This is a genomic window from Cupriavidus sp. 96C5-1, from assembly GCF_057798855.1.
The window spans coordinates 1-56,330 of sequence record NZ_JBYOJU010000039.1; the positions used below are offsets into that span (position 1 = coordinate 1).

At 66.3% G+C, this 56,330-nt stretch carries 51 protein-coding genes (1 of these 51 running past the window's edge); 22 read left to right on the forward strand and 29 right to left on the reverse strand.

Annotation, left to right across the window (positions count from 1 at the left end):
- Positions 1-290, reverse strand: a 290-nt coding sequence (locus tag AC3FOF_RS32510) for a hypothetical protein (RefSeq protein WP_488728950.1), incomplete at its 3' end; no start/stop codon positions are given.
- Positions 291-362: 72 nt separating this feature from the next.
- Here AC3FOF_RS32510 and AC3FOF_RS32515 point away from each other — a divergent pair.
- From AC3FOF_RS32515 to AC3FOF_RS32530, 4 genes are all read left to right on the forward strand, one after another.
- A complete protein-coding gene (locus AC3FOF_RS32515) occupies positions 363-1,610 on the forward strand; it encodes an efflux RND transporter periplasmic adaptor subunit (protein ID WP_276264958.1) in 1,248 nt (415 codons plus the stop codon).
- A gap of 15 nt (positions 1,611-1,625) precedes the next feature.
- The gene (locus tag AC3FOF_RS32520; protein ID WP_488728951.1) at positions 1,626-4,796 is read left to right on the forward strand and encodes an efflux RND transporter permease subunit; all 3,171 of its coding nucleotides are present in this window, start codon (positions 1,626-1,628) and stop codon (positions 4,794-4,796) included.
- Between the two features lie 19 nt (positions 4,797-4,815).
- Entirely contained in the window at positions 4,816-6,327 is a 1,512-nt protein-coding gene (locus AC3FOF_RS32525) for an efflux transporter outer membrane subunit (RefSeq protein WP_488728952.1), read from the forward strand.
- Positions 6,328-6,413: 86 nt separating this feature from the next.
- Positions 6,414-6,884 carry a GNAT family N-acetyltransferase gene (locus AC3FOF_RS32530; RefSeq protein WP_488728953.1) on the forward strand — a complete coding sequence of 157 codons (471 nt, stop codon included), beginning with the start codon at positions 6,414-6,416 and terminating at the stop codon, positions 6,882-6,884.
- Positions 6,885-6,943: 59 nt separating this feature from the next.
- Here AC3FOF_RS32530 and AC3FOF_RS32535 read toward each other — a convergent pair whose 3' ends face one another.
- The 3 genes from AC3FOF_RS32535 to AC3FOF_RS32545 form a co-directional block, all read right to left on the reverse strand.
- Positions 6,944-7,714: a class I SAM-dependent methyltransferase gene (locus AC3FOF_RS32535; protein WP_488728954.1), complete on the reverse strand. Its 771-nt coding sequence runs from the start codon at positions 7,712-7,714 to the stop codon at positions 6,944-6,946.
- A gap of 162 nt (positions 7,715-7,876) precedes the next feature.
- Positions 7,877-8,869, reverse strand: a complete 993-nt coding sequence (locus tag AC3FOF_RS32540; protein WP_488728955.1) for a hypothetical protein — start codon at positions 8,867-8,869, stop codon at positions 7,877-7,879.
- 139 nt (positions 8,870-9,008) lie between these two features.
- Positions 9,009-10,151: a 4-hydroxyphenylpyruvate dioxygenase family protein gene (locus AC3FOF_RS32545; protein WP_017224869.1), complete on the reverse strand. Its 1,143-nt coding sequence runs from the start codon at positions 10,149-10,151 to the stop codon at positions 9,009-9,011.
- Between the two features lie 422 nt (positions 10,152-10,573).
- Here AC3FOF_RS32545 and AC3FOF_RS32550 point away from each other — a divergent pair, with 422 nt between their 5' ends.
- The 3 genes from AC3FOF_RS32550 (at position 10,574) to AC3FOF_RS32560 (ending at position 14,064) form a co-directional block, all read left to right on the forward strand.
- Entirely contained in the window at positions 10,574-11,407 is an 834-nt protein-coding gene (locus tag AC3FOF_RS32550) for a shikimate dehydrogenase family protein (protein ID WP_488728956.1), read from the forward strand.
- Positions 11,408-11,518: 111 nt separating this feature from the next.
- On the forward strand, positions 11,519-12,865 hold the full coding sequence (locus AC3FOF_RS32555; protein ID WP_276265586.1) for an MFS transporter: 1,347 nt from the start codon (positions 11,519-11,521) through the stop codon (positions 12,863-12,865).
- A gap of 140 nt (positions 12,866-13,005) precedes the next feature.
- Complete coding sequence (locus tag AC3FOF_RS32560; RefSeq protein WP_488728957.1) at positions 13,006-14,064, forward strand: porin; 1,059 nt, start codon at positions 13,006-13,008, stop codon at positions 14,062-14,064.
- A 77-nt stretch (positions 14,065-14,141) separates the two neighbouring features.
- Here AC3FOF_RS32560 and AC3FOF_RS32565 read toward each other — a convergent pair whose 3' ends face one another.
- The 3 genes from AC3FOF_RS32565 to AC3FOF_RS32575 all read right to left on the reverse strand — a co-directional run bounded on the left by AC3FOF_RS32565 (position 14,142) and on the right by AC3FOF_RS32575 (position 16,380).
- A complete protein-coding gene (locus AC3FOF_RS32565) occupies positions 14,142-14,633 on the reverse strand; it encodes a hypothetical protein (protein WP_017225438.1) in 492 nt (163 codons plus the stop codon).
- Between the two features lie 124 nt (positions 14,634-14,757).
- Positions 14,758-15,210 carry a type II 3-dehydroquinate dehydratase gene (gene aroQ / locus AC3FOF_RS32570; protein ID WP_488728958.1) on the reverse strand — a complete coding sequence of 151 codons (453 nt, stop codon included), beginning with the start codon at positions 15,208-15,210 and terminating at the stop codon, positions 14,758-14,760.
- A gap of 117 nt (positions 15,211-15,327) precedes the next feature.
- Positions 15,328-16,380 (reverse strand): Gfo/Idh/MocA family protein, encoded by a 1,053-nt coding sequence (locus AC3FOF_RS32575; RefSeq protein WP_276265588.1) that lies wholly within the window; start codon positions 16,378-16,380, stop codon positions 15,328-15,330.
- 129 nt (positions 16,381-16,509) lie between these two features.
- Between AC3FOF_RS32575 and AC3FOF_RS32580 the strand changes: the two genes are divergently transcribed.
- Complete coding sequence (locus AC3FOF_RS32580; protein ID WP_035815966.1) at positions 16,510-17,493, forward strand: LysR family transcriptional regulator; 984 nt, start codon at positions 16,510-16,512, stop codon at positions 17,491-17,493.
- Here AC3FOF_RS32580 and AC3FOF_RS32585 read toward each other — a convergent pair.
- Complete coding sequence (locus AC3FOF_RS32585) at positions 17,477-18,244, reverse strand: IclR family transcriptional regulator domain-containing protein (protein WP_035815968.1); 768 nt, start codon at positions 18,242-18,244, stop codon at positions 17,477-17,479. The genes AC3FOF_RS32580 and AC3FOF_RS32585 overlap by 17 nt on opposite strands.
- A 219-nt stretch (positions 18,245-18,463) precedes the next feature.
- Between AC3FOF_RS32585 and AC3FOF_RS32590 the strand changes: the two genes are divergently transcribed.
- The 3 genes from AC3FOF_RS32590 to AC3FOF_RS32600 all read left to right on the forward strand — a co-directional run bounded on the left by AC3FOF_RS32590 (position 18,464) and on the right by AC3FOF_RS32600 (position 21,873).
- A complete protein-coding gene (locus AC3FOF_RS32590) occupies positions 18,464-20,353 on the forward strand; it encodes a bifunctional sugar phosphate isomerase/epimerase/4-hydroxyphenylpyruvate dioxygenase family protein (RefSeq protein WP_488728959.1) in 1,890 nt (629 codons plus the stop codon).
- A gap of 39 nt (positions 20,354-20,392) precedes the next feature.
- Positions 20,393-21,214 carry a 3-oxoadipate:acetyl-CoA acetyltransferase gene (locus tag AC3FOF_RS32595; RefSeq protein ID WP_017229749.1) on the forward strand — a complete coding sequence of 274 codons (822 nt, stop codon included), beginning with the start codon at positions 20,393-20,395 and terminating at the stop codon, positions 21,212-21,214.
- Between the two features lie 104 nt (positions 21,215-21,318).
- Positions 21,319-21,873, forward strand: coding sequence for a shikimate kinase (locus AC3FOF_RS32600; protein ID WP_488728960.1), 555 nt, complete (start codon positions 21,319-21,321; stop codon positions 21,871-21,873).
- Positions 21,874-21,972: 99 nt separating this feature from the next.
- On the opposite strand, the gene AC3FOF_RS32605 is transcribed toward AC3FOF_RS32600, so the two are convergent.
- The 9 genes from AC3FOF_RS32605 to AC3FOF_RS32645 form a co-directional block, all read right to left on the reverse strand.
- Positions 21,973-22,878: an ABC transporter permease gene (locus tag AC3FOF_RS32605; RefSeq protein ID WP_488728961.1), complete on the reverse strand. Its 906-nt coding sequence runs from the start codon at positions 22,876-22,878 to the stop codon at positions 21,973-21,975.
- Between the two features lie 19 nt (positions 22,879-22,897).
- The gene (locus AC3FOF_RS32610; protein ID WP_488728962.1) at positions 22,898-23,740 is read right to left on the reverse strand and encodes an ABC transporter ATP-binding protein; all 843 of its coding nucleotides are present in this window, start codon (positions 23,738-23,740) and stop codon (positions 22,898-22,900) included.
- Position 23,741: 1 nt separating this feature from the next.
- Positions 23,742-24,776 (reverse strand): ABC transporter substrate-binding protein, encoded by a 1,035-nt coding sequence (locus tag AC3FOF_RS32615; RefSeq protein WP_488728963.1) that lies wholly within the window; start codon positions 24,774-24,776, stop codon positions 23,742-23,744.
- A 126-nt stretch (positions 24,777-24,902) separates the two neighbouring features.
- Complete coding sequence (locus tag AC3FOF_RS32620) at positions 24,903-25,835, reverse strand: TauD/TfdA dioxygenase family protein (RefSeq protein WP_488728964.1); 933 nt, start codon at positions 25,833-25,835, stop codon at positions 24,903-24,905.
- A gap of 265 nt (positions 25,836-26,100) precedes the next feature.
- A complete protein-coding gene (locus AC3FOF_RS32625) occupies positions 26,101-26,688 on the reverse strand; it encodes a c-type cytochrome (RefSeq protein WP_488728965.1) in 588 nt (195 codons plus the stop codon).
- Positions 26,675-27,955 (reverse strand): sulfite dehydrogenase, encoded by a 1,281-nt coding sequence (soxC, locus tag AC3FOF_RS32630; RefSeq protein WP_488728966.1) that lies wholly within the window; start codon positions 27,953-27,955, stop codon positions 26,675-26,677. The genes AC3FOF_RS32625 and soxC overlap by 14 nt, the downstream gene beginning before the upstream one ends.
- Positions 27,956-28,067: 112 nt before the next feature.
- Complete coding sequence (locus AC3FOF_RS32635) at positions 28,068-28,919, reverse strand: alpha/beta hydrolase family protein (RefSeq protein WP_488728967.1); 852 nt, start codon at positions 28,917-28,919, stop codon at positions 28,068-28,070.
- A gap of 40 nt (positions 28,920-28,959) precedes the next feature.
- Positions 28,960-30,096: a thiolase family protein gene (locus tag AC3FOF_RS32640; RefSeq protein ID WP_488728968.1), complete on the reverse strand. Its 1,137-nt coding sequence runs from the start codon at positions 30,094-30,096 to the stop codon at positions 28,960-28,962.
- Between the two features lie 144 nt (positions 30,097-30,240).
- A complete protein-coding gene (locus AC3FOF_RS32645) occupies positions 30,241-30,801 on the reverse strand; it encodes a TetR/AcrR family transcriptional regulator (protein ID WP_276265598.1) in 561 nt (186 codons plus the stop codon).
- Positions 30,802-31,007: 206 nt separating this feature from the next.
- Between AC3FOF_RS32645 and AC3FOF_RS32650 the strand changes: the two genes are divergently transcribed.
- The 7 genes from AC3FOF_RS32650 (at position 31,008) to AC3FOF_RS32680 (ending at position 38,129) form a co-directional block, all read left to right on the forward strand.
- Positions 31,008-32,105, forward strand: coding sequence for an ABC transporter substrate-binding protein (locus AC3FOF_RS32650; protein ID WP_276265599.1), 1,098 nt, complete (start codon positions 31,008-31,010; stop codon positions 32,103-32,105).
- A 4-nt stretch (positions 32,106-32,109) separates the two neighbouring features.
- A complete protein-coding gene (locus AC3FOF_RS32655) occupies positions 32,110-32,946 on the forward strand; it encodes an ABC transporter permease (protein ID WP_488728969.1) in 837 nt (278 codons plus the stop codon).
- A 24-nt stretch (positions 32,947-32,970) separates the two neighbouring features.
- Entirely contained in the window at positions 32,971-33,792 is an 822-nt protein-coding gene (locus tag AC3FOF_RS32660; RefSeq protein WP_488728970.1) for an ABC transporter permease, read from the forward strand.
- A gap of 54 nt (positions 33,793-33,846) precedes the next feature.
- Complete coding sequence (locus AC3FOF_RS32665) at positions 33,847-34,689, forward strand: ABC transporter ATP-binding protein (protein ID WP_488728971.1); 843 nt, start codon at positions 33,847-33,849, stop codon at positions 34,687-34,689.
- Between the two features lie 31 nt (positions 34,690-34,720).
- On the forward strand, positions 34,721-35,671 hold the full coding sequence (locus tag AC3FOF_RS32670) for a TauD/TfdA dioxygenase family protein (RefSeq protein WP_488728972.1): 951 nt from the start codon (positions 34,721-34,723) through the stop codon (positions 35,669-35,671).
- A gap of 30 nt (positions 35,672-35,701) precedes the next feature.
- Positions 35,702-37,066: an LLM class flavin-dependent oxidoreductase gene (locus AC3FOF_RS32675; RefSeq protein ID WP_488728973.1), complete on the forward strand. Its 1,365-nt coding sequence runs from the start codon at positions 35,702-35,704 to the stop codon at positions 37,064-37,066.
- A 922-nt stretch (positions 37,067-37,988) separates the two neighbouring features.
- Positions 37,989-38,129: a hypothetical protein gene (locus tag AC3FOF_RS32680; RefSeq protein ID WP_488728974.1), complete on the forward strand. Its 141-nt coding sequence runs from the start codon at positions 37,989-37,991 to the stop codon at positions 38,127-38,129.
- Positions 38,130-38,306: 177 nt separating this feature from the next.
- On the opposite strand, the gene AC3FOF_RS32685 is transcribed toward AC3FOF_RS32680, so the two are convergent.
- The 10 genes from AC3FOF_RS32685 to cyoA form a co-directional block, all read right to left on the reverse strand.
- A complete protein-coding gene (locus AC3FOF_RS32685; protein ID WP_017227985.1) occupies positions 38,307-38,600 on the reverse strand; it encodes a hypothetical protein in 294 nt (97 codons plus the stop codon).
- A gap of 326 nt (positions 38,601-38,926) precedes the next feature.
- Positions 38,927-40,021 (reverse strand): porin, encoded by a 1,095-nt coding sequence (locus AC3FOF_RS32690; protein WP_276267263.1) that lies wholly within the window; start codon positions 40,019-40,021, stop codon positions 38,927-38,929.
- Between the two features lie 118 nt (positions 40,022-40,139).
- A complete protein-coding gene (locus tag AC3FOF_RS32695; protein ID WP_488728975.1) occupies positions 40,140-41,477 on the reverse strand; it encodes an MFS transporter in 1,338 nt (445 codons plus the stop codon).
- Between the two features lie 56 nt (positions 41,478-41,533).
- Positions 41,534-42,478 (reverse strand): PDR/VanB family oxidoreductase, encoded by a 945-nt coding sequence (locus tag AC3FOF_RS32700; protein ID WP_035813135.1) that lies wholly within the window; start codon positions 42,476-42,478, stop codon positions 41,534-41,536.
- The gene (locus tag AC3FOF_RS32705) at positions 42,478-43,530 is read right to left on the reverse strand and encodes a Rieske 2Fe-2S domain-containing protein (RefSeq protein WP_488728976.1); all 1,053 of its coding nucleotides are present in this window, start codon (positions 43,528-43,530) and stop codon (positions 42,478-42,480) included. Before AC3FOF_RS32705 ends, AC3FOF_RS32700 begins: the two co-directional genes overlap by 1 nt.
- A gap of 88 nt (positions 43,531-43,618) precedes the next feature.
- Entirely contained in the window at positions 43,619-44,395 is a 777-nt protein-coding gene (locus tag AC3FOF_RS32710) for a GntR family transcriptional regulator (protein WP_488728977.1), read from the reverse strand.
- Positions 44,396-44,769: 374 nt separating this feature from the next.
- Positions 44,770-45,132, reverse strand: coding sequence for a cytochrome o ubiquinol oxidase subunit IV (locus AC3FOF_RS32715; protein WP_017227980.1), 363 nt, complete (start codon positions 45,130-45,132; stop codon positions 44,770-44,772).
- The gene (gene cyoC, locus AC3FOF_RS32720) at positions 45,133-45,783 is read right to left on the reverse strand and encodes a cytochrome o ubiquinol oxidase subunit III (RefSeq protein WP_017227979.1); all 651 of its coding nucleotides are present in this window, start codon (positions 45,781-45,783) and stop codon (positions 45,133-45,135) included.
- Between the two features lie 3 nt (positions 45,784-45,786).
- A complete protein-coding gene (cyoB, locus tag AC3FOF_RS32725) occupies positions 45,787-47,763 on the reverse strand; it encodes a cytochrome o ubiquinol oxidase subunit I (RefSeq protein WP_488728978.1) in 1,977 nt (658 codons plus the stop codon).
- Between the two features lie 8 nt (positions 47,764-47,771).
- Positions 47,772-48,740, reverse strand: coding sequence for a ubiquinol oxidase subunit II (gene cyoA, locus AC3FOF_RS32730; RefSeq protein ID WP_035813107.1), 969 nt, complete (start codon positions 48,738-48,740; stop codon positions 47,772-47,774).
- A 670-nt stretch (positions 48,741-49,410) separates the two neighbouring features.
- On the opposite strand from cyoA, the gene AC3FOF_RS32735 reads away from it, so the two are divergent.
- The 3 genes from AC3FOF_RS32735 (at position 49,411) to AC3FOF_RS32745 (ending at position 52,990) form a co-directional block, all read left to right on the forward strand.
- Positions 49,411-50,376: an aliphatic sulfonate ABC transporter substrate-binding protein gene (locus AC3FOF_RS32735; protein ID WP_017227976.1), complete on the forward strand. Its 966-nt coding sequence runs from the start codon at positions 49,411-49,413 to the stop codon at positions 50,374-50,376.
- A gap of 107 nt (positions 50,377-50,483) precedes the next feature.
- Positions 50,484-51,758 carry an O-acetylhomoserine aminocarboxypropyltransferase/cysteine synthase family protein gene (locus AC3FOF_RS32740; RefSeq protein ID WP_276264683.1) on the forward strand — a complete coding sequence of 425 codons (1,275 nt, stop codon included), beginning with the start codon at positions 50,484-50,486 and terminating at the stop codon, positions 51,756-51,758.
- 419 nt (positions 51,759-52,177) lie between these two features.
- The gene (locus tag AC3FOF_RS32745; RefSeq protein ID WP_035813102.1) at positions 52,178-52,990 is read left to right on the forward strand and encodes a MetQ/NlpA family ABC transporter substrate-binding protein; all 813 of its coding nucleotides are present in this window, start codon (positions 52,178-52,180) and stop codon (positions 52,988-52,990) included.
- A 73-nt stretch (positions 52,991-53,063) separates the two neighbouring features.
- Here AC3FOF_RS32745 and AC3FOF_RS32750 read toward each other — a convergent pair whose 3' ends face one another.
- Positions 53,064-53,765 carry a hypothetical protein gene (locus tag AC3FOF_RS32750; protein ID WP_488728979.1) on the reverse strand — a complete coding sequence of 234 codons (702 nt, stop codon included), beginning with the start codon at positions 53,763-53,765 and terminating at the stop codon, positions 53,064-53,066.
- A gap of 693 nt (positions 53,766-54,458) precedes the next feature.
- Here AC3FOF_RS32750 and AC3FOF_RS32755 point away from each other — a divergent pair.
- Positions 54,459-54,662, forward strand: a complete 204-nt coding sequence (locus AC3FOF_RS32755) for a hypothetical protein (RefSeq protein ID WP_488728980.1) — start codon at positions 54,459-54,461, stop codon at positions 54,660-54,662.
- 161 nt (positions 54,663-54,823) lie between these two features.
- Here the strand turns inward: AC3FOF_RS32755 and AC3FOF_RS32760 are convergent, their stop codons facing one another.
- Positions 54,824-56,330, reverse strand: the 3' portion of a protein-coding gene (locus tag AC3FOF_RS32760; RefSeq protein WP_488728981.1) for a tyrosinase family protein. The gene runs 95 nt beyond the window's last position; the window shows 1,507 of its 1,602 coding nt (coding positions 96-1,602); the start codon falls outside the window, past its right edge — the gene reads right to left on this strand; its stop codon occupies positions 54,824-54,826.

Sequence of the window (56,330 nt, forward strand, 5' to 3'; positions counted from 1 at the left end):
TGAGTGCTTGCCTCGCCTCGCTCAGCCAACCGGGCGCAATCCTGTCCGGTGGCAATCAGACTCCCGAACCAGGCGGTCCGTCCGCAACGGATGGCGTTTCGCCGTCCCGGCTGCGGCGGGTTCTGCACTGGCTGCCTGCCAATGCCGGCATCGCCGGCCGCCGGCGGATAAACCCGCTGCCGGCAAGCCTGAACATGGCCGCTCGGCCGGATGATGCACGGGTTGCCGGGCAGCACCGCACCGCCGCCCGGCGCCTCCCGGATCGCAGTACCCTTCACGCGCTTCGCCACCTGCCACCGAGATCCAGGAGCACGCGCACGTTCATGCTGCCAGTCCAAACCTACTGATCCTGAGGTCTCTTCATGCGCGTCGAACGGGTTCCATTTCGCCATATCGGTGCGGCGGCTGCCGTCTTCCTTTCCGCGTGCGGACAGAAACCAGCGGCGCCGCCGCCGCAAGCGTTCGAAGTCGGCATCGTCACCGTCAAGCCGGCCACCGTGCCCGTCACCACCGAGTTGCCGGGCCGCACGAGTGCCTTCCTGGTGGCACAGGTGCGGGCGCGGGTCGACGGCATCGTGTTGCGCCGCGAGTTCACCGAGGGTGACGAAGTCAAGGCGGGCGAGCGCCTCTACAAGATCGACCCGGCGCCCTACGTTGCCACGCTGAACAGCGCCAAGGCAGCCCTGGCGAAGGCGCAGGCCAACGTGGCTACGCAAGACGCGCTGGTCCAGCGCTACAAGGTACTGGTCGCGGCAAATGCCGTAAGCAGGCAGGACTACGACAACGCCGTTGCCGCGCTGGGCCAGGCGGTCGCGGACGTGGCCGCCGGCAAGGCCAGCGTGGAAACGGCGCAGATCAACCTGGGCTACACCGATGTCACCTCGCCGATCACCGGCCGCAGCGGCTTGTCGCAAGTCACGCCGGGCGCCTACGTGCAAGCCAGCCAGGCAACGCTGCTGACCACCGTGCAGCAACTGGACCCGGTCTATGTCAACCTGACGCAATCGAGCGTCGACGGCCTGCGGCTACGGCGCCAGATCCAGGAGGGACGCCTGCAGACCAGCGGCATCCATGCCGCGAAGGTCACCCTGTTTCTCGAGGATGGACGGACCTACCCGCAGACCGGGCAGCTCCAGTTCACCGACGTCAGCGTCGACCAGAGCACTGGTTCGGTGACCGTGCGCGCCATCTTCCCGAACAAGGACCGCGTACTGCTGCCCGGCATGTTCGTGCGCGCGCGCATTGACGAAGGCGTCAACGACAAGGCCATCGTCGTGCCCCAGATCGGCGTCACGCATGATCAGAAGGGACAGGCGGTGGTACTCGTCGTCGGCCCGGACAACAAGGTCGCGCAACGCCAGATCGTCACCGCGGGCACCTACCGCGACAGCTGGGTGGTGGACAGCGGCCTGAACCCCGGCGACCGCGTGATCGTGAACGGCGTGGAAAAGGCGAAACCCGGCATGACGGTCAAGGCGGTCGAAGCCACGCTGCCGGCACCGCCGGCCTCCGGCGCGCAGGCGCCGGCCATGCCCGCCGCGAGCGCGGCACCTGGCGCGGCCAGCGCGCCTGTTGCCCCGGCTCCTTCGTCTGCTCCGGCAGCGCAATAAAAGGGAGCCTGTTTCATGGCAAAGTTCTTTATCGACCGGCCGATCTTCGCGTGGGTGATCGCCATCATCCTGATGCTGGCCGGGCTCGCGTCGATCTTCACGCTGCCGATCGCGCAGTACCCGACCATCGCCCCGCCCGCCGTGCAGGTCAGCGCAACCTATCCCGGCGCGTCCGCGAAAACCGTCGAGGACACCGTCACGCAGGTCATCGAGCAGCAGATGAGCGGCCTCGATCACCTGCTGTACCTGTCGTCCACCAGCGACGACGCCGGCACGGCGACCATCACGCTGACCTTCGCGGCCGGCACCAATCCGGACATCGCGCAGGTGCAGGTGCAGAACAAGCTGCAGCTCGCCACGCCGCTGCTGCCGCAGGCCGTGCAGCAACTCGGCACCAAGGTGACCAAGTCCAGCAGCAGCTTCCTGCTGATCCTGGCCTTCGTGTCCAAGGACGGCAGCATGAGCCGGTACGACCTGGCGAACTACGTGGCGTCGAAGGTGCTGGACCCGATCAGCCGGATCGACGGGGTCGGCACCGTGACGCTGTTCGGCTCGCAGTACGCCATGCGGATCTGGCTCGACGCCCCCAAGCTGAACAACTACAGCCTGACCCCGATCGACGTGAAGAACGCCGTCGTTGCACAGAACGTGCAGGTGGCCGGCGGCAGCCTGGGGGGCACGCCCTCGGTGCCGGGGCAGATGCTGCAGGCGACCATCACGGAAGCCACGCTGCTGCAAACGCCCGAGCAGTTCGGCGACATCCTGCTGAAAGTCAATACGGACGGCTCGCAGGTGCGCCTGAAGGATGTCGCGCGTATCGAACTCGGGGGCGAGAACTACAACTTCGACACCAAGTACAACGGACAGCCGACCGCAGCCTTCGGCATCCAGCTGGCCACCGGCGCGAACGCGCTGGACACGGCCAAGGCGGTACGCACCAAGATCGCCGAGCTATCGAGGTATTTCCCGAATGCGCTGGTAGTGGAGTACCCGTACGACACGACGCCGTTCGTGAAGCTATCGATCGAGGAAGTGGTCAAGACCCTGTTCGAAGGGATCCTGCTGGTGTTCCTGGTCATGTACCTGTTCCTGCAGAACCTGCGCGCCACGCTGATTCCGACCATCGCCGTGCCGGTGGTGCTGCTCGGCACCTTCGCGGTGATGTCGGTGGTCGGTTTCTCCATCAACACGCTGTCGATGTTCGGGCTCGTGCTTGCCATCGGCCTGCTGGTGGACGATGCCATCGTGGTGGTGGAGAACGTCGAACGGGTCATGGCCGAGGAGGGGCTGTCGCCGCGCGACGCGACCCGCAAGGCGATGGGGCAGATTACCGGCGCCCTGGTCGGGGTGGCGCTGGTGCTGTCCGCGGTGTTTGTGCCGGTGGCGTTCTCGGGCGGCTCGGTCGGCGCGATCTACCGGCAGTTCTCGCTGACCATCGTCGCCGCGATGGTGTTGTCCGTGCTGGTGGCCCTGATCCTGACACCGGCGCTGTGCGCGACCATGCTCGAGCCGATCCCGAAAGGCCATCACGATGAAAAGACCGGCTTCTTCGGCTGGTTCAACCGCATCTTCGCGAAAAGCCAGAAGAAATACCATGGCGGCGTGGTGCACGTGATCCGCCGCTCGGAGCGCTGGCTGATCATCTACCTGGTGGTGATCCTGGCCGTGGGCCTGCTGTTCGTGCGGCTGCCGAAGGCTTTCCTGCCCGAGGAAGACCAGGGCACGCTGTTCGTGCTGGTGCAGGCGCCTGTGGGCTCCACCCAGGAACGTACCGCAAAGGTACTGGCGGACGTGCAGAACTACCTGCTCAGCGAAGAAAAGGACGTGGTCGAGGCGGTACTGACGGTCAACGGCTTCAGCTTCGCCGGCCGCGGCCAGAATTCGGGCCTGGCGTTCGTTCGCCTGAAGGATTTCTCCGTGCGGCAGGCAGCCAACCTGAAGGCCCCTGCCCTGGTGGGCCGGATATTCCGGCACTTCTCCGGGTACAAGGACGCCAATGTGTTCCCCGTGAATCCGCCATCGATCCCGGAACTCGGCACCGCCTCCGGCTTTGACTTCGAACTGCAGGACCGCTCCGGCCTTGGCCACGAGAAGCTGATGGCGGCGCGCAATATGCTGCTCGGCATGGCGGCGAAAGACCCGATGCTCGCGCAGGTGCGCCCGAATGGCCTGAATGACACGCCGCAGTTCAAGGTCGGCATCGACCGCGAAAAAGCCAACGCGCTGGGCGTCAGCCCATCCGATATCGACCAGACCTTCTCCACCGCCTGGGCCTCGCTGTACATCAACAATTTCCTGGATACGGACAACCGGATCAAGAAGGTCTACCTGCAAAGCGAGCCGAAGTACCGCATGAACCCGGAGGACCTGTACACCTGGTATGTGCGCAATTCGGCCGGGACCATGGTGCCGTTCTCCGCGTTCGGGACGGGGGCATGGATCTACGGCTCACCCAAGCTCGAGCGCTACAACGGGATTCCCGCGGCCGAAATCCAGGGTGCGGCGGCCCCGGGCAAGTCGACCGGCCAGGCCATGGCGGCCGTCGAGGCCATCGCGGCGAAACTGCCGGACGGCATCGGCTACGAATGGACAGGCCTGTCGTATCAGGAGCGGCAGTCCGGCTCGCAGGCGCCGATCCTCTACGGGATCTCGATACTGGTGGTGTTCCTGTGTCTCGCCGCGCTGTATGAGAGCTGGTCGATCCCCTTCTCCGTGATCATGGTGGTGCCGCTCGGCGTGCTCGGCGCGCTGCTCGCCGCCACCTTGCGCGGGCTGGAAAACGACGTGTTTTTCCAGGTCGGCCTGCTGACCACGGTGGGGCTGTCGGCCAAGAACGCGATCCTGATCGTGGAGTTTGCCCGCGACCTGCGCGACCAGGGCAGGACCACCGTCGAAGCGGCAATAGAAGCCGCCCGCCAGCGCCTGCGCCCGATCCTGATGACTTCGCTCGCCTTTATCCTCGGCGTGCTGCCGCTTGCCATCAGCAACGGCGCAGGCTCCGGGTCCCAGCATGCGATCGGCACCGGCGTGATCGGCGGGATGCTGACCGCGACCTTCCTGGCAATCTTCATGATCCCGATGTTCTTTGTCGTGATCAGCAAGTTCAGCAAGAAGAAGGGCGCGCCGCCCCCGCCCTCGTCCGGCGATGACGCTGGCGGCGCCGGCACGCTCAGGCAAGGACATTGAGATGCCCGGATACGCAATCATGGCGACCATCGCCGCCGCGCTGCTGGCGGCAGGCTGCACGCTCCAGCCACGATATGAGCGCCCGCCGGCACCCGTGGCCCAGACCTTCCCGACCGGTGGAGCCTACGACAAGGAGCCGGACAATGCCTCACCCGCCGGCGCCGGCGCGCCGGCCACCGAAATCGGCTGGCGGGATTTCTTCGCCGATCCGCGCCTTCAGCGCATCCTGGAGCTGGCGCTCAAGAACAACCGGGACCTGCGCGTATCGATCCTGAACGTGGAGGCCGCGCGTGCGCAGTACCAGATCACGCGCGCGGGACTGTTCCCTGCCCTGAACGCGGTGGCCTCGGGAACCCGGTCGCGCACCCCCAGGGATCTGACCCTCTCCGGCAATCCGATCTCGTCCGAGTATTCGGTCGGCGTCAACGCGTCGTGGGAAATCGACCTCTTCGGCCGCATCCGCAGCCTGAAAGACCAGGCGCTGGCGCAATACCTTGCGCTGGCCCAAACCCGCAAGGCAGCGGAAATCGCGCTGCTGTCGACGGTAGCGGACCAGTATCTCACCATGATTGCCTTCGACGATGCGCTCGCCGTCACGCGCAACACGCTGTTGACGGCCCAGGAATCGCTACGGATCACCAGCCTCAAGTTCGACACCGGCGCCGGGTCGGAACTCGACCTGCGGCAAGCGGAAGGCGTCGTCGAGCAAGCGCAGGCCAACCTGGAATCGCAACGCCGGCTGCGAGCCCAGGCCGAGAACGCGCTGGTGCTGCTGGTGGGCGAGCCCCTGCCGGAGGACCTGCCGCCGGGCCTGCCCCTCGGCAACCAGGACCTGCTCGCCGATATCCCGGCGGGCCTGCCGTCCGACCTGCTGACACGGCGTCCGGATATTGCGGCAGCGGAGCAATCGCTGCTTGCCGCCAATGCGAACATCGGCGCGGCCCGTGCGGCGTTTTTCCCGCGCGTGTCCCTGACCGGCAGCGCCGGAACACTGGCGCCATCGCTGGGCGGCCTGTTCAAGCCAGGCTCCGCGGCCTGGTCGTTCGCCCCGCAGATCACCCTGCCGATCTTCTCGGGGGGCCAGAACGTCGCCAGCCTGGAACTGGCGCAGGTACGGAAGCGCATCGAGATCGCCAATTACGAGAAGGCTATCCAGACCGCCTTTCGCGAAGTGGCGGACGGCCTTGCGGCACGCGGCACCTTCGACAAGCAGATCCAGGCACTGGAGCGCTTCACCAACTCGCAGAACCGCCGGCTGACGCTGTCGGACCTGCGCTACCGCAATGGCGTGGACAGCTACCTGAGCGTCCTGACTGCCCAGACCGACCTGTATAACGCACAGCAATTGCTGATCACGGCGCGCCTGCAGCGCCTGACGAACCTGGTCGACCTGTACCAGTTCCTGGGCGGCGGATGGGTCGAGCGGGCGGGCGACCAGCCACGCGCGGCAACCGCGCCGGTGGGCTACAGCTCCGCTGCGCCGGCCCCGGCAACCCGAGCCGGCGCGCCGGAACCACTCCCGTCCCCCTAAGCGTCTTCAGGCAACGCACTTCCCTCGCTGGCGGCGAACGGCCATACTGCCTGGGTTCTTACAACCTGGCAGGATCGGAAGCGTCGATGGAAATCTCCATACGGGAATTCGTGGAAGCAGATCGCGAGGCGCTTCGCGCGCTGTTCGTTGCGTCGCGCGATGCGGCCTTTGCCTGGTGCCCGCCCGGGGCCCACAAGCGGGAAGACTTCGACGCGTGCACGGAGGGCGAACGCATCCTGGTAGCGGTCGCGGCAGGCCATCCCGTCGGCTTCGCATCCGTCTGGGAACCCGACAGTTTTCTGCACAACCTGTTCGTGTATCCGCAATACCAGCGGCAGGGCGTGGCCAGTGCGCTGCTGGCCAGTTGCGAGGCGTACTTTTCCTGCCCGCCCACGCTCAAATGCGTCAAGGCCAATGACAATGCCCGGCGGTTCTACCTGTCCCGGGGATGGCGCGTGCAAAGCGAGGCGGAAGGCCCGGATGGCCCCTATCTCCTGATGGTGCGGCTTCCGGCTACGGAAGAGAACACAAGTAGCATGGCAAGGCCGGACGGCTGACAACGCCGGATCTGCACAGGCAAGCTCCCCCTCGCCCGCCACCCCCGCCCCCGCCGCGCCTAACCCAGCCGCCGGCAGCTATACGCCTCGGTACGGTACGGAAAGGCCACGCTGTCCTTGCCGGCCAGCGCCGGGTATCCGTCGATCACCGCCTGCAGCCGGGCACGCACCGCGTCCTGCTGCGCCGCCGGCAGCGAGGCGATGAAACTGACCGACATCACGCGGTCCACGATCACCTGCTGCGCGGGACCGACGTGCTGGTAGGGAAAGCTGGACAGCGCCAGTTCGCCGAACCCCTGGGCCGGGAACACCGTCTTCCAGTCGCCCTTGTAGAAGCGCGGCGCATCGCCCTCGAACGGGGTCATGATGGCGGTGAGCTGCGCCACCCAGTCGACCGATTCGTCGCGCACGTTCCAGATCAGGCCAAGCTTGCCGCCGGGCCGCAGCACGCGGCCGATTTCGGCCATGGCCGCGGCGTTGGCAAACCAGTGGAAGGCTTGCGCGCACACCACCGCGTCGACACTGGCGTCGGGCAGCGGGATGGCCTCGGCCGTGCCTTCCAGCGCCTGCACCCCGGGCAGCGCGGCGCCGAGCTGGGCGCGCATTGCCGCCACAGGCTCGACCGCGGTCACGGTGGCGCCCGTGGCCACCAGCAGGCGGCTGAACTTGCCGGTGCCGGCACCCAGGTCCATCACGGTCTTGCCTGCCTGCAGGCCCAGTTCCGTGCCCAGCCAGGCGGCCAGCTCAGCCGGATAGTCGGGACGGCCGCGGGCGTACGTGTCGGCCTGGCTGGAGAAGCCCTGCGCGGCGGCGTGGTGGATGTCGGTCATGGGTGCGCGATCTCCGCGTGTGTTGGGTGGGGAACCGAAGGCGCCGGGCGGCGCGCAGTCAGGACCCTGGGCGTCTTGCCGTCGCGGCGGCGGCAACCCGACAAGCTACGCTTTCCGCGCCCGGTTCGCAAGCAAGGGCGACCACAGCGACGACAGCGATCGTCAGAAGGAAGGCACGGGGTTCTCGCCCTGGCTCAGCACATACTTGCCGTCCGCGAAGCGGTAGTGCACCGAAGCGTCCAGGGAGCGCCGCCTGGGCGCCTTGCCGGCGCGCAGCTTGACCTCCTCGCCCTGGAACGTCAGCGTGAGATCGCCTGGCGCATCGACGCCGGCCGCGAAGGCCGGCTTGCCGTCCACCGAGAAGCAGGTCTGCTCGCCGTCGTCCTGGCTGTCCGCGCCACTGGCGCCGGGAGCCGGCGGCTTGCCGGCGAGCGCGTCGCCGCAGGGTTCGAGCGCGCCGCTGTTTTCGGCGCTCATCGGCACCGTGTCGAGCAGCGTCGTGATCTGCCCGGGCGCAAGGCGATAGACCGAGGCCCAGCTTCCGCAATAGCCCTGCCAGCAGCTGCCCCAGGTCAGGGTCATGGCGAAATCGGTGGCCGATACCTTGTCCACCCTGGAACGCCCGAGCAGGCCTTGCGCGCCCAGGCAGTCATAGCCGTCGATACGGCGGCTCAGCCGCCAGTGCCCGCCATCGCGCGTAAAAAAGTACACGCCCAGCCAGGCGCCGGAGGCGCGCCCGCCGAGGGGCGTGCCGTCCTCATCCAGTTCCACGCCCTCGGTCAGCATCACGGCGTGGGTCTCGTCCAGCCGGACCACCTGGATCGGTTTCACATCGAGTGAGCTTTCCTGCAGCGACACGGCCCCCTTGCCCTTGAAGTCCTGGTCCGGCAACCGGGCAACCGCCACGCGGCCCTCGGCATCGTCGCGCCAGCCGGGAAAGGCGATCTGCATCAGCGCCTCGCGCTTGAGGCTGGTGGCCTGCGCAACCGCTGCGGATGCCGGCGCGGCAGCGGCATCGCCGGCCGCCGCCGCGGCGGGCGTATCGTGCCGCGAGCAGGCCGGCAGGCCAAGGCAAAGCGCCAGGGCCGGGGCCAGCATCAGCCGGGCAAGGTGGCGGGAATCCGGGAAGACAAGATGGCAGGTGCGAGAATGCATGGACGACGGCGAGCGCGAGGCCGCTAGCGAGCGGCCGGTGACAGGCGAAAGAACGGACGAGGCACGACGTGCCGCGGACAGCACTATCCGCGAGCCGGTCCGCGCCGTCAAGCCGGCCCGCTCGCGGCAGCGCCCGCTGTCACACGGCCTTCGTCGCGCGCGCCGCGGCCATGGCCGCCTCCAGTGCCGGCAGGTTACCCTCGCCGAAGCCATGCGAGCCGTCGCGCTGGACGATTTCGAAGAAGAACTCGCCGGCCTCGCGCCGGGCGAAGGCTTGCAGGAAGCGCTCGCGCGTACCGTCATCGCGCAGCGCGCCGTCCACCAGGATGCCGTAGCGCCGCAAGGCCGCCAGATCCAGCCCGTGGCCGGGCACGCGCGCATCCACGGTCTCGTAATAGGCCGGCGGCGGCTCGACGAAACGCACGCCATTGCGCTCCAGCGCGGCCGCGCTGGCCACCAGGTCATCGGTCGCCAGCGCGATATGCTGGATGCCCTCGCCGTGATGGCCCGACAGGTAGTGCTCCATCTGATCGTGGCGCGCCGTGCCCTTCTCGTAGATCGGGATGCGGATCAGGCCGCAAGGCGAAAGCAGCACGCGCGAATCGCTGGCGATGCGCCAGCCCGCGTTGATCTCGTGGATCTCGCGAAAGCCAAGCACCTTGCGATAGAAGTCGAGCCACTCGTCCAGGTGCCCCGGCTCGACCGCCTGCGTCAGGTGATCCACCCGGGTCAGGCCGGCGCCGGTGGTGGACGCGGCCGCATCCGGAGCGGTTTGCGCCAGCGACCGGAAGTCGACGTCGTAGATGGAGATGTCGCCTACGTCGCCGGGCCGGCCTTCCTTGCCGCGCCAGCGGTCGATAAAGTAGATGATGGAGCGGCCGATGCCCTGGATGGCGGGAATATTCAACTCCATGGGGCCCACCGTACCGCCCTCGAAGGGCCATGCGCCGGCGTCGACGGCGCGTGCGAACGCGTTCGCCGCATCCTGCACGCGGATGCCGACCGCGCAAATCGACAGGCCGTACTCGGAGGCATAGCGGGTGGCGAAGGAATCCGGCTCGGCATCGACGATGAAATTCATCTCGCCTTGCCGGAACAGCTTCACGTTCTTGTGCCGGTGCTGGGCGATGGCGCGGAAGCCGAACCGCTCGAAGGTGCGCCCGAGCACCACGGGGTCGGGCGAGGCAAACTCGACGAACTCATAACCCATGATGCCCAGCGGATTTTCCCAAGGCAGGAAATCGTCGGCACGCGGGGAAAAAATGTCTCCCGATAGGCTCATCTCTGCTCCTTTTGTCTGGCCGTGGCGGCTGCGGGTGTGCCACATCATAGCAAGCGCTCCGGCTTCGCCCCAGCCCGGCCGCGGGCCCCGGGGAGGGCGGCCACGGCGCGAGCCGAAGCGTATCGGGCGCGCTCTCCACCAACAATGGCGCCGGCGCAAGAGTGCCACGTTATTCGCGCGCATGAGAACGATGAACGCACGAATTCAGTGTAAACCCCAGGTTAAAGCGCTGTATCCGGTGCAGCGCGTCTACCACCGGGGCAAACCCGTATTTCGATCCATAAGCGCGCACATGCGTTCGAGTATCGCGCATTATGCTCAATGCATCTCTTGGAACAGGTCAATCGAACCCCTAAGCTTCGGCTAACCACATCGGCCCCTCTCGCTGGCCCGATGGCAACACGGAACGCTACCGGTACACCATGATCAACGGCAAGACTACCCTCATCGCCCATATCGGCTACCCGACCGAGTCCTTCAAGGCCCCGATGATCTACAACCCGTGGTTCGAGCAGCGCGGCATCAATGCCGTGGTGGTTCCCATGGGCCTGAAAGCCGAGGACTACGCCGGCTGCTTCCGCTCCCTGTTCCGCCTCACCAATATCCGCGGCGCACTGATCACGATGCCGCACAAGGTGAGCACCATGGAACTGGTGGACGAAGTCACCCCGACCGCGCGCATTGCCGGGGCCTGCAACGCCGTGCTGCTGCGCGACGACGGCACCCTGCTGGGCGACCAGTTCGACGGCGCGGGTTTCGTGCGCGGCATCCAGCGCAAGGGCTGCCAGCTCGGCGGCGCCAGCGTGCTGGTCTCGGGCTGCGGCGGCGTTGGCTCCGCCATCGCCGCGTCGCTGGCGGCTGCCGGCGTGGCGCGGCTGGGGCTGTTCGATGCGCGCGATGCCTCGGCCCAGGCGCTGGCCGCGCGCCTGCAGGCGCATTACCCGCAGCTGCAGGTGACCACCGGCTCCAGCGACCCTGCCGGCTATGCGGTCGTCGTCAACGCCACGCCGCTGGGCATGAACGAAAACGACCCCCTGCCCTTCGACGTGGCACGGATCGACCCACAGGCCTGGGTGGGTGAAGTGGTGATGAAGACCGAGTACACGCCCTTGCTGCGCGCCGCCATGGCACGCGGCTGCAAGGTCCAGGTCGGCACCGACATGCTGTTCGAGATGATCCCCGCCTACCTGGAGTTCTTCGGCTTCGGCACGGCCACGGCGGACGAACTGCGCACGGTCGCCAGGATTGCCTACTGACCGGATAGCGCATAGCGCTAACACGCCGGCGGCAAAGAGAAAGACTCAGACACCCGGACGCCGTACCGGGAAATAACGCAGGACATGAATCAACCGGATGGAGACAATGGCATGACCATGGCTCACAAAAACATGGTCGCGCCGCTCGCCACGAGCGGCTCGATCGCCGACAAGATACGCGCGGCCTTCGCCGTGGGGCGGATGCGCTGGGGCATGCTGGCCCTGGTGTTCTTCGCCACCACGCTCAACTACATCGACCGCGCCGCGCTGGGCGTGTTGCAGCCGGTGCTGGCCAAGGCCATGAACTGGACCGCCCAGGACTACGCCAACATCAATTTCTGGTTCCAGGTCGGCTACGCCGTCGGCTTTGCCGCGCAGGGCCGCCTGATCGACAAAGTGGGCGTAAAGCGCGCCTTCCTGCTGGCGGTGCTGCTGTGGAGCGTCGCGGCCGGCGCGCACGGGCTCGCGGTCTCGGCCGCCGGCTTCATGGTCTGCCGCTTCTTCCTTGGCCTGACCGAAGCCGCCAACTACCCCGCCTGCGTCAAGACCACGCGGCTGTGGTTTCCGGCCGGCGAGCGCGCCATGGCCACCGGCATCTTCAACGCCGGCACCAATGTCGGCGCCATGGTGGCACCGGTGATGCTGCCGCTGATCCTCGTTGCATGGGGCTGGCAAGCCGCGTTCTACTGCATCGGCGCGCTCGGCTTGCTCTGGGTGATCTTCTGGGTACGCAACTACCACGATCCCGAGCAGCATCCGCGGGTCAGCCAGGGCGAGCTGCGCTATGTGCAGCAAGGCGTGGAACCGGCGCCGCAGAAGGTGCCGTACTCGCGCATCCTGCGCATGCGCGGCACCTGGGCCTTCGCCCTCGCCTACACCATCACCGCGCCGGTGTTCTGGTTCTACCTTTACTGGCTGCCGCCCTTCCTCAACCAGCAATACAACCTCGGCATCAGCGTGACGCAGATGGGCATTCCGCTGATCGTGATCTACCTGATGGCGGACGTGGGCAGCATTGGCGGCGGCGCGCTATCGTCGCTGCTGATCGGCCGCGGCATGGCGCCCGTGAAGGCAAGGCTGTTGTCGATGCTGGTGTTCGCCATCTGCATCACCACGATCGTGCTTGCCGCCGGCGCCAGCAGCCTGTGGATGGCGGTGGCCGCGATCTCGATCGCCATCGGCGCGCACCAGGCCTGGACCGCCAATATCTGGAGCATGGTGATGGACTACACGCCCAAGGAAGTGGTCAGCTCCGTGTTCGGCTTCGGCGGCATGATCGGCGCCATCGGCGGCATGTTCATGACCCAGCTGGTCGGCTACGTCCTGACCAGGACGCACAACAACTACGCGGTGCTGTTCACCATGATCCCCTGCGCTTACTTTATCGCGCTGGCCTGGCTGTACTTCATGGCGCCCCGCACGGTCTCGGCCGCGCCCGCCGACCCCGGCCACGCATAGCGACGCGCGCCCCTGTCAACGGGATCCGGCTGGCCAGCCATCCAGCCGGACACCTTCGGTTCCGGTATCTGCCAGCACCGGCACAGCGCCGCCCAGACGGCCCGTGCGAACGGCAACAACAATAGAGGACGGAGATTTCCATGAAGAAGATGCTAGTGCCGCTCGCGGCGCTGGGCGCACTCGCTCAGCCTGCGTTTGCGCAATCCAATGTCACGCTGTACGGGCTGATCGACACCACCATCCGTTTCACCACCCACGCGAACGCCGCCGGCAACAACAAGTGGGAGATGACCGATGGCGAACTCACCGGCAGCCGCTGGGGCCTGCGCGGCACCGAGGACCTCGGCCGCAACATGAAAGCCTTCTACATCCTCGAGTCCGGCTTCAGCCCCGACACCGGCACCAGCCAGCAAGGCGGCCGCCTGTTCGGTCGCACCGCCGTGATCGGCCTCGACGGCGACTTCGGCAAGCTCGCGCTGGGCCGGCAGTACACCCTCGCGCACGAGATCCTGTCCTCCTACGAGGCCATGGCCTTCGCCAACAACTCCATCGTCGGCTACCAGGGCGGCAACTACACCGGCCTGCGCTACGACAACACCATCAAGTACATCAAGTCCTTCGGCGGCCTGCAGGCCGCCGCCGCCTATACCTTCGGCGAGGTCGCCGGAAATTTCTCCGCCAGCAATGCCACCGCCGGCTCGCTGGTCTACAGCACCGGTCCGATCGAAGTCGGCGCCGTCTACCAGGTCACGCACGACGTCTCCTCCGCCTTCTTCGGCGCCGTGCCCGCGGCGCAGGCCAGCAAGCAGACCGTGTGGGGGCTGGGCGGCACCTGGAAGACGGCCCGCGCGCAGTATTACCTCGGCTACACCAACAACCGCCTCGATGTCGCCGACTACCGCAACAACGTGGGTTATGTCGGCACCCGCGTGAACATCACCGATGCGCTCAGCCTGATCGGCACCGTACAGTACGACTGGCTCAAGCATGCCGGCAACAGCGGCAAGCGCCTGACCACCGCGGCCATGCTGGACTACAACCTCAGCAAGCGCACCGATGTGTATGTGGCCGTCGACTACACGCAATTGCGCGGTGCGTGGATCGCGCTGAACAGTTCGCCCAACTTCAACAACAGCGGCAATATGTTCGGCAACACCACGCGCCTCGGCGCCATGGCAGGCATACGCCACAAGTTCTGAGGCCTTTGCGCACCAAAGCAAAACAGCCAGGGCGATACCTGGCTGTTGCTGTGCTCGACACAGTGGTGGCGAACGGGTCAGGACTTGACCGGGCGCCCCGTCTTCACGGCTTCCACGGCCGCTACGGCAGCCATCAGTTGCTCCGCCGAAGCGGCGGCAAGGAGCTGCAGGCCAGCACGCAGCAACTCGCCCTTCTTGACCTGAACGCCGGCCGCAAGGCAGCGCTGCTTGAGCTCGGCGATCTTTGCGTAGTCCGATTTGGGCATCGTAAAACTGTCGCGCACCACCTTTTCTTTCTTCTGGCGCGCCGGTGCCGCTTCCACGGCGGCGGCGACCGGGGCCGGAGCGGCCTTCGATGGCTTGCCCTTGTCCGCTGTCACCGGCGCGGGTGCGGGCGCAGACTTCTTCTTGCCCGCCGAGGCCTTTACCTTGGCGCTTTCTTTCCTGGCGCCCTTGCTGCTGGCGCCAACACGGCTATCCCGCTTCTCGCCGCTGTCGCCTGACGTGTCGGCGCTGGTCGGAAAATAGAAGGCTTCTTTGGTCGGCGGCTTGATAATTGGCTCATTCATCATGGGATCCTGAAACACGTGAAAAACAGTATATACCGTTTATCCGTCAGCATCCAGAGGGCCGCCGGCCCGGCAGCCTCGCGATCCCCCGAACCTGGCGAGCCGAGCGATCAGGCCCTGGCCGTTACTGCGCGGGAGTCCCCGCCAGCTTCGCGCCGATAAACTGCAGCGCGAGGCCATAGCCCTGCGTGCCGAAGCCGGCCATCACCGCCTCCGCGATATCGGAGAGGTAGGAATGATGGCGGAAGGCCTCGCGCTTGTGGACATTCGAGATATGCACCTCGACGAAGGGAATGGCCACGCCGGCGAGGGCATCGCGGATTGCCACGCTGGTGTGGGTGAACGCGCCCGGATTGATCAGGATGAAGCCCACGCCTTCGGCACGCGCCGCGTGGATGCGGTCGATGATGGCGCCTTCATGGTTGCTCTGGAAGCAGGCCAGGGACAAGCCCATGTCGGCCGCCTGCCGCTGCAGCGCGGCCTCGACGTCGGCCAGCGTGGTCGAGCCATAGATCTGCGGCTCGCGCGTGCCCAGCAGGTTCAGGTTGGGTCCGTTCAGGACGAGTACGGCTTGCATATGGGTTCCTCCAGTGGTTTTTGCTGGCTATGTGCTTGCGATTGGGTCGTTGCTGTCCGGCGTATCCATGCCGCTCTGGTACCGGGGGCCGGCACGCGGCGGCCGCGGGCGCCGCGCTCAGGCATCCGCCGTATCGACGATCCGCCCCGTGCGCGCAGCCTCGGCGATAGCCTCGGTGACGCGCAGATTCTGCAGCCCATCGTGCACGGTGACAAGGGGCGCGGCGGCGCCACGGATCACATCGCAGAAGTGCGCCAGCTGGCAAGCCAGCGGATCCTCGCGCTCGAGTTCGGCTACGCTGGCCTGGAACGGTTTGAACCAGGAGCGGTCCTCGTCGCGCGCATAGGTCTTGAGCCGCATCGTCGGTACCGCGAGCGAGCCGCGCGTGCCGGCAATCAGGTAGCAATCCTCGTCCGGATAGCTCGGATAGGCTTCGTTCTCGCGCGAGGTCTGCTCCCAGCTGCGTGCCGATGCAGCACTGTCGGACAGCATGAAGGTGCCGAGCGCGCCATTGGCGAAGCGCAGGCCGATGGCCACGGTATCCTCCACCGGAAAGCCGCGCGTGGCGCTGGAGGCCATCGCCTGCACAGCGACGATCTCGCCGCACAACGCGCGCAGGTTGCCGATCTCGTGAACCATATTGATCAGGATCGGGCCGCCGCCGGCCTGGCGGCGCCAGGGCCCGGCTTCGAAGTAATCGTCGGGCTTGTAGAACATGGCGCTGCCGGTCACGGCCACCGGCGCGCCGAGCCGGCCCGATTGCACGATCTGCCGCGCCCTGGCGAGGATCGGGCTATGCGCGCGATGATGCCCCACCAGCAGCCGGGCGCTGGCGGCATCGGCGGCGCGGCGCAGCCTGAGCCCCGCCTCCAGGGTATGCGCGACGGGCTTCTCGATCAGCGCCGGCACGCCGGCGCCGATGCACGCCAGCGCGCCTTCCACATGCCATGCGTTCGGCGTGGCAAGGATCACGCCATCGAGCGCATGCGCGGCCAGCATGGCGTCGAGCGACGCCAGCAGCGGCACGCCCGCCGCGCTTGCCACCCCGGCCGCGCCGGGCGACGGGTCGGCGATGGCGGCCAGTTCACAGGACGGGCTGGCCTGCACCAGTTCGATATGGCGGCGCCCGATCAGGCCCGCGCCGGCGATGCCGATTCGGAGTTGTCTCATATTGCTGTCGATTGGGTTGCGGACGGGCTGCAACACATGCAATGCATGGCATGCCTGCCATATCTGCAATACGGTCTGCAGCCGTCATCAACAGCGTACTGTTATATCCGTTGGCTATAATTGGACGATATGGAAACTCACAATGCACCATCAGCAAACAATGAGCCATTCCTCCGCGACCTGCGCCTGTTCTGCACGGTAGCGCGAAGGTCGAGCTTTATCGCCGGCGCCAGCGAGATGGGGATTTCGCCGGCGCATGTCAGCAAGCGGATCGCCGCGCTCGAGGCCATGCTCGGGGCCAGGCTGTTCCACCGGACCACCCGGCGCGTGAGCATGACGAGCGACGGGGAAGCCGCCTTCCAATGGGCGCAGAAGATCCTCGACGACGTCGAAGGCATGGTGGAGGCGGTCGGCGGCATCCGGCGCGACCCGCGCGGCATGCTGCGCATCAGCACCAGCCTGCGGCTGGGCCGCGATCATGTCGCGCCGGCACTGTCGCTGCTGCGGCAGCGCTACCCCGAACTGGAAGTGTGGCTGGAACTGCTGGACCGCCGGGTCGACCTGATCGGCGAGAACTTCGACCTCGACATCCGCGTGGGCGAGGTCCAGGAGCCGCACCTGATCGCCCACAGGATCGTGCCGGGCAGCCGCATACTCTGCGCGGCACCCGCCTACCTCGCGCGGCGCGGCGAGCCCAGGCTGCCGGCCGAGCTGGCGCGGCACGATTGCCTGCCCTTCCGCGACCGGGAGCAGAGCTTCGGCGTGTGGCGGCTGCATGGCCCGAACGGCCTGGAATCCGTCAAGGTGACGGGACCGATGGCGTCCAACCATAGCGATATCGTCCGCCAGTGGGCGCTTGAAGGCTACGGCGTCATCATGGCGTCGATCTGGGATGTGGCCCCCAGCATCCGCAGCGGCAAGCTGGTGCGCGTGCTGCCCGCCTACCACCAGCCCGCCGATGTCTGGGCCGTCACCACGGCGCGCGCGTCCGGCTCGGCCAAGATGCGGGTATGCATCGACTTCCTGAAGGCGCAGCTCACCGACGGCCCGTTCGCCCTGGCGACGGATCTCGGCGATGACGCCGGGCCCGGCAGCGTCAGAGCACCCGCATGATCGAGATCGCGGTGTCCTGCAGCACCTGCAGCACCCGCTCCAGCGCCTGCTCGGCGCTCTCGTCGCCGATCTGCATATTGACGCTCAGCGCCGCGATCACCTTGCCGTGCCGGTCGCGCAGCGGCACCGCCACCCCGCGTACGCCGATCTGCAACTGCTGCTCGACCAGCGCGTAGCCCTGGGCACCGGCCTTCCTGACCTCCGCCAGCAGGCGGTCGTGCTGCATGATGGTGTAAGGCGTGTATGGCGTCAGCACGCAGCCCTCCAGCCAGGCCTTGACCTTATCCTCCGGCTCCGAGGCCAGCATCATCACACCGGCCGACGCCAGCGGCGCCGGCACGCGCGCGCCCAGCACGAAGCCCGTGTTCATGACCCGGCTGGTGCCGGTGCGGCAGATGAACACCAGCTCCCAGTCGTCCAGCACGCTCAGGTAAGCCGGCTCGCCGACCGCGGCGGTGATCTGCTGCAGGAATGGCTGCACCGTGCGTGGCAGGCGCGCGGAATCGAAATAGGACCAGCCCACCTTGAGCACGCGCGGGCTGAGGCTGAACAGCGTGCCATCGCTGGTGGTGTAGCCAAGATGCTCCAGCGTCAGCAGGTAGCGCCGCGCCGCGGTACGCGTCAGGCCCGTGAGCTGGGCCGCCTGCGTAGGCGTCAGGCGCGGATGGTCGTTGTCGAACGCCTCCAGGATGGCCAGGCCCTTCTCCAGTCCAGCAATCCAGTCGCGCCGGCTCAATGGTTCTTTATCCATAGCGAAAACCCTAATCTCGAGCGACAGTCGCTCTTGTTGGCGCGATTATCGCACGTCTACGCGCGGATTGCGCTTGTTGTGGCGTCAGATCGGTCCTAACCTAGCTCTGCACGAAACGCGTGCTCGCAGGGGCCACGCCCCTCGCCGCGGCGGCGCGAAGCGCACACACCTGAATCTCCTCACCCACGTATCACCCGCAGCATGCACGCAGGATTTGACATGGAACCCGCAGTCTGGCGCCACCCGAAATCGATCGCCACCGTATCGCTCTCCGGCACGCTGCCGGAAAAACTGGAAGCGGCCGCCGCGGCCGGATTCGACGGCGTCGAGATCTTCGAGAACGACCTGCTGAATTTCGACGGCTCGCCCGCCGACGTACGCCGCATCGCGGCCGATCTCGGGCTGGCTATCCCCCTGTATCAACCCTTCCGCGATTTCGAGGCCATGCCCGCTGAGTTCCGCGCCCGCAATATGGCGCGCGCGGAGCGCAAGTTCGACGTGATGGAGGAACTGGGCGCGCCCATGGTGCTGGTCTGCAGCAATGTGCAGGGCATCGCCATCGACGATCCAGCCCGCGCCGCCGACGACCTGCGCGCCATGGCCGAAGCCGCGGCAAAGCGCGGCCTGCTGGTGGGCTTCGAGGCGCTGGCCTGGGCTCGCCATACCAGGCGGTGGCGCCAGGCGTGGGAGATCGTGCGGCAGGCGGACCACCCCGCGCTCGGCCTGATCCTGGACAGCTTCCACACCCTCTCGCTCGGCGATACGCTCGAAGGCATCGCTGCAGTGCCGGCGGAGAAGCTGTTCTTCGTGCAACTGGCCGATGCGCCCAGGATGAGCATGGATGTGCTGTCGTGGAGCCGGCACCACCGCAACTTCCCCGGCCAGGGCGACCTCGCCGTCACCGGGTTCGCGCGCGCGGCGATCGATGCGGGCTATCGCGGGCCGCTATCGCTGGAGATCTTCAACGACGAATTCCGCGCGGCACCGGCGCGCCTGACCGCGCTGGACGGGCTGCGCTCGCTGATCTGGCTCGAGTCCGAGGCCGGCGGCCCCGCCCTGCCGGCCGCACCGGATTTCGGCGGCGTCGACTTCCTGGAGTTCGCGGTGGACTACGTGGCCGGGCGCGAACTGGGCGAGCGCCTGCGTTCGCTGGGCTTCGCGCGCGCCGGCCGCCACCGCTCCAAGGCGGTGGACCTGTACCGCCAGGGCGGCGTCAATATCATCCTCAACGCGGAGCAGGACAGCGCCGCCGCCGAGCATTTCCAGCTGCACGGGCCGTCCGTCTGCGCGCTCGGGCTGAAGGTGGACGACGCCCAGCGTGCCATCGCCCGCGCCCGCGCCCTGCTATGCAAGGAATGGCGCGAACGCATCGGCCCGGACGAGCGCAGCATTCCGGCGGTGCGCGCGCCGGACGGCATGCTGTTCTACCTGATCGACGAACAGGACTCCGGCCGCAGCATCTACGAAAGCGATTTCCTGCTGGACGAATGCAGCACCGGCTGCGCCGGCACTGGCGCCGGCCTCACGGCCATCGACCATATCGCCCAGGCCCTGCCCCCGCACCGGCTCGACAGCTTTGTGCTGTTCTACAGGACGGTGTTCGGCCTGCAGGCCGAGGCGCTCCATGAAATCGCCGATCCCTATGGCCTGGTGAAGAGCCGCGCCATGGTCAGCCCCGGGCAAAACATACGGATTCCGCTCAACGTCTCGGAGAGCAGCCGCACCGCCACCGGCAGGTTCGTCACCGCCTATGCGGGCTCGGGCATCCATCACATCGCCTTCCGTACATCCGACCTGAGCGGGACGCTGACGCAGATCGAGCCCGCCGAAGCCGCCATGCTCCATGTGCCCGACAACTACTACGACGATGTCGGCGCCCGGCTCGGGCTGGACGACGCGCTGCTGGAACGCCTGCGGCGCCAGCAACTGCTTTACGACAGGGATGCCGGCGGCGAATTCCTGCACGCCTACACCGAGCCGTTTCACGACCGCTTCTTCTTCGAACTGGTGCAGCGCGACGGCTACCTCGGCTTCGGCGCGGCCAACGCCTCGCTGCGCATGGCGGCGCAAGCCCTCGCCAGCCGCAGCCGGCCTGGCCGGCCGGCCTGAAGCCGCCGCTGCGTTCATACATTGACCTTGGAGTTTCACATGCAAGATCCCTGCATCATCTCGGTGGCCATCACCGGTTCGGTCCCCCGCAAGAAAGACAACCCCGCCATTCCCATCTCGGTCGCCGAGCAGATCGAGAGCACGCACGAGAGCTTCGAGGCGGGCGCCACGCTGGTCCACCTGCACGTGCGCGACGACGCCGAGAACGCCAGCTCCGACCCGGCGCGCTTCGCCGCCCTGCAGGACGGCATCCGCAAGCACTGCCCCGGCATGATCGTGCAGTTCTCCACCGGCGGGCGCGGGCGCGCAATGGAGCAGCGCGGCGCCATGCTCGACCTGCGGCCCGACATGGCCTCGCTGGCCACCGGCTCGGTCAACTTCCCCACCACGGTCTACGAAAACCCGCCCGACTTCGTGCGCGCCCTGGCCAAGGCCATGCGCGACTACCGCATCAAGCCCGAAATCGAGATCTTCGACCTGGCGATGCTCTACAACACGGCGGACCTGGTCAAGGAGGGCCTGCTGCTGGCACCCGTGCACGTGCAGTTCGTGTTCGGCATCAAGAATGCGCTGCCGGCGCGCAAGGAAATCCTGGCGTTCCAGGTGGAGCAACTGAAGACAGTCCTGCCCGGCGCGACCTGGACCGCCGCCGGCATCGGCCGGCACCAGCTGGAGGTCAACCACTGGACGCTGCAGCTCGGCGGGCACTGCCGCACCGGCCTGGAAGACAATGTGCGCTGGGACAAGGACACGCTGGCCGCCAGCAACGCGCAGCTGGTGGGCCGGGTGGCGCAGCTGTGCGCGGAGTACGGCCGCGCCGTGGCCACGCCAGCGCAGGCGCGCCAGCTGCTCGGCCTGTGAAGCCCCCCGTGCCGTCCGGCCGCCAGCCCGTTTTGAACGGCGCGCATCTCGTGATACCGTAGAGAAGATCGAATCCGGGGCCATCGGCAGGCTCCCCCCCACACTTGGATTTCGAAAACATCTTCTTCGTCGGCTTCATGGGCGCCGGTAAAACCACCATAGGCAGGACGGTGGCGCGCCGGCTCGGACTGCCTTTTTTCGACACCGACCACGAAATCGAAGCCCGCTGCGGCGTGCGCATTCCCACCATCTTCGAGCTGGAAGGCGAGGAAGGCTTCCGCCAGCGCGAAACCCGCACGCTCGACGAACTGACCCAGCGCAAAGGCATTGTGCTGGCCACCGGCGGCGGTGCCGTGCTGCGCGCGGAAAACCGCGAGATGCTGCGCTCGCGCGGCTATGTGATCTACCTGTGCGCCTCGCCCGCCGAACTCTGGCACCGCACCCGGCGCGACCGCAACCGCCCGCTGCTGCAGGGCGCCAACCCGCGCGCCACCCTGGAAGCCCTTTACCGGGTGCGCGACCCGCTCTATCGCGAAACGGCGCACCTGGTCATGCCGCCGCATGGCGACAGCGTGGCGCAGGCCGCGGCACGGGTGCTCGACCGGCTCGGCTGGGGGCAGCAGGCCATGCCTCAGGAAGAAAGCCCCAAGCCGGGCTGAGGCGGCCGCCTCTCCCCCGAGCGCCGACAGCACTGCGCGGCGTGCCGGAATCCGCACTATCCGCAGGCGCGCCCTACGCCGTCCGGCGCCATGGCAGCCTCAGTGCTGCATGCCCCAGCGCCGCACCGTCACGCGTTCGAGCGTCCTGAATACAAGGTTCTCGACCAGCAGGCCGATCAGGATCACCATGGCCAGGCCGGCAAACACGCGGTCGGTGTACAGCTCGTTGCGGTTCTGGAAGATGTACCAGCCCAGCCCGCCCTTGCCCGACGACGCGCCAAACACCAGCTCGGCCGCGATCAGCGTGCGCCAGGCGAAGGCCCAGCCGATCTTCAGGCCGGACAGGATGGCGGGCAGCGCGGCCGGCACCAGGATCAGCAGCACGTAGCGCAGCCCGCGCAGGCCATAGTTGCGCCCGGCCATGCGCAAGGTGGCGGGCACGCCCCGGAAGCCGGCATAGGTGTTCAGCGCCAACGGCCACAGCACCGAATGCACCAGCACGAACACCAGGCTCCTGCTGCCAAGCCCGAACCACAGCAGCGCCAGCGGCAGCAGCGCGATGGCCGGCAGCGGGTTGAACATGGAGGTCAGCGTGTCCAGCACGTCGCGTCCCAGTTCGGTGGACACCGCCAGCGTGGTCAGCACAAAGGCCAGCACGATGCCGCCCGCATAGCCTTGCAGCAATACCGACATCGAAATGCCGGCCTTGGACAGCAACTCGCCGTTGCCGATCCCTTCGGCAAAGGCCTGGGCGGTGGCGAGGAAACCCGGCAGCAGGAGATCGTTATCCTGCACCCGGGCAACGATCTCCCACAGGCAGGCCAGCACCGCCAGGATCAGCGTCTTGCGCAGCCAGCCTTGCTGCCACAGGCGCTGCGGCCCGGGCAAGGCGCGCGCCACCGGCAAGGCGGTGAAGGGTTCCAGCGTGCGCTCGTACTCGGCGCGGATGACGGGAGCCGGATGGGCGGGAATGGGTAACGTGCCTGCTGACGTGCTTGTACTCATGATCGGTCCTGGCAAGCGCTCAGCGCGCCTGCGCGGTGCGTGCCGGCGATGGCGCCGCCTGCGGCGCTTCGTCGAACAGCAATTGATGGATGCGCCGCGCGGTGGCCTGGAACTCGGCGCCGCCCTGGCTGGCAAGGTCGTACTGGTGGCTGTTGAGTTCGGCGCGGACCCGGCCCGGATGCGGCGACAGCAGCAGGATGCGGCTGCCCACCACCAGCGCCTCTTCGATCGAATGCGTGACGAACAGCAGCGTGAAAGCGGCGTCGTTCCACAGCGCCAGCAGTTCCTCCTGCATGCGCCGGCGCGTCAGCGCGTCGAGCGCGGCGAAGGGCTCGTCCATCAGCAGCACCTTGGGCTGCATCGCCAGCGCGCGGGCAATCGCCACGCGCTGCTTCATGCCGCCCGACAGGGTATGCGGATAGGCATCGGCAAAATTCGCCAGCCCCACCTTGTCGAGAAAATGCAGCGCGCATTCCGAGGCTTCCCGGCGCGACATGCCGCGCGAACGCACCAGCGGGAACATCACGTTCTGCCGCACCGTCTTCCAGGGCGGCAACTGGTCGAACTCCTGGAACACCACGATGCGGTCGGGGCCGGGCGCGCTGACGGGCACGCCTTCGAGCCGGATCTCGCCCTCGCACGGCGGCACGAAACCCGCCACCGCCTTGAGCAAGGTCGACTTGCCGCAACCCGACGGACCGAGCAGCACGAAACGGTCAGCGGCGTGGACATCGAAACTGACCTGGTGGGTGGCCCGCACCACCCGCTCGGGGGTGCGGTATTCCAGCGAGACGCCGTCCACCTGCAACAGCGGCGCGGCGGCGGGGCGCGCGGACACCACGCGTAGCGGCGGCACGGACATATCAGCTGCCTTGCGCGGTGACCGGGTCCTGGAAGAAATAATCCTGCCAGGATTTGGGCTGGTTGCGGATCGCGCCCACCCGGTGCATGAACTCGGCCAGCGCAAAGGTATTCTGCGGCGCCACCTTGAACTGCACCTGCGGGTTCTTCAGGATCTTGACCAGCAGCGCGCGGTCGATCTTTGCCTTGTTCACGCGGATGTACAGGTCGGCCGCGGCGTCCGGATCGGCGGTGGCGAACTTCGCCGCCTCGGCCAGCGCATCGACGAAGGCGCGGTAGGTCTTGGGGTTGTCGTTGCGGAATTTCTCGGTGGCGTACAGCACCGTGGCCGAACTGGGGCCGCCCAGCACGTCATACGAATTCAGCACGATGCGCGCATTGGGGTTGCCGGCCAGCTCCTGCTCCTGGAACGGCGGGTTGCCGAAGTGGCCGCTGATCTCGGTACCGCCGGCAATGATGGCCGCCGCGGCATCCGGGTGAGGCACCGCCACGGTCCACTTGTCGAGGCGGTTGTACTCCTTGTCGCCCCACTGCCTGGCGGCCGCCAGCTGCAGCACGCGCGACTGCACCGACACCGATACCGCCGGCAGCGCGATGCGGTCCTTGTCGGTGAAGTCGGCGATGGACTTGACCCTGGGGTTGTTGCTGACCAGGTAGTACGGGAAATTACCCAGCGACGCCACGCCCTTGACGTTCTGCCTGCCATGGGTGCGGTCCCACACCGTCAGCAAAGGGCCCACGCCCGCACCGGCGATATCGATCGCGCCGGAGAGCAATGCATCGTTGACGGCGGCACCGCCGGAGAGCTGGGTCCACTCCACCTTGACGTCGAGGCCTTGCTGCTTGCCGTGCTTCTCGATCAGTTGCTGGTCGCGCGCCACGTTGAGCAGCAGGTAGACCACGCCGAACTGCTCGGCGATACGGATCTTGCCTTCCGCGTGCGCCGCGCCGGAGATCGCCATGCCGGCGGCCAGCGTCAGCGCGAGCGCGCCGCGCGATAAGCCGGCGGGGAAGAAACGGGAACGAAGCAGGGACATGCGGGACTCCAGTGAATATGGTATGGGGTGCGATTGGATGCGATGCGATGCCGGCGCAGGCATGGCGAGATCCCCGCCATTCCCTCGCGCCTGCCGCAGCAACAGGCGCCATGACGAAGGCGCCGCTCAGAACGGCAGGTCGCCTTCGATGGTGGTGCGGTACATCACGCGGCGCAGCGCGTCCGGGCAACCGGCAGCCAGGTGCAACAGCGAGCGGTTGTCCCAGAACAGCAGGTCGTGCTCCTGCCATCGATGACGATAGATATGCTCGGGCTTCACGCTATGGGCGAACAGTTGCGCCAGCAGGTCGCGGCTTTCGTCCTCGGGCAGCCCCGCGATACGCGTGGTGAAATGCTCGCTGACGAACAGCGCGCGGCGGCCGGTCTCGGGATGGGTGCGCACCACGGGCTGCAGCACCGGCGCCACCTGCGCGATCTGCTCCGGCGTCAGGTTCGGGCGCCACGGGCTGCGCTGCTGCAGCTCGGCGTATTTGGCCAGGTAGGTATGCTCGGCCTTGCGCCCTTCCACCGCCGCCTTCAGGTGCGCGGGCAAGGTATCCCAGGCCAGGTGCATATTGGCGAACAAGGTATCGCCGCCTTCGGCGGGCAGTTCCTGCGCGTGCAGCAGCGAGCCCAGGCTCGGCTTTTCCTTGTACGAGAGATCGGAATGCCAGAAGTGCCCGGCATCGCCCAGGCCGATCGGCTTGCCGTCCTCGAGCACATTGGAGACGATCAGGATCTCGGGATGACCGGCGAGCTGGAACTGGTGCAGCACATGGATCTGCAACGGCCCGAAGCGGCGGCTGAAGGCGATCTGCTGGCCGGGCGTGATGCGCTGGTCGCGCAAGACCACCACGTGATGGTCGAGGTGTGCCCGATGGATGCGGGCAAAGTCTTCCGCCGGCAGCGGTTCGGACAGGTCCAGGCCGACGATTTCCGCGCCCAGCGGTGCATCGAAGGGGCGGATCTCGAAAGCGGCGCCACTGGAGACAACAGCGGAAGCGGAAGCGGAGGCGGGCGCGGCACGGGTGGCTGATACCGGGTGGATTCCAATCGTCATGACAGGCTCTTTGGCAAGGACCGGCTGTGCGGGCCCGATACGTGGCGCGGCGCGGTTTCCGGCAATGGCCAGGCCCTGCACTGCTTGTTTTCAAGCTATGCACTGTAGAGATCGGAAGCTGGAGCGGTCAACGAATGTAATCGCTGCCGCTTATCTGTTTATTGCATATGGCGCGGAGGCTTCCGTGCGTAGTGATCCACCACAGGTTTGCTCACCTCGCCCACAAGGCGGGAGAGGGGAGCAAGCCAGCGCATGGCAATCCCCCTCATCGCGCCACGCAACCACGCCGGCAAGGCACATTCCCCGTATCCGGGCGTCCGTCGACAACAAAGCCATAGCGGTTCGGCATCCGCACCCGCGGCAGGGTCGAGGCATCGAGCACCGCGTCGGAGGGGAGGATGCCGTTCAGGTGCAACAGATAGGCGGTGACTGCGTACACCTCGTCCGGCTTGAGGCTCTGCGGCGCGTTATACGGCATGGCCCGGTTGATAAAGTCGAACACCGTGGTGGCATAGGGCCAGAAGCTGCCGATGGTCTTCAGCGGCGGCTTTCCGTCCGCCTGCGCGCGGTTCAGGCTGCCCTGCCCGCCCACCAGCGCATCCGCCGGCTTGCCTTCGCCCTTGACACCATGGCATGCCGCGCACTGGCTCTCGTAGACCTGCCTGCCGCGCGCCACGCTGCCGCTGCCCGGTGGCAGGCCGGCGCCGTCGGGCGTCACGTCGATATTCCACGCGGCCAGATCGCGCTCGCTGGCAAGCAGCCCGAGGCCATAGGTCTGCGCCTGCGCCGGAACCGCGGCCAGCGCCAGCAGCGCTGCGGCGGCGCGCATGCGAAACAGCTCAGGCGCGTGCATTGGCGATCCTCCCGTCGGCGGCGACGCGCCACGCCTGGATGGCGTTGTAGTGATAGGTGGACTCGTAGCCGCGCGCGGCCACCAGCTGGGCGGGCGTGGGCTGTACATTGCCGGCCTCGTCGATGGCGCGGCTTTGCAGCACCGCCGGTCCGCCCTCCCAGCGCCAGGGCAGGCGAAAACGCGTCAGCGCGCGATCCAGCACCGGGTCCTGCAACTGCGCCTCGCGCCAGTCGCGGCCACCGTCCACCGACACCTCCACGCGCCGGATGCGGCCGTACCCCGACCATGCCAACCCCGATATCTCGTAGAAGCCCCTGTCGCGCAGCCGGTGATCGGGCGCGGGGAAGGTGATGACCGATTTCACATCCATCAGGAACGTGAACTGGCGCGCGCTGCCGTCGGGCAGCGAATCGGTGTACTTGGACGTTTCTTCCCGCGTCATGAAAGGCGCTCGGCCCAGCTTGAGCCGCCGCAGCCATTTGATGCTCATATTGCCCTCGAAGCCGGGCAGGAACAGCCTGAGCGGATAGCCGTGCTCGGGCCGCAGCATCTCGCCGTTCTGCGCGTAGACCAGCAGCGCATCCTCCAGTGCCTTGGCCATCGGCACGCTGCGCGCCATGGTCGCGGCATCTGCGCCTTCAGCCAGCACCCATGCGGCTTCCGGGCGTACGCCCACTTCCTCCAGCACCACCGAAAGCGGCACGCCGGTCCACTCGCAACACGACAGCAAACCATGGCTGATCTGTACCGAGCTGGCGCTCGGCGCGCGCCATTCGCGGCCGGTATTGCCGGAGCACTCGAGAAAATGAATGCGCGATACCGAAGGCAGCCGCACCAGATCGTCCATGGTGAAGATGCGCGGACGATCCACCAGCCCATGCACGGCCAGCCGGTGCTGCGCGGGATCGATCAGCGGAATGCCGGCGTGGTGGCGCTCGAATACCAGGCCGGTGGGCGTGATGATGCCGCGCAGATCCTGCAGCGGCGTCATCGACGAGTTGGCGCCCGGCATCGGCGCCGCGCCCCGGTTGCGCCGGATCACGTTGCTCTCGAACCCGGAGGGCTGGCCGTAGGCGTGCCACAACACGGGCTCCCCCGGCGCGCGCGTCCATGGCGGCACCGTCAGCGCTTGCGCGCGCGCGGCGGGCGCGGCGAGCGCGCCCAGCGCCGCCGCGCCCCCGAGGCTCGCGCCCATGCCGGCGCCCTGATGCAGGAAGCGGCGCCGCCCGGCTTGCCGCAGTCCGCTTTTGTCGTCCTTGTTCGTCATTGCCTCGCGCCTTGTCCGCTGCACACGCAAATGGCGAACTATAGGACCGGCTCAATCACGGAGGAACGAAGGAAAACGCATGCCGATATGACTTGTGCCTGCCGCGCGCCGCTCATCCCGGGCCCGGCACCGGCGGGCGGGCATGGCGCTGCAGGAACGCAACGGCGCGCGCCACCACGTCCGCATCCTTCAGGATGCGCCGGTGCCCGAGCCCCGCGGCCGGCACGAGCTCGGCCTGTGGCCATGCCCGCGCCAGCGCGACCGATTCCGCATAAGGCATCTCCGCGTCCTCGGGATCGTGCAGCAACAGCGCCGGGTGCCGCAGGCCCGGCGCCAGGCGCGCCAGGTCCATCACCGTGGCCGGCTGTCCCAGGTAACGCTCGAACCGTTCGCGCAGCAAGGGCCGCAGGTCCTCGGGCAAACCCGCCGCGTGCGCCACGTAGGCAAGCACGCGCACCAGCGACGACGGGCCGGCCAGATGCACGCTCGCGCGCACCTCCAGCCCGTGCGCAAAGGCATAGAGCGCCGCGGCCGAGCCCGCCGAATGCCCGATCGCCATATCGAACGGGCCCAGCGCCCGCGCCACGCTGCCGATGGCGCGCCCGCACGCCACCACGTCGGAGGTCGTACCGGCCGAATCGCCATGCGCCGGCGCGTCGAAAACACAGACGTCGAAGCCCGCCGCCGTCAGGGCCGGCACCCATGCCCCCCAGTGGCTGGCGCGGCTTTCCCAGCCATGCACCAGCAGCACGCGCGGCGGCGGCGCCGCCTCCCGGGCACCCCGCCAGGTCCATGCGGCAAGCTCGGCACCCTCGTGCGCAATGCGCTGGGCGCGGCCGCTTTGCAGCAGCTGGCGCTCGCCCTCGGCAAGCGCAAAGCGGCGCGGTTCGATGAACGCCTTGAGCGCCTGCGCCACGCTGGCCGGCAACGGTGCGCCGGTCTCGATTACGTCGGTCTGTTCCATCCGGGATCTCCTCGATGTCCTGTGTCGTGTACGGTACGGGTCAAAGCGCTTCGAGCACGGTGGCGATGCCCTGCCCGCCGCCAATGCATTGCGTGGCCAGCGCGTAGCGCCCCTGCTGACGGGCCAGCAGGGACGCCGCCTTGCCGGTAATGCGCGCGCCGGTGGCGCCCAGCGGATGGCCCAGCGCCATCGCGCCACCGTCCAGGTTGACCGTGCCGGGATCCAGGTCCAGCTCGCGGATGCAAGCCAGCGCCTGCGAGGCAAAGGCTTCATTGATCTCCACCACGTCCAGCTGCCGCACCGACAGCGCGGCACGCGCCAGCACCTTGCGCGTGGCATACACCGGACCCATGCCCATTTCGGCCGGATCGCAGCCGATGGTGGCCATGGCGCGGATGCGCGCCAGCGGCTGCAGGCGGTGGCGCGCAACGAAGGCTTCGGTGGCGACCAGCACCACCGCCGCGCCGTCGGTCAGCGGCGAGGCGGTGCCGGCCGTGACCACGCCCTCGGGACCGAAGGCCGGGCGCAATGCCGCCAGCGCCTCCAGCGAGGTCTGCGGGCGGATACAGCCATCGGCCTCGATGCGCTCGCCATCGTCGCGCACCACCGGCACGATCTCGCCGGCCAGCCGGCCCTGCGCGCGCGCCTCGGCGGCCTTGTGGTGCGAGGCCAGCGCCATCCGCTCCTGGTCCTGGCGCGACACCTGATAGCGGCGCGCCACATTCTCGGCGGTCTGGCCCATGCTGACATAGGCATCGGGGTAGTCGCGCAGCAGGTCGGGGCTGGGGGAGGCATTGAAGCCGCCTTGCGGCACCATGCTCATCGACTCCACGCCCACGCACAGGTAAGCCTCGCCGATGCCGGCCTCGATCTGCGCGGCGGCCATATGGATGGCGGACATGGATGAGCCGCAGAAGCGGTTGATCGTCATGCCCCCCACCTGCTGCGGCAAGCCGGCCAGGAAACCGACGATACGCGCCAGGTTCGATCCCTGCGGCCCCTCGGGATAGGCGCAGCCGAGAATCACGTCCTCCAGCCCGGCGGGATCGAAGTCGGCGCGCTGCAGCAGCCCGCGCACGGCCTGGGCCGCCAGGGTGTCGGGCCGGACCTGGGCAAGCGCGCCCTTGGCGGCGAAGTGGAAGGGGGTACGGACATAGGCGGCAATAAGAGCTTGCATGACTTGGACTCCGTCTGGTTCAAAGTGAAAGTGCGCGCGGGCGCCTGTTATGCCCTTGCGTTGCCGAACCTACCAACCATATGGTAGGGTAAGTGCGCCAAAAAAAAGCACGCTTGCGGGCGTGCCTCGTTGCTTCAACCTCCGTCAGAGCGACAGCGCTTCCCTGGCGAAGGCGATGGCCTGATCGAAATCCTCCACCCGCCCGGTCATGCGCGCGGACAGCAATGCGCCCTGGCAAGCCGCGAACAACGCGGCGGCCGCCGGGCCGGCCTGCCGGCCCAGGCCCATCTCGCGCAGCACGCCCTCCAGCCAGCCCACCTGGGCGGCACGCAGGCCGCGCACGGCCTCGCGCAGGGCCTCGTCGATGCAATCCCAGCCGGGCGCGAGCGCGCCGGCGGGGCATACGCCGCGGCCCGCGTGCAGCGCGTCGCGGAACATCCGGCAATACGCCGCCACCTTCTGCGCTGGCCGGCCCGGCAAGGCCCCGGACCAGGCGCGGAAGGCTGCCGTGGATTCCTGCAGGACTTCCACGCCGAGTGCTTCCTTGGACGGAAAATGGTGATAGAGGCTGGCCTTGCGGATGCCAACCTGGTCGGCGATGTCCTGGAAGCTGAAGCCGAGATACGAACGCGTCTGGATCAGGTCGCGCGCCACGCGCAGCACATGGGCGCGCGTGGTGTCGGGTGGGGCGGCGGCGGTAGGCATGGGGTCGGCCGGTCTTTGGATCTACCTACTATAAGGTAGGCTGCCATGCCCGTCAACCGTGCGGGCCGGCCGGCGGCGCCCCGTGCCGGGACTTATGCACGCAAGCCATAACCAAAGCCAAAAACATTCCTTCTGTAGCGCCGGGCACGCCGCGTATCTTGGGAGCCGTTGACGACTCTCACTGCCCTGACAGGAATACAGCCAAGATGGCCATCACGCGACGAACCCTTCTCAAACGCCTGGCCGTGTCCGGCCTGGGTGCCGCCGCATCCGCCAGCCCGCTGGGCGCGTTCGGCGCCAACGGCGCCGCCTGGCCCGAGGTGATCCGCATCGGCGTGGCGCAGCCGGCCCTCGGCACCCCGCCCACCTTCGCCGGCAGTTCGCTGTCCATCGCGCATGCGCGCGGCTGGCTGGAAGAATCGTTCAAGCCCGCCGGCACGCGCGTCGAATGGTTTTTCTTCAAGGGCGCGGGGCCGGCCGTGAACGAGGCGCTCAGCACCCGCCAGCTCGATTTCGCGCTGCAGGGCGACCTGCCCGCCATCGTGGCGCGCGCCGCCGGCCTGAAGACCCGGCTGGTGCTCGCCACCGGCATACGCACCAACATCTATATCGGCGTGCCGCCGGATTCGCCGCTCAAGACCGTGGCGGACCTGCGCGGCAAGCGCGTGTCGCTGTTCAAGGGCACCAATATGCATCTGCCCGCGCTGCGCCTGCTCGAAGCCAACGGCCTCGCCGAGAAAGACCTGCGGCTGTTGAACCTGGACACCGCCGGCTATCTCGCCGCGCTCACCACACGCGATATCGACGCCGCGATCGGCGCCATGGATATCCTGCGCCTGCGCGACAAGGGCGCGGTGCGCATTCTCTATTCCAGCAAGAACCAGTCGCCGGTCTATACCCGCCAGAGCCATGTGCTGGTCACCGACGAGTTCGCCGGCAAGTATCCCGAGGCCACCCGGCAGTTCGTCAGGACCGCGGTGCAGGCGGCGCGCTGGGCCTCCGACGAAAAGAACCGCGAAGAGGTGCTGCGCACCTGGGCGCGCGCCGGCACGCCCTACGAGCACTGGAAGGAAGACTACGAAGGCGAGCCGCTGCGGGTGCGGCTCAACCCGAATTTCGACCCCTTCCTGGTAGCGCGTTACAAGGACGCCACCGAGCAGGCGTACCGCCTGCGGCTGTCGCGCGCCCGGTTCGAAGTCGACCAGTGGATCGATACCAGCTTCCTCAAGACCGCGCTGAACGACCTGGGCCTGCAGAGCCACTGGCCGGTCTACCAGGCCAACGGCAAGATCCTCGGAGCCTGATGCGATGGCCGCCAACGATACGCTAGTCCTGCCTCGCCCCAGCCAGGCGCGCTCCGCGTGGCGTCCCGGCTGGCGCCCCAGGCGCCGCCACTTCGCATGGCTGCTCGCGTGGCCCGTGCCGCTTGCGCTGCTGCTGGCCTGGTATGTGGCGGCGCGATTCGAATGGATTCCGCCGCAGGTGCTGCCGGCCCCGGATGCGGTCTGGCACACGCTGGCCGAGCTGTACCGGAGCGGCGAACTGCAGGCCAACCTGGCCGTCAGCGCGCTGCGCGTGGCGGGCGGCTTCGCACTGGGCCTGGCCGGCGGACTGGCGCTGGGCGTGGCGATGGGCTTGTCGGCGGATTTCCGCGACTACGCCTATCCCACCTTCAAGGCCTTCAGCCAGGTGCCGGTGCTGGGCTGGCTGCCGCTGCTGATGCTGCTGGTGGGCATCGACGAGGCGCTCAAGATCATCCTGATCGCCAAGGCCGCGCTGGTGCCGATCGCGCTCAACACCTACAAGGGCATCCAGAACGTGCCCACGCGCTATATCGAGGTGGCGCGGGTGCTGAAATTCACGCGCTGGCAACTGCTGTCGCGGGTGGTGTTTCCGGCTGCCGCCGCGCCGGTCTGGAACGGCATCCGCTACGGGCTGACGCACGCCTGGCTGGCGCTGGTGGTGGTGGAGCTGCTGGCTTCGTCCGAAGGGCTGGGCTACATGATCGTCTACGGGCGGCAACTGTTCCAGCTCGACATGGTGATCGCCGCGGTGATCGTGGTGGGCGCGGTCGGCTTCGCGCTCGACAAGGCGCTGGCGCTGGCCGAACGCGCCGTGCTGCGCTGGCGCAAGCCGGGTCTTTGATCGTTGGACAGCAAGGAGTCCGAGATGGCTGATGCCTCCACGGCGCTGGCAAGCAAGCCAGCCAACACGCGCCCCGTGCGCATCCCGCGCGCGCTGCGCGGCTGGGTCCTGCCGATTGCACTGGTGGTCCTCTGGTGGGCCGCGGTGCGCTTCGGCTGGAGCACCTCTCCCCTGCTGGTGCCGGTGTCCAAGGTCTGGGCCACGGCGGTCGCGCAGGTGCAAAGCGGCGCGCTCTTCGCCGCCCTCGGCGCCAGCCTGTGGCGGGACCTGGCCGGCTTCGCGCTCGGCGCCAGCGTGGGCCTGGTGTTCGGCACCGCGCTGGGGCTGTCGCGTTTGTTCGAGCAACTGTTCGGCCCGAGCTTCCACACCGTCAAGCAGATCTCGCTGTTTGCCTGGATTCCGCTGCTGTCGGTGTGGTTCGGCCTGGGCGACACCGCCAAGGTGGTGTTCCTGTCGCTGGCGGCCTTCTTCCCGGTGGTGCTCAATACCTTCGAAGGCATCCGCGGCGTTCCCGCCGACCTGCTGGAAGTGGCCCGCGTGCTGAAGTACTCGCGCGGGCAGGTGCTGCTGCGGGTGGTGCTGCCGTCGGCGTCGCCGTCGATCTTCGCCGGCATCCACCTGGCGCTGATCTACGCCTGGCTGGCCACGCTCGGCGCGGAGTACCTGCTGGTCTCCGGCAAGGGCATCGGCAACACCATGACCGACGGCCGCGAGAATTTCTGGATGGACCTGGTGATCTTCGGCGTGATCGTGGTGGGGCTGGTCGGCTTCACGCTGAACTGGATCGCCAGCCGTATCGAACGCCGCCTGCTGGCGTGGCGCGGGCGCTCCGTCGCCGCCTTCTGATCCGCCAGATCTGCCCCTGACCGCCTGTTCCCACATCCACTGGAGAGACCTGCCATGGCCCATGCCGGTACGCTGAGCATCGAGCACCTGCGCAAGCAATACGAAGTCAAGGGCCAGCCCCTGCCCGTGCTGGAAGACATCACCCTGTCGATCGCCCCCGGCGAGTTCGTCAGCATCGTCGGCGCCAGCGGCTGCGGCAAGTCCACGCTGCTGCGGCTGGTGGTGGGGCTGGAGGAAGACTACAAGGGCGAGATCCTGCTCGACGGCCAGCGCGTGGCCGGCACCAGCCTGGATCGCGGCATCGTGTTCCAGGAGCACCGGCTGTTCCCCTGGCTGACGGTGGAGCAGAACATCCGCATGGCGCTGCTCAACGCCGACCTCGCCGAGACCGAGAAGCGCCGCACGGTGCGCGAGCATATCGCGCTGGTCGGGCTGGCGGGCTTCGAGTCCGCCTTTCCGCACCAGCTCTCGGGCGGCATGTCGCAGCGCGTGGCCATCGCCCGCGCGCTGGTCACGCGCCCGGAGATCCTGCTGCTCGACGAGCCCTTCGGCGCGCTCGACGCGCTCACCCGGGCCTACCTGCAGCAGGAGCTGCACCGCATCTGGCAGGCTGAGGGCATCACCATGATCCTGGTCACCCACGATGTCGAGGAAGCCATCTACCTGGGCGACCGCGTGGTGGTGATGGAGCCGCGCCCCGGGCGCATCCGGCGCATCCTGCCGGTGCCGCTGGCCCATCCGCGCGACCGCGCCGCACTGGCCTTCGCGCGCGTCAAGGACGACGTGCTGCAGGAGTTTTCGGGGCAGCCGGCCGATCTGGCCGAAGCCCCCATCCGGCGTCAGCCGGATCCCGGGACAGCCGACCGGCTGCCGCCGCATATCCGCTTCGCGATCTGAACCGCACCCTTCGCTCACAGGAGAATCCCGAATGACCCAGCAGCAAACCGCAGCAGAAGTCACGCTAGACATCCATCCCGTAGCGGGGCGCATCGGCGCCGAGATCCGCGGACTGAAGCTCGTGCCTGATCTCGACACCGCCACCTTTGCCGCCGTGCGCGCTGCGCTGCTGCGCCACAAGGTGCTGTTCTTCCGCGGCCAGGACCACCTGGACGATGTGGCGCAGGAAGGCTTCGCCAGCCTGTTCGGCACGCCGGTGCCGCACCCTACCGTACCCTCGCGCGATGGCACGCAGTTCCTGCTCGAACTCGATTCCGAGCACGGCGGCCGCGCCAATTCCTGGCATACCGACGTGACCTTCGACCTGGCCTACCCGCAGGTTTCCGTACTGCGCGGCGTGACCATTCCGCCGGCCGGCGGCGACACCGTGTGGGCCAATACGGCGGCGGCCTACCAGGACCTGCCCGAGGCGCTGCGCGAACTGGCCGACCGGCTCTGGGCGCTCCATACCAACGACTACGACTACGCCGCCACCCGCAACACGGTCAGCACCGAATCCGTCAAGCGCTACCGCGAGGTATTCACCTCCGCCATCTACGAGACCGAGCATCCGGTCGTGCGCGTGCACCCGGAGACCGGCGAGCGCACGCTGGTGCTGGGGCATTTCGTCAAGAAGCTGCTGGGCTACTCGTCATCCGATTCGCAGCACCTGGTGGCCGTGCTGCAGGACCATGTGCACCGGCTCGAGAACACCGTGCGCTGGCGCTGGCGCGCGAACGACGTGGCGATCTGGGACAACCGCGCCACGCAGCACTACGCCATCAACGACTACGGCGACGCGCGCCGCGTGGTGCGCCGGGTCACCATCGCCGGCGACGTGCCGGTCGGCGTGGACGGGCGCCGCAGCGTGGCCATCAAGTCCGGGACGCCCAAGAACGGCGAATCCGCCAATCACGCAGCCCCGGCGCGCGCGGCTGCGTGAACGGCCCCGGCGACCCACGCGGAGTATCCGATGCGCAATCCAGCACCACGGCGCCAGCTCAAGCTCGGCGCCTTCCTGCAAGCCACCGGCCACCATGTGGCCGGCTGGCGCCACCCCGGGGCCCAGGCCGATGCCGGCCAGAACCTGGCGCACTACGTGCGGCTGGCGCAGCGCGCCGAGGCCGCCGGCTTCGATACGGTGTTCCTGGCCGACGGCGTGGCGATCCGCTCGCTCGACGATGCCACCCTGCCCCGCACGGCGCGTGCCGCCAGCTTCGAACCGCTCACCCTGCTGTCCGCGCTGGCGGCGGTGACCGAGCGCATCGGCCTGGTAGCCACCGTATCCACCACCTATAACGAGCCGTTCCATGTCGCACGCAAGTTCGCCTCGCTCGATCACCTGAGCGGCGGCCGCGCCGGCTGGAACGTGGTGACGTCCTGGTCCGACGCCGAGGCGCGCAACTTCAGCCTGGACAAGCACCCCGAGCACGCGGACCGCTACGCCCGCGCCGAGGAATTCGTCGATGTGGTCACGGGGCTCTGGGACACCTGGGAAGACGACGCCTTCCTCTACGACAAGGACAGCGGCCTGCATTTCGCAGCCGGCAAGCTGCATGCGCTGGACCACCACGGCAAGCATTTCCAGGTGCGCGGCCCGCTCAACGTATCGCGCCCGCCGCAGGGCCATCCGGTGATCGTGCAGGCCGGCTCATCCGAGGCCGGGCAGGAACTGGCGGCCCGCACGGCAGAGGTCATTTTCACCGCCCAACAGTCGCTGGAAGATGCGCGCCGCTTCTACCAGGGCCTGAAAGGCCGGCTGGCCCGCTACGGCCGCACGCCCGACCAGCTCAAGATCATGCCGGGCGTGTTCCCGGTCATCGGGCGCACGGAGGCCGAGGCGAAGGAAAAGTTCGAAGCACTGCAGGACCTGATCCATCCCGCCGTCGGGCTGGCCCTGCTGTCGCAGAACCTCGGCGGCGTGGATCTCTCCGCCTACCCGCTCGACGGACCGCTGCCCGACGACCTGCCCGAGCCCAACGGCGCCAAGAGCCGCTTCCAGCTGGTGACCGGGCTGGCGCGCAGGGAGGGCCTGACCATCCGCCAGCTCTACCTGCGCGTGGCCACCGCGCGCGGGCACTGGTCCATCCACGGCACGCCGGCAAGCATCGCCGATCAGCTGCAGGCCTGGTTCGAGGGCGGCGCCGCCGACGGCTTCAACATCATGCCGCCGTGGCTGCCGGGCGGGCTGGACGACTTCATCGAACTGGTGCTGCCGGAACTGCGGCGGCGCGGACTGTTCCGCGATCGGTACGAGGGCAGCACCTTGCGCGAGCATCTTGGCCTGGCGCGGCCGGCGCATCCGCGCACGCTGGGGGATGGGCGGCGGGTGGCGTGACGGCGGAATACGAGGGGACAAGAGCCGGCACCGGGACCGGCTCCAGCTTGCCGACAAAGCCAAGGGATTTTCCGAAGCCGACCGGATGCGCCAAAAACGCTTGGATCGACGACGGCGTTTGCTCCTTCTGCCGTTGCGGGATACCTGGCAATACGAAATCAGCTTCTCGTGAGTTCCGGCTGTCGTGGCGCACCCAATACGGACATTGCATGACATAGCCAGAAAGATCAGAAGCGTTAATACTCTGGAAGAGTAATGTAACAAGAGGCTTCGTTCGCTACGGGAGTCTGGCCCGCATCCAATCCCAACGTGTTGGCGGCAACTTCACATAGCCGCTCTCATCAGAACCGGAAGTATCGTATATTACGCTATCGTCCCCCCAAATTATTTTTGGCCCGGGGTGTTTATATGTTCTTTCCGCCATTAGTTCCCCACTAAGCGCGTCATACAGGCGAAACAAAGTACCATACTCACTTGGCAAATAGCAGATTTCACCTATATAGGCACCGACAGACTCACGTTTACATTCGCGTGCAGCCGACCTATTTAGCGCATCACAGCCATAAGAAACAAGTAACACAAAAATTACAACCAAAATCGATAATATAAAAACCGACCCAATTCGTATTTTCAATTCAGAAAAAATTATCATAGATCAAACTCCACGACAATCGGACTTGGAAGCCTTATTAGCCGTTGCTCAAAAAATGGAATCCGCTTATCTGATTTTTCCATACCCCCCTCATCACCGGCCTTTCACTTTGCCAACGGGCATGTGCCGCGGGTTCTCCCCGACGATGCACGATGCCAAGAATTACCATGGTTTGGCAATAAATTCTTTGGGGAAATTCTGGTTTTTATATGGAAATATCAAAAAAACTGTCTTTTCTCGCAATCCAGCGCGCTCATTGGCGGCGCGACCATGGAGAACCGCGATATGCAAGAGGAAACGCTAGAGCCCTCGATTAATGCCGAAATCGAGGCCGTGGCAACAGGACGCATTATGCTGCGCGCGCTCGACATGGATAACGGCGAGCCCGGCGCCGAGCCCGCATGGGGCTAAGGTATGCGCTCAATGGTTGACCCTCGCAGCGTGCCATCGGGATAGCGCAAGTGGTAGTCGTCGGGGTGCGCGTGCAACCATGCCGTCAAGGCTTGCCTCATGCCGCCGCCAAACTTTGCCGGTGCCCAGGCGAATACCGGCAGGCTGCGCCAAAACTGCCTGGAATAACGACGGCTGTCACGCCCTCTTGCCATCTGCCACAACCATTTCACTCAGCACCAGCGTCTCCTGGGCGAGCCCTGCGGCCAGCGAAAGCAGCTGGCGCTGTAGTTCCTCGTTCAGCTTGTCGGATGCGCCAGGCATGCCTGCGGAAGCTGCGGCATGATCGCTGGCCATGGACAGCAACGCGTGGAGCTGCGCCGCTTTCTCGGCGGCTAGGCTCAACGGGCTCTCGCACGGGGTGTGGGCGGTCAGGAACATGTCGGCGCCAGTGTACTGGGCGGTGATGCCGTAGCGGCTGTGCTTACACATGGGCGGCCTCCGAATGGGTGGCGCGCTGGCGCTTGGTGAGGCTGAGGACGTTGGTAACTGCGGCGTGTCCGGTACGGGCGAGCAAAGACTGGGGCATGAATATGCCTCCTACGTGGGCAAATGAAATGACCGCCTTGCGGCAGTCGTCCGCCTACGTTTTCAGGCTGTCAGACCCGGTCTCTGCTGTTTCAGAGACTCGCACAGTATAGCTCGGGCCGTAGCAAATCCGCCGCTCACGAACGTGCCGATTGTTTCAACTTTTGGCGAAGCCAACAACCGGCACCACAAAGCAAAAGCATGGGACCCGCCCCAACCGCCGGCCTCGGCTAGAAGACGTGCTTCATCCCAACCATGGCGCCCAACTGGTTGCCGCCAGCCGCCGGATTGGTGCCCGTCCCCGCGTTGCTGACGGACAGCGCGAGATTGCCGCCATTGTTGATAAATCCGGCGGTGCCGTAGACGGACGTGCGCTTGGTAAAGGCATAGACCCCGCGCGCCGCGAACAGCCAGGCCTTGTCGGCGCTGTTGTGATAGCGCAGGTTGAACACCTCGCCGTCGATGCTGAAGGCCGGCGTTACCTGATACGTCACGCCGCCGTAGAACATGTCGCTGACGGGCGTGGGGCTGGCCCGGTTGTCCCGGCGCAGCCAGCCCAGGCCGATCTTGGTGTCGCGGTTGAGCAGCACGTAGCCGTTGATGGACAGGCGATCGTCGGTCAGGCTGCTGCGGGTCAGGCCGGCGAAGGCGCCGGGCCCGCCGCGCAGTGAATCGTAGGCGGCCGCCACGCTCCAGGTCGCGGTGTCGTATTTGAGCATCGCGGACCACTCGCGGCAGGCGCGCTGGTCCGCTGGATTCTCCCCGGCGCAGTTGGTGCCGGATGGGCTCGGGCCCGCGTTGACCGTGTCGCGGCCAAAGCTGTAGGTGGCGCCGGCGGTCAGGCCGCCGAACGTGCCCTTGTACGAGATGGCATTGTCCGCACGCGCATTCGGGATATAGCTATCCAGCGAGCCCGAGCCGAAGGCATTCGGCCCCAGGATGTCGGGTTCGGCCATCGCCCAGAACAGCATGGTGTACTGACGGCCCAGCGCGACCTGTCCCCAGTTCCCGGCGAGCCCCACCAGCGCCTGGCGGCCGAACAGGCGCCCGCCCTGGTTGCTGGTGCCGCTGTCGGGCGCGAAGCCGGACTCCAGCCAGAACACCGCCTTCAGTCCGCTGCCCAGGTCCTCGGTGCCGCGCAGGCCCCAGCGCGACGGCACCGTGCCGGTCAGGTTCGGCATGCGAAAGACGTTGTTCTTCGCCGCGCCGATGTTGGAGAGGTATTCCACGCCGGTATCGACCACCCCGTATGCCGTCACGTTCTGCGCGGCGGCGACCATCGGAACCGCTGCGGCGATGGCAGCCACCATATAAGCTCGTTTCATTGTCTTCCCCTTGTTTTTTTCTTGCGTTCGGGGCAAGCCGGGGCCTGCCGCCAATTGTCGGCACGCTATTGCGTGTTCTGTGTTCTATTTGGTACCGCTGAGTGCGGACCAGCGCGAATCAGTGCGCGGCGATGCGCACCGCTTGCCCGTCGGCCGCCGGGGATTTGCCAAGCAGGCCGACGCTTGCAATGGCCACCAGCAGCGGCAAGGCGAAGGCGTAGTACAGGTTGGACGTCGGCCACCCCGCGTCCACCAGCGCGCCGGCGACCAGCGGCGCGAGCACCGCGCCGAAGCGGCCCATGCCGATCGACCAGCCCATGCCGGTGGTGCGGGTTTCCGCCGGATAGAGAATGGGCGCATAGGCATACAGGCCCACCATGCAGCCGAAGATGCCGCCGCCGATGAACAGGGCCAGCACGAAGGCCACGGACAAGGTATTGGCATACATGCCGAACGCCACCAGCAGGACGGCGGTCAATACGAAGCAGCTCCACAGCAGCGGCTTGAGGCCAAAGCGGGCGGCGAGAAAGCCGAACAGGGTGCCGCCGACGATGCCGCCGACGTTCAGCAGCACGCCGCCGGTGATCCCTTGCTGCGCGGACATGCCTGCCGCCACCAGCAGCTTCGGCGTCCAGCTGAGCACGAAGTAGAAGCTGAACATCACCAGGAAGAACGACGTCCAGATCATCAGCGTCTGCATCGCAAGGCGGCCGCCGAACAGGCTGCGCACCCCGCCCCCGGCAACCGCCTGCGCCGCGGCACGCGCCGGCATCTCGGCAATGCGATCGCGCCCCATGCCGGCGAGCAGCCTGTTGAGCTTGTCGAGCGCGCCGGCGGGACGCCTGGCGATCAGGAAATCCAGCGACTCCGGCAGGCGGGCCAGCACCACCGGGATCATGGCCAGCGTGACCAGCGCGCCAAACACGAAGACGCTGCGCCAGCCGTAGTGCATCAGCAGCACGCCGGCAATGGCGCCGCCAATGGTCGCGCCGACCGGATAACCGGTCGCCTGCAGCACGATCGCGGTGCTGCGCCACTTGTCGGAAGCGTACTCGCCGGTGATGACATTGATGCTGGCCAGCATGCCGCCGATCCCGAGGCCGGTGATCGCGCGCATGGCGGCAAGCTGGGTGACGCTCTGCGCGAACGCCGAGCAAAGCATGCCCGCCGAGATCGTCACCAGGCAGATCAGGATGACGGGGCGGCGCCCGAGCCGGTCGGCCCACGGCGCCAGGAACAGCGATCCCGCCGCCATGCCGAACAGGCCGGCACTGAGCAGCACGCCGATCTCCTTGCCGCTCAGGTGCCAGTCGGCCGAGATATGCGAGGCGGTGAACGCCATCGCCAGCACGTCAAAGCCGTCGAGCATATTGAGCACGATGCAGATCGCGATTGCCATGATCTGGAACCGGCTCATGGCGCCTTGATTGATGGTTTCCCTGATGTCCAGCTTCATTGTCTACCTCCATGTATTTTTTTAATGAAGAAGCACTGCATAAAAAAGCACTGCAACTACAGATCAAGCACAAGCAGGCTCGTCCTCGCACGTGAACAGCAAGGCAGGAACTGGTCGTTGGCGGCGCGCTCCTCGTCGGTCAGGTACGCATCGCGATGGTCCGGCTCGCCCGCCAGCACACGCGTCAGGCAGGTCCCGCAGACGCCCTGCTCGCAGGAGGTCTGGATCTCCACGCCGTTGGCTGACAGCGCCTGCACCACCGTCTGGTCCGGCTCGACATCGATGACCAGCCCGGAGCTCTCCACCTTCACCTGGAATGCCCCCTTGGCGGCGCCAGGCGCCTGCGGCGCGGCGAAGTATTCCCGGTGCAGGTTCGCATCGCGCCAGCCGGCTTCCTTCGCCTGGCGAAGCACCGCGTCCATGAAGCCGGCGGGGCCGCACACGTAAAGGTGCGTGCCGGCCTGGGGGGCGGCCAGCAGTCGCGGCAGGTCGGCGCGATGGCCGGCCGGCTCGTCGACGTAAAAATGCGTGCGGCCCCTGAGATCGTCCTGGGCGAGCCGTTCGCGGAACGCCGTGTGCTCCGGCGTGCGGGTGCAGTAATGCAGCTCGAACGACGCGCCGGCGTGCGCAAGCTGCTGGGCCATGGCGAGGATCGGGGTGACACCGATGCCACCGGCCAGCAGGATGGAGTGCCCTGCATCGGCTTGCAGCGGAAAGTGGTTTTTCGGCTCGCTGATCTCGACCATGGCGTCCGGCTCGAGCGCATGCATGGACGCCGATCCGCCACGGGAGGCAGGATCGCGCAGCACGCCGATCCGGTAGCGGTGCGTCTCGGCAGGGTCGTTGCACAGGGAGTACTGGCGCACCAGTCCGTTGCCGACGTGCACGTCGATGTGCGCCCCGGCGGTAAAGGACGGCAGCTGGCTGCCGTCGGGCGCGACCAGATCGAACACGGCGATGCCCGACGCCGCGGCGGTCTTGCTTGCGATCCTGACCAGCATCATGCGCCCTCCGCCGGCCGCGACTGCGCTTGTTCCTGTTGCAGCAGGCGGTCCAGCACCCTGCGCGCCTGCACGCCGCCAGCGTCGATATTCAGTTTGAGGAGCCTGCGCTGGGGGTTGGCCAGCAGATTGCGCTGCTGCGCTTCCAGCATCTCCAGGTCTTCGGCGAAGATCTTGCCCTGCCCTGCGCGGATGGTTTCGGTCAGTTCGGCATCGTCGGCCTTGAAGTTGCGCGCCATGCCCCAGAAGTACCAGATCGAGGTCTCGGTCTCCGGCGTAATGAAGTCCACCACAATGCTCGACGCCTTGTGCTGCGGCTCGGCGTGATAGCCGCCCTTGCCCGCATGCGCCACACCGACCTCGATCATGACGTGGCTCGGCGGCGCGAAGCGGCAGATCTGCCAGCGGTCGCAAGGCACGTCGTCGGCCAGGCCGTTGCCGCGCAGCGCGGCGGCCCAGAACGGCGGCGGCATGATGCCTTCCATGTGCCGGCTGGTGACGACCGTATCGCCGTCCGTACGGGTGGACGGCGCGGATTCCTCGATCTCCGTCTGGCCGATGCTGGACGCATGCACATAGGTCTCGTGCGTGAGGTCCATCAGGTTGTCGATCATCAGGCGGTAGTCGCAGCCGATGTGATACAGGCCGCCGCCGTGGGCCCAGTCCGGGCTCACGGCCCATTCGAGATGAGGGATCAGCGCGGCGTCGGCCAGCGCGGCGTCGCCGGGCCAGACCCAGACGAAGCCGTAGCGCTCCACCGCCGGATAGCTGCGGATCGACGGAAAGCCGCCCACGCGCTGCCCGGCCATGCCCGCGCACTTGCCATCGCGGCCCATGGTCAGGCCGTGGTAGCCGCACACCAGTTGCCCTTCGCGCACGAAGCCCAGCGAGAGCGGCGCGCCGCGGTGCGGGCAAAAGTCCTCCAGCGCGGCGACGGTGCCGTCGCCGTCGCGGTACAGCACCATCTTCTCGTTGCAGATCGTGCGGCCGAGCGGCTTGCCTGCGAGTTCGTCGGGCGTGCAGGCGACATACCAGGTATTTTTCAGGAACATGACTATCCCCTCCCGGCGCCCGAGGCGCCAGGAATCAGTTGCGTTGCGAATGAGAGTGGTGGTGAGCCGGTGGGTGAGCCGGGTGCGCTCAGGCCGTTCGGCCCGCGCGCCGGATCAGGCTGCCACCGAGCACCTGCGACATCGCCTGCTGGTTCTGCAGGGCGATCTTGAGGTTGCGGTTGGCGATGCGGCTGTGCTCGCGCATCAGCGCTTCGGCGCGCGCGCCTTCGCGCTGTTCGATGGCCTCGACCACGGAGCGGTGCTGGGCCTGGGCGAGCAGCAGCATCTCGCGCGCGCTTTCGTCGATGGACTGCACCATGACGAAGGCGCTTGCGGAGGCGAACGGCATATTGGTGACCTTCTCGATCTGCCGTGCCACCAGCGCGCTGCCGGCCGCTTCGGCCAGCAACTGGTGGAAGCGCTCGTTGAGGTCGACGTATTGGGAGAACTTCACCGCGGTCAGCTCGCCGGTGAGCGCGATATCGATCTGCGCGATGCAGTCGCGCAGCGCGTTCAGCATGGTCTGGCCCACGCCGCGCTCGGCGGCCAGCCGTGCGGCCAGGCCTTCCATGGTGCCACGCAGTTCGATGGCGTCGCTGATCTCGCTCTCCGCGAAGGAACGCACCGCAAAGCCACCGGAGGGAATCGGCTCGACCAGCCCCTCTTCCTGCAGGCGGATCAGCGCCGCGCGGATTGGCGTGCGCGACACGCCGAGGCGGTCGACCACCCACAGCTCGGAGATGCGCCCGCCGGCCGGCAGCTCGCCGCCGAGGATCAGCTCGCGCAATCCGAGCAGGGCCCGGACCGCCTGCGAGGCGCTGGCGCCGGCCTTGCTGTCACTGAGGTTGTCGTTGTCCGTATCCATGATGCTTGTCTCTGTGGGGGCTTGCCGTGCCGCGCAGGACCAGGCGGCACTTGACGGATACAGAGTGTATTCATTCGGAACGAGGGAGGCAATGCCAAAGCAATGATTTGAGGGTAAACATGGATATCGAGTGCCGAAAACGGCCTAAACTCCTCGCGAAGTCCTGCCCGGAAACCGAGAATGCCATCTCATCACAATTTGTTGTATACAACATGGATTCAAGGACTTAGCCGAGTTTCCACCCTCGTGACGCCGGGCCTGCACCCCTTGCTGACCCGCCACCAGCCCGAACGCCATGCCGAAGACCGGAAACGACAAAGGCGGCCCGAAGGCCGCCTTTGTCGTTACGCTGCTTGCGCCGGAGGGATAACCCTTCAGTGCACCATCATATTGCTGTTCATGTTGTGCATGATCCACAGCGAACCCGCCACCACGATCAGCAGGATCAGCGCGGTGAAGGCCAGGGCCATCACGTTCCAGCGCTGCTCCGAGGAGCTGTCCAGATGCAGGAAGTAGACCAGGTGCACGACGATCTGCACCACGGCCAGGCCGAGGATCACGGCCAGCGTGGTGGAGGCTTCCAGCGTGCCGCCCATCACCAGCTTGAACGGGATGACGGTCAGGATCACCGCCAGCACGAAGCCGATCACGTAGGACTTGACGCTGCCGTGGCTGGCGCCGGCCGACGTGGTGCCGTGCGAGCCATGCGCGGCGGTAGAGACGTTGCTGTGTTCCATTTACATCGCTCCCATCAGGTAGACCACGGTGAACACGCCGATCCAGACGATGTCCAGAAAGTGCCAGAACAAGGCGAAGCAGGCCAGGCGCTTGGTCATGGTGGCGGTCAGGCCCTTGCGGGAAATCTGCCACATCAGCACGGCCATCCACAGCAGGCCGCTGGCCACGTGCAGGCCGTGGGTACCCACCAGCGTGAAGAACGACGACAGGAAGGCGCTGCGCTCGGGACCCGCGCCCTCTGCGATCATGTGATGGAACTCGTTGATTTCCATGCCGATGAACGCCACACCCAGTGCGAACGTGACCGCCAGCCAGAACTGCAGGCGGGCGCGCTGGCCGTTGTGCAGCGAGATCATCGCCATGCCCGAGGTCAGGCTGGAAAACAGCAGCAGGAACGTCTCGACCAGGACGTAGTTCAACTCGAACAGTTCCCGGCCCGACGGACCGCCCGCCACTTCGCCGCGCAGCACCGCGAAGGCGGCGAACAGGCCGGCGAAGATGATGCAGTCGCTCATCAGGTACACCCAGAAACCGAACACCGTATTGGCGCTGGTGTCGTGGTGGGCGTGGTCGTGCGAATGATCGTGCGAGTGGGCATGCGCCTCGGCGGCGCCATGCGCGGGATATCGCTGTAGGACTTCAGTCGTCATGGTTCAGGCCTGTGACGCGATGCGCTGGAAATGGGACGCTTCGACTGCCTCGACTTCGCGTGCGGGCACGTAGTAGTCGATATGGTCGTCGTTGCTGCGGAAAATAAAGCTGGCGATCATGCCCACCAGGCCAACCACCGCCAGCCACCAGATATGCCAGGTCAGCGCAAAGCCGAACACCAGGCTGAAGGCACCGATGAAGAAGCCGGCGCCGGTGTTCTTCGGCATGTGGATCTGCTCGTAGTGCGCCTGCATCTGTGGCACTTCGCCACGCGCCTTCATGTCGGCGAAGGCGTCGAGGTCACGCACCACCGGGGTGTGCGCGAAGTTGTAGAACGGCGGCGGCGACGAAGTCGCCCACTCCAGGGTACGGCCACCCCAGGGATCGCCGGTGACGTCGCGCAGTTCATTGCGGCGGCGCACGCTGACCACGATCTGCAGGACCTGGAACACGATGCCGAGGCCAACGAAGAGCGCGCCAACCACGGCCACGTACAGGTACGGGTTCCACGCCGGGTTATCGGTGTGGTTCAGGCGACGGGTCATGCCCATGAAGCCCAGCGCGTACAGCGGCATGAAGGCCAGGTAGAAACCGATGATCCAGCACCAGAACGCGCACTTGCCCAGGCGCTCGTCGAGCTTGAAGCCGAAGGCCTTGGGGAACCAGTAGGTGATGCCGGCCAGGTAGCCGAACAGCACGCCGCCGATGATCACGTTGTGGAAGTGGGCAATCAGGAACAGGCTGTTATGCAGCACGAAGTCAGCCGCCGGCACTGCCATCAGCACGCCGGTCATGCCGCCGATCACGAAGGTGACCATGAAACCCAGCGTCCACAGCACGGGCGTGGTCATCTGCACGCGGCCGCGGTACATGGTGAACAGCCAGTTGAAGATCTTCACCCCGGTCGGGATGGAGATGATCATCGTGGTGATGCCGAAGAACGCGTTGACGTTGGCACCCGAACCCATGGTGAAGAAGTGGTGCAGCCAGACCAGGAACGACAGCACCATGATGGCGCTGGTCGCATAGACCATGCCCTTGTAGCCGAACAGCTTCTTGCCCGAGAACGTCGAGATGATTTCCGAGAAGATACCGAACGCCGGCAGGATCAGGATATACACCTCGGGGTGGCCCCAGATCCAGATCAGGTTCACGTACATCATGGCGTTGCCGCCCATCTCGTTCGTGAAGAAGTGCATGCCCAGGTAGCGGTCAAGGCCCAGCAGGCCCAGCGTGACGGTCAGCACCGGGAAAGCGGCGATGATCAGTACGTTGGTGCACAGCGCGGTCCAGGTGAACACCGGCATGCGCATCAGGGTCATGCCCGGGGCGCGCATCTTGAGGATGGTCACCAGGAAGTTGACGCCGGTCAGCAAGGTGCCCAGGCCCGAGATCTGCAAGCTCCAGAGGTAGTAATCCACCCCCACGCCAGGGCTGTACGCGATCCCCGACAGCGGCGGATAAGCCAGCCAGCCGGTACGCGCGAACTCGCCGACGCCCAGCGACACGTTGACCAGCATCGCGCCGGCCACGAACAGCCAGAAGCTCAGCGTGTTGAGGAAGGGGAACGCCACGTCGCGCGCGCCGATCTGCAGCGGCACGACCAGGTTCATCAGGCCCGTCATCAGCGGCATGGCCACGAAGAAGATCATGATCACGCCGTGGGCGGTGAAGATCTGGTCGTAGTGCTCGGGCGGCAGGATGCCGGGCGCGCCATTGGTGGACAGCGCCAGCTGGGTACGCATCATGACGGCATCGGCGAAGCCGCGCAGCAGCATGATCAGTGCAACCACCGAATACATGATGCCGATCTTCTTATGGTCCACCGAGGTGAACCACTCGCTCCACAGCCATTTCCACTTGCCGAAATAGGTGATCAGGGCGAATAAGCCCAAGCCACCCAGGGCCACCATCGACAACGTGCCCATGATGATGGGCTCGTGGAACGGGATGGCATCCAAACTCAATTTGCCAAACATCTTAACTCCTAGGAATTCGAGCCCGGCGCCGGCGTAGCGGGCGCGGCCATGGACACCTCCTGGCTCACGCCAAGGGTGTTGCGCGAGGTGCAGACAGGACCGAACGAGGTGCCGTTACCGGCGATCGCGCCGCCTGCGCCGTCCATGTACTTGTGCAGGATGCCGTGGTACAGCTGCGGATCGACCTTGGCGTAGAGCGCCACGGGATTCTTCTCGCTCGGCTTGGCCAGTTCGCTGTAGTCGGCCAGGGTGAGCTGGCTGGACGAGGCGCGGACCTGCTTGACCCATTGTTCGAAGTCGTAGTTGGAGACTGCCTTGGCCTTGAACTTCATGCCGGAGAAGCCGCCACCGCTGTAGTTGGCGGACATGCCGTCAAAGGTGCCGTTCTCGTTGGCGATCAGGTGCAGCTTGGTCTCCATGCCCGCCATCGCATACACCTGGCTGCCCAGTTGCGGGATGAAGAAGGAGTTCATGATCGAATCGGACGTGATCTTGAAGTTCACCGGGGTGTTGGCCGGGAACGCGATCTCGTTGACCGTGGCGATGCCCAGGTCCGGATAGATGAACAGCCACTTCCAGTTCAGCGCTACCGCCTCGATCGTGACGGGCTTGACGTTGGATTCGATGGGCTTGTACGGGTCCAGGTCGTGCGAGGACTTCCACGTGATGATGCCCAGCACCAGGATGATCAGGCAGGGGATCAGCCAGACCACCACTTCGATACCGGTGGAGTGCGACCAGTCCGGCTCGTAGCGGGCCGACTTGTTGCTGGCGCGGTACTTCCAGGCGAAGGTGAAGACCAGCACGATCACCGGCACCACGACGAGCAGCATCAGCCAGGTCGCGATCAGGATGATGTTTTTCTCGTCGATGCCGATCTGGCCCTTCGGATCTAGCACGGTCATGTTGCATCCGGCCAGCAACAGGCCGGCGCAGGGCAGTAACCGCGTCCAACGCGGAAGTCTGGGTATCTTCATGTCACGACTGGTTTAGTTGGCCACGGTACGGCATGCGGCGCAGTTTCACTGCCTGATGCGGGCGCAAGAGGCGGGCTTAAAGGCTTAAGGCTGGGGAAATCTTGATCAAGCTGCCTGCGCGCCGGGCGAAGCGCCAATCAGGGGCAGGCTGGCTTGGTCCTTATCGGACGGATCGTTGTGGGACAGCGGTGGTCCGCACAGGAAGATGTTTGCGTGGCGACGCCCGATCTGTCTGCCCGAGGGGCAAACGGGGTATCTGGGTGAGGGTCTCGGTACGTCTGACATCGTGGCGCGAAATCTACCGCAACGCAGCATAGAGGGTAAACCCGTGATGTTGAACACACTGTTCATAAAATCGGACAATGCAGCTTCCCCTCGCATCGCACTGCCAACAACATGCATTCCGAGAACATTTCTGACTGCGGCAAGGTGTCGCAGGGGTGTGCGCGCTTGAAATCGCCTGGGGCGAACACGGCATCGTTGCCGCGCGATCCGACCAGGGGCCAATGCGGTTTTCCATGCGGTTGCGAGCCTTGCGGCCAGGCTGCACCCCGGTTCGTACTATCCAAATGCAATAAGCTTCCTTCCCCTCCTTGCGCGATTTCGTAACCATAGGGGCCACTTGCCAAACCCCAAACCGGGGTCCAAGACCCCCTCCCGGAGAAATCGCATGCATTCCTTCCGCCACTGGCTGCCTGCCGCTGGCCGCGCCCTTGCTGTCGCGGTGCTGTCCTGGTCCGCCGCCGGCCATGCCGAGCAGGCGGTACGCGTCGGCTACCAGAAAGCCGGCCTGCTGGCCGTGCTCAAGGCCCAGGGCTCGCTGGAGAAGAAGCTCGCGCCGCTGGGCTACAAGGTGGAGTGGAAGGAATTCCCTGCCGGCCCGCAGTTGCTGGAGGCGCTCAACGCCGGCAGCGTCGACTTCGGCTACACCGGGGCGCCGCCGGCGGTGTTCGCCCAGGCCGCGCGCGCCAGCTTCGTCTATGTGGGTGCAGAGCCCGGCGGCAAGACCAATGAGGCACTGTTCGTGCTCGATAAGTCACCCGTGCGCAGCGTGGCCGATCTGAAGGGCAAGCGCGTCGCGCTGCAGAAGGGCTCCAGTTCCAACTACCTGCTGGTGCAACTGCTCAGGAAGCATGGCCTGAGCTTGCAGGATATCCAGCCGATCTACCTGCCGCCGGCCGATGCGCGGGCCGCCTTCGAGAGCGGCAGCGTGGACGCCTGGGTGGTCTGGGACCCGTACTACGCGCTGGCGCAGAAAGCGCTGAAGGTACGCACCATCGCCGACTATGAAGGCGTGCCCTCCCCGTTCAACTTCTACGAAGCCGGCAACGGCTTCGTCAAGACCCAGCCGCAGATCGTCAACGCCATTCTCGAACAGTTGCGCGCCACCGGCCTTTGGGTGGTGAAGAACCCCGCCGAGACGGCCGCGCTGCTGGCGCCCGCCGTGGGCCTGGAGGTCCCGGTGGTGGAGGCCTGGCTCAAGCGCGTGCCCTATGGCGCGACGCCGGTCACGCCGGAGGTGGTCGCCAGCCAGCAGCAGGTGGCCGACCTGTTCCACCAGCAAAAGCTGATCCCGGCCCCGATCAAGGTGAGGGACAACGTCTGGCAGGCAAGCTTCCCGCTGGCCAGCCAGTAAGCGGACAGGCAGCGGACCGGTGCGGCCCGCTGCCGTGACAGGCGGGAGCCACGACTGCTACCATGCCCGCTCCTGAGTACCCTTCCAACAAGAAGAAAGCAGACATCATGAAAATCGAGACAATCGCCGTCCACGGCGGCTATTCCCCGGATCCCACCACGCGTGCCGTTGCCGTGCCGATCTACCAGACCGTTGCCTATGCGTTCGACAACGCGCAGCATGGCGCCGACCTGTTCGATCTCAAGGTGCCCGGCAATATCTACAGCCGCATCATGAACCCCACCAACGACGTCCTCGAGCAGCGCCTGGCCGCGCTCGAAGGCGGCGTGGGCGCGCTGGCGCTGGCGTCCGGCATGGCGGCCATCACCTATGCCATCCAGACCATCGCCGAGGCGGGCGACAACATCATCTCGGCCAGCCAGCTGTATGGCGGCACCTACAACCTGTTCGCGCACACCCTGCCGCTGTCGGGCATCGAGACCCGCTTTGCCGACGGCCGCAACCCCGCCGCCTTCGGCGACCTGGTGGACGAGCGCACCAAGGCGATCTTCGTCGAGTCGGTGGGTAACCCGCTGGGCAATATCGTCGACATCGAAGCCATCGCCAAGGTGGCGCACAGCCACGGCATTCCGCTGATCGTCGACAACACCGTGCCCTCGCCCTACCTGTGCCGGCCCTTCGAGCATGGCGCCGACATCGTCGTGCACTCGCTCACCAAATACCTGGGCGGCCACGGCAACAGCGTGGGCGGCGCCATCGTCGACAGCGGCAAGTTCCCCTGGGCCGAGCACAAGGCGCGCTTCAAGCGCCTGAACGAACCCGATGTGTCCTACCACGGCGTGGTCTATACCGAAGCGCTGGGCGCAGCCGCCTACATCGGCCGCGCGCGCGTGGTGCCGCTGCGCAATACCGGCGCCGCGCTGTCGCCTTTCAATGCCTTCCTGATCTTGCAGGGCATCGAGACGCTGGCGCTGCGCCTGGACCGCATCACCGAGAATGCGCTTGCCGTGGCACGCCACCTGAAGGCCAGCCCCAAGGTGGAATGGGTCAACTTCGCCGGCCTGCCCGAGCATCCCGACCACGCGCTGGTGCAGCGCTACCTGGGCGGACGCGGCCCGGGCATCCTGTCGTTCGGCCTGAAGAGCGGCGGCCGCGAAGCCGGCGCGCGCTTCCTCGATGCGCTGCAGCTGTTCACGCGCCTGGTCAATATCGGCGACGCCAAGTCGCTGGCGACGCATCCGGCCTCCACCACGCACCGCCAGCTCGACGCGGCCGAACTGAAAGCGGCCGGCGTCAGCGAGGACATGGTGCGCCTGTCGATCGGCATCGAGCATATCGACGACCTGCTGGAAGACCTGGAGCGCGCGCTGGCCGCGGCCTGAGGCGCGGCTGGGTAGCGCCAGGGCGCACCAGTCGAAGAGGCCGGCGGCACGTGGTGCCGCCGGCCTCCTTGTTTTCAACCCGTGGCAAGGGTAGCCACCGGAAGCGCCTTCGCCACCTTGGGCAAAGCACAAATAAAAACGCCCGCCGTTTCAGGCGGGCGCAAACCCAATTCCCTGGCGGGAATGGAGGAGACGATTCAATCTTAGCGGCAATACGGGTTATCCCGCAACGACGCAATTGCCATATGCATATACCGCGACGCAATGGCCGCCGCCCGCCTCCCTCGTTTTATGCGGCTGCGTTATAAGACCATGCATTTTTACTCGTTCCTTGAACGTATCAACTTCCCTACAATGACCTCCTCATCTGCCGCCATGCCGGCAGCAACGATGCACGCAAACGAATAAGGGGAGCTTTGATGAAAATGGGTTTCGGGATTCGACTGATTGCCGCCGTCCTTGCGCTCGGCGTTATCCAGACCGCCGGCGCCGCCGATCCGGACAAGAAGGAAATCCGCTTCGGCGCCACCGCCGGCCCGTATTCCGACCAGATCCGCTACGGCATCAAACCCCTGCTGGAAAAGAAGGGCTACAAGGTCACCATCGTCGAGTTCAGCGATTACGTGCAGCCCAACCTGGCGCTGGCCGATGGCGCCATCGACGCCAATGCCTTCCAGCATGTGGCCTATCTGAAGAAGTTCTCCGGCGACCGCAAGCTGCAATTGTCCGAAGTGATCCAGGTGCCCACCGCCCCCATCGGCATCTATAGCCGCAAGCACAAAGCGCTGACCGAGGTGAAGCCGGGCGCTTCGGTGTCGCTGCCCAACGATCCCTCCAACCTGGCGCGCGCCATCGCCATGCTGCAGCAGATCGGCTGGATCACGCTGAAGGCCGGCACCGACCCCATCCGCGCCAGCGAGCGCGATATCGAAGGCAACCCGCACAAGCTCAAGCTGATCCAGCTCGAAGCCGCGCAATTGCCGCGCTCGCTCGACGACGTGGACTACGCCTTCGTCAACGGCAACTTCGCGCTCTCCTCCGGTCTCAAGCTGACCGAAGCGCTGAGCCTGGAGAAGATCCCCGACTACTACATGAACCTGGTCGCCGTGCGCACCGCCGACACCGGCAAGCCCTTCGTCAAGGACATCCGCGAGGCCTACCAGTCGCCGGAATTCAAGGCCACCACGCAGCAGCGTTTCGCGGGCTTCCTGCCGCCGGCCTACCAGCGTTGAGCATTTGAACATTGCGTGTTGAGCGGCGCACCGCCGCTCCCACCCGCTGCGAGCCCCCATGCGGGGCTCTTTTTCATCCGGACCTCAGGGCTCGCGCGCGGGCCGCGCCCAGCGCCAGGGTCTCGGCAACCCAGTTGCTCAACAGCAGGAATGCCAGCATGCCGGTCAGCATGGCGCAGACCATGCCGTTGGCAACCCAAGGCACGCCCAGGCCCAGCGCGAGCTTCTCCATCGCGGACATGCCCAGCACCATCAGGACCGACATGGCGCCGAACTCCAACGCGATGCGCAACGCCGCCAGCAATGCCGCCCCCGTCCTGCCGCGCCGGGCGCCACGCGGAACACCGCCACGCCGGAAAACGATCAGGGCCAGCATCGCCATCATGGTCACCGGGAACCAGCGCAGGTGGCCAAGCAGCTGGTCCCAGCCGAACCCCGCGGACTGGCCTGCGCCGCACAGGTAGAGAATCGCCTCCGGCGGCACCCGCGAGAAATCCAGCGCCGTCCCCGCGCTGGTCACCACGATGCAGAACAGCATCGTCCCGCGCACGCAACGGTGAAGCCGCCAGGCCGCAGCGGCATACCTGGCGGCGCCACAGGCGATCGCGCTGCAACAGCTCCATACCCAGCTGGCCTGGGCACCATGCACCAGGACGGGCAGATCGCCGGCGGCAAAGCCCAGCAGCGCAAACAGCAGCACGCGCCCGGCCAAGCCGGGCCGGCCCGTCAGCACCAGCCGAAACCCATGCAGCCGGCCGCGCAATTTCGCATCCATGGCATCGCTCCGCGTCACAACAGTCCGCGCCCGTACTACCGGATATAGAAGAGATCGACGACCGCCCGATTGCCGAGAACCAGGCCATCCAATCCGGAGCCACCCCACCCACCACGAATCCGCAAGCCACCAAGCCCTACACGCCAGCCTCCTGCAAGGATCGCTTTCCTTTGGTTACTCTTCTTTACGAGCGGGCGGGTAGAGAGAGATTCATGAATTGGAGTTTGCCTAGTTATAGTTTTTTATGGGAATGATTTAGGGTTGCAGGGCCAAAAGGCGGAGTGGCGTCGGGCTCTTGGGCACATGGAGGTGTCACTTTTCTTTACTCGTAAAGAAAAGTAACCAAAAGAAAGCGACCCCTTGCAGGGGGGCTGGCTTGTCGGGCTCGCCGGCTTTGCGGATTCGTGGTGGGCGCGTCAGTCCTGCCTGACTGCTGGCGCTACCGGCGCGAACGGCATTGCCAATGCGGATGGCACTGGTTTCAGTATAGCGCCCCTGATGGCAATGGCCCGTGGTAGCTCACGCATCTGCCGTTACCGGCGCGAATGACCACTGCCTCCCGATCCCTGCTGGTTTCGTCGTGGGCACGGTGGCCCCGGCTTGAATCTGAGTGCGCTAAATCTGGAGCCACCGCGCCCACGACGAAACCCGTGCCGTTCATGATCAAGTGGCCATATAAACCGGTAACGGCAGATGCATGAAAGGGCAAGGGAGTTCGTCATTCATGGGTCATACAATGAAACCACCGTCATCCGCAGCGGCAATGCCATTCGTGCCGGTAGCGCCAGCAGTTTATTAGAACCGCCGCGCCCACCACGAATCCGCAAAGCCACCAAGCCCGATAAGCCAGCTTCCTGCAAGGATCGCTTTCTTTTGGTTACTTTTCTTTACGAGTAAAGAAAAGTGACACCTCCATTTGCCCAAGAGCCCGACGCCACTCCGCCTTTAGGCCCTGCAACCCTAAATCAGGTCCCTAAAAAACCCCGAGACAAAAACAGGCAACCACTCCACTCCATTTTTTCAAACAGCCATTAAGGCTACCGCCTCCCCCTTATCGCCTATCTCAACTCAACCCGAAACAGATTCCTGCCACCCGCCGTGGCCGCGGCCGCCAGCGGCTGACCCTGCCTGAGCACGCCATCGCGCGTACGGATCTCCACCTCGAAACTGGCAGCCTGCACCGACTCCGCCCTGAACCCATGCAGCGGGAAGAACGCCCTCACTTCAAGATGCGTCTGGCAGTTCGCGCAATATTGCACGCTCCAGCGGCTCAGCACGGCCTCCGTCCCTACCGGATATCTCTTGCCGTCGATCGTGGCGTAGGCGGTCACCAGGAACGAGCCGCGGATCGGTGCCCGATTGATCCCGGACACCTGGATCACGTTGCGGCTGTCTCCGGTGGCGGCCTCGCTCTCAAGCAGCGCTTTCGGCTGGCCTTCCAGCGAGCCGGGGCCATAGGTAAAGCCCAGCTGCGTCTCGATATTGATGCAATCGAGCGACGTATAGGGCCGCTCCTTACCGTCCTCGTTCTTCTTGAAGGGGTCGAGCGGCGACGCCAGCGTCAACCAGGAATTGGGCTGCGTCCCGGGGGTCGGCCCCTGGTTGTCCACCGAATTGGTCCCCGGATATTCCGCCATGACCTCGAGGTGGTCGGTAAAGCCGTTGCGCTTCTGCCATAACCAGAACACGCGATCCACAAAGCAATGGTGAAAGTAGAAAATGGGATCCAGTCCTGCCGTATCGTTCTCGCCCATGTCGCCGTTGGCGCCTTCGATGGGGGAAAAGTCGCCCGCGTTCGGACCGCCAGGCACGTCGTACCCTCCAACAGCCAGGTGGATGCTGTTGTGCGGGGACTCCAGCGGGACAATGGGCGCGCTGCCGGCGGCGCGGTCCTCGTTCCATTGCGCTGCCGACGTGGTATTGGAAAAGACCGTGTAGTTGGGCGCGTCCAGGCAAGCGGCGTACTTGGCCTTCACGTTGGTGGGAATGACCCTTCCGTTCACCACGATATACGAAGTCAGCCAGTTCACCACATTGCGATTGAGAAGGTGCACATTCTCCTCGTGACTGGGATACCTGGCGTTGTGCTTCTCGGTCCTGGCCCGGTCCTGCCTGGTACCGACAAGGCCCGATAAAGGATAGCGAACCGTTTCGTAGCCACTTGGCTTGCTGTAGTTCGGGTCGTCGCCGTTGATATTGTCGGTAATGCCTTTGTTGAAAACGAAGGAGCGCAATGGATTGGGGATTTTCTCGCCGTCGAGCGTGAAGTTTTCCCGTGTCAGCGCCCATGGAATGCCGTGCTTCAGCGATGCCTCGCTGGTCTCATCCCAATAGGGCAGCATGACATCCCCGCACCCCTCGATGCTCTGCAAGGCAGCCTCCAGCTTGACCAGATAGACCCGGTGCCAGGTGGGGAACAGGATGTTGCCGTGGTTGCAATAGCCACCCCAGTAGGAGGAATTCCCCCAGCCCGCGCCGCGGAACGGTTCGCCGTGAAAGCCACCGAGCATGAAGAAGGAACGCGGATCGTCGGGAGGCAGTTCCTTGATTCCCTTCCACGCGCGC

What these genes read in the sequence shown, in the direction of transcription:
- AC3FOF_RS32670 (WP_488728972.1), top strand. Translation starts at nt 34,721, where the DNA reads ATGACCCAGCAGCAAACCGCAGCAGAAGTCACGCTAGACATCCATCCC.
- AC3FOF_RS32650 (WP_276265599.1), top strand. Translation starts at nt 31,008, where the DNA reads ATGGCCATCACGCGACGAACCCTTCTCAAACGCCTGGCCGTGTCCGGC.
- cyoB (WP_488728978.1), bottom strand. Translation starts at nt 47,763, where the DNA reads ATGTTTGGCAAATTGAGTTTGGATGCCATCCCGTTCCACGAGCCCATC.
- AC3FOF_RS32645 (WP_276265598.1), bottom strand. Translation starts at nt 30,801, where the DNA reads ATGCCTACCGCCGCCGCCCCACCCGACACCACGCGCGCCCATGTGCTG.
- AC3FOF_RS32565 (WP_017225438.1), bottom strand. Translation starts at nt 14,633, where the DNA reads ATGAATGAGCCAATTATCAAGCCGCCGACCAAAGAAGCCTTCTATTTT.
- soxC (WP_488728966.1), bottom strand. Translation starts at nt 27,955, where the DNA reads ATGACGAACAAGGACGACAAAAGCGGACTGCGGCAAGCCGGGCGGCGC.
- AC3FOF_RS32595 (WP_017229749.1), top strand. Translation starts at nt 20,393, where the DNA reads ATGCAAGATCCCTGCATCATCTCGGTGGCCATCACCGGTTCGGTCCCC.
- AC3FOF_RS32635 (WP_488728967.1), bottom strand. Translation starts at nt 28,919, where the DNA reads ATGGAACAGACCGACGTAATCGAGACCGGCGCACCGTTGCCGGCCAGC.
- AC3FOF_RS32620 (WP_488728964.1), bottom strand. Translation starts at nt 25,835, where the DNA reads ATGACGATTGGAATCCACCCGGTATCAGCCACCCGTGCCGCGCCCGCC.
- AC3FOF_RS32625 (WP_488728965.1), bottom strand. Translation starts at nt 26,688, where the DNA reads ATGCACGCGCCTGAGCTGTTTCGCATGCGCGCCGCCGCAGCGCTGCTG.
- cyoA (WP_035813107.1), bottom strand. Translation starts at nt 48,740, where the DNA reads ATGAAGATACCCAGACTTCCGCGTTGGACGCGGTTACTGCCCTGCGCC.
- AC3FOF_RS32735 (WP_017227976.1), top strand. Translation starts at nt 49,411, where the DNA reads ATGCATTCCTTCCGCCACTGGCTGCCTGCCGCTGGCCGCGCCCTTGCT.
- AC3FOF_RS32560 (WP_488728957.1), top strand. Translation starts at nt 13,006, where the DNA reads ATGAAGAAGATGCTAGTGCCGCTCGCGGCGCTGGGCGCACTCGCTCAG.
- AC3FOF_RS32745 (WP_035813102.1), top strand. Translation starts at nt 52,178, where the DNA reads ATGAAAATGGGTTTCGGGATTCGACTGATTGCCGCCGTCCTTGCGCTC.
- AC3FOF_RS32615 (WP_488728963.1), bottom strand. Translation starts at nt 24,776, where the DNA reads ATGTCCCTGCTTCGTTCCCGTTTCTTCCCCGCCGGCTTATCGCGCGGC.
- cyoC (WP_017227979.1), bottom strand. Translation starts at nt 45,783, where the DNA reads ATGACGACTGAAGTCCTACAGCGATATCCCGCGCATGGCGCCGCCGAG.
- AC3FOF_RS32530 (WP_488728953.1), top strand. Translation starts at nt 6,414, where the DNA reads ATGGAAATCTCCATACGGGAATTCGTGGAAGCAGATCGCGAGGCGCTT.
- AC3FOF_RS32710 (WP_488728977.1), bottom strand. Translation starts at nt 44,395, where the DNA reads ATGGATACGGACAACGACAACCTCAGTGACAGCAAGGCCGGCGCCAGC.
- AC3FOF_RS32575 (WP_276265588.1), bottom strand. Translation starts at nt 16,380, where the DNA reads ATGAGACAACTCCGAATCGGCATCGCCGGCGCGGGCCTGATCGGGCGC.
- AC3FOF_RS32705 (WP_488728976.1), bottom strand. Translation starts at nt 43,530, where the DNA reads ATGTTCCTGAAAAATACCTGGTATGTCGCCTGCACGCCCGACGAACTC.
- AC3FOF_RS32675 (WP_488728973.1), top strand. Translation starts at nt 35,702, where the DNA reads ATGCGCAATCCAGCACCACGGCGCCAGCTCAAGCTCGGCGCCTTCCTG.
- AC3FOF_RS32540 (WP_488728955.1), bottom strand. Translation starts at nt 8,869, where the DNA reads ATGCATTCTCGCACCTGCCATCTTGTCTTCCCGGATTCCCGCCACCTT.
- AC3FOF_RS32580 (WP_035815966.1), top strand. Translation starts at nt 16,510, where the DNA reads ATGGAAACTCACAATGCACCATCAGCAAACAATGAGCCATTCCTCCGC.
- AC3FOF_RS32695 (WP_488728975.1), bottom strand. Translation starts at nt 41,477, where the DNA reads ATGAAGCTGGACATCAGGGAAACCATCAATCAAGGCGCCATGAGCCGG.
- AC3FOF_RS32690 (WP_276267263.1), bottom strand. Translation starts at nt 40,021, where the DNA reads ATGAAACGAGCTTATATGGTGGCTGCCATCGCCGCAGCGGTTCCGATG.
- AC3FOF_RS32520 (WP_488728951.1), top strand. Translation starts at nt 1,626, where the DNA reads ATGGCAAAGTTCTTTATCGACCGGCCGATCTTCGCGTGGGTGATCGCC.
- AC3FOF_RS32715 (WP_017227980.1), bottom strand. Translation starts at nt 45,132, where the DNA reads ATGGAACACAGCAACGTCTCTACCGCCGCGCATGGCTCGCACGGCACC.
- AC3FOF_RS32545 (WP_017224869.1), bottom strand. Translation starts at nt 10,151, where the DNA reads ATGAGCCTATCGGGAGACATTTTTTCCCCGCGTGCCGACGATTTCCTG.
- AC3FOF_RS32740 (WP_276264683.1), top strand. Translation starts at nt 50,484, where the DNA reads ATGAAAATCGAGACAATCGCCGTCCACGGCGGCTATTCCCCGGATCCC.
- AC3FOF_RS32555 (WP_276265586.1), top strand. Translation starts at nt 11,519, where the DNA reads ATGACCATGGCTCACAAAAACATGGTCGCGCCGCTCGCCACGAGCGGC.
- AC3FOF_RS32550 (WP_488728956.1), top strand. Translation starts at nt 10,574, where the DNA reads ATGATCAACGGCAAGACTACCCTCATCGCCCATATCGGCTACCCGACC.
- AC3FOF_RS32655 (WP_488728969.1), top strand. Translation starts at nt 32,110, where the DNA reads ATGGCCGCCAACGATACGCTAGTCCTGCCTCGCCCCAGCCAGGCGCGC.
- AC3FOF_RS32665 (WP_488728971.1), top strand. Translation starts at nt 33,847, where the DNA reads ATGGCCCATGCCGGTACGCTGAGCATCGAGCACCTGCGCAAGCAATAC.
- AC3FOF_RS32660 (WP_488728970.1), top strand. Translation starts at nt 32,971, where the DNA reads ATGGCTGATGCCTCCACGGCGCTGGCAAGCAAGCCAGCCAACACGCGC.
- AC3FOF_RS32640 (WP_488728968.1), bottom strand. Translation starts at nt 30,096, where the DNA reads ATGCAAGCTCTTATTGCCGCCTATGTCCGTACCCCCTTCCACTTCGCC.
- AC3FOF_RS32750 (WP_488728979.1), bottom strand. Translation starts at nt 53,765, where the DNA reads ATGGATGCGAAATTGCGCGGCCGGCTGCATGGGTTTCGGCTGGTGCTG.
- AC3FOF_RS32610 (WP_488728962.1), bottom strand. Translation starts at nt 23,740, where the DNA reads ATGTCCGTGCCGCCGCTACGCGTGGTGTCCGCGCGCCCCGCCGCCGCG.
- AC3FOF_RS32605 (WP_488728961.1), bottom strand. Translation starts at nt 22,878, where the DNA reads ATGAGTACAAGCACGTCAGCAGGCACGTTACCCATTCCCGCCCATCCG.
- AC3FOF_RS32590 (WP_488728959.1), top strand. Translation starts at nt 18,464, where the DNA reads ATGGAACCCGCAGTCTGGCGCCACCCGAAATCGATCGCCACCGTATCG.
- aroQ (WP_488728958.1), bottom strand. Translation starts at nt 15,210, where the DNA reads ATGCAAGCCGTACTCGTCCTGAACGGACCCAACCTGAACCTGCTGGGC.
- AC3FOF_RS32755 (WP_488728980.1), top strand. Translation starts at nt 54,459, where the DNA reads ATGCATGAAAGGGCAAGGGAGTTCGTCATTCATGGGTCATACAATGAA.
- AC3FOF_RS32525 (WP_488728952.1), top strand. Translation starts at nt 4,816, where the DNA reads ATGGCGACCATCGCCGCCGCGCTGCTGGCGGCAGGCTGCACGCTCCAG.
- AC3FOF_RS32515 (WP_276264958.1), top strand. Translation starts at nt 363, where the DNA reads ATGCGCGTCGAACGGGTTCCATTTCGCCATATCGGTGCGGCGGCTGCC.
- AC3FOF_RS32585 (WP_035815968.1), bottom strand. Translation starts at nt 18,244, where the DNA reads ATGGATAAAGAACCATTGAGCCGGCGCGACTGGATTGCTGGACTGGAG.
- AC3FOF_RS32685 (WP_017227985.1), bottom strand. Translation starts at nt 38,600, where the DNA reads ATGTGTAAGCACAGCCGCTACGGCATCACCGCCCAGTACACTGGCGCC.
- AC3FOF_RS32535 (WP_488728954.1), bottom strand. Translation starts at nt 7,714, where the DNA reads ATGACCGACATCCACCACGCCGCCGCGCAGGGCTTCTCCAGCCAGGCC.
- AC3FOF_RS32700 (WP_035813135.1), bottom strand. Translation starts at nt 42,478, where the DNA reads ATGCTGGTCAGGATCGCAAGCAAGACCGCCGCGGCGTCGGGCATCGCC.
- AC3FOF_RS32680 (WP_488728974.1), top strand. Translation starts at nt 37,989, where the DNA reads ATGGAGAACCGCGATATGCAAGAGGAAACGCTAGAGCCCTCGATTAAT.